Annotated in this window: 49 protein-coding genes and 3 tRNA genes (2 of these 52 running past the window's edge); 26 read left to right on the top strand and 26 right to left on the bottom strand. The window is 37.0% G+C overall.

What is annotated here, in order from left to right; translation table 11 throughout:
- The 4 genes from SKM54_RS07615 to pnp form a co-directional block, all read left to right on the top strand.
- On the top strand, positions 1-3,028 hold the 3' portion of the coding sequence (locus SKM54_RS07615; RefSeq protein WP_321095033.1) for a UvrD-helicase domain-containing protein. 677 nt of this gene lie to the left of the window's left edge; 3,028 of the gene's 3,705 nt are visible here — the last part of the coding sequence; the start codon falls outside the window, past its left edge; it ends in the stop codon at positions 3,026-3,028.
- 63 nt (positions 3,029-3,091) lie between these two features.
- On the top strand, positions 3,092-4,858 hold the full coding sequence (gene recD / locus SKM54_RS07610) for an exodeoxyribonuclease V subunit alpha (protein WP_407061298.1): 1,767 nt from the start codon (positions 3,092-3,094) through the stop codon (positions 4,856-4,858).
- 807 nt (positions 4,859-5,665) lie between these two features.
- On the top strand, positions 5,666-5,935 hold the full coding sequence (gene rpsO / locus SKM54_RS07605) for a 30S ribosomal protein S15 (RefSeq protein ID WP_154772030.1): 270 nt from the start codon (positions 5,666-5,668) through the stop codon (positions 5,933-5,935).
- A 261-nt stretch (positions 5,936-6,196) separates the two neighbouring features.
- Positions 6,197-8,284 carry a polyribonucleotide nucleotidyltransferase gene (gene pnp, locus SKM54_RS07600; RefSeq protein WP_171501202.1) on the top strand — a complete coding sequence of 696 codons (2,088 nt, stop codon included), beginning with the start codon at positions 6,197-6,199 and terminating at the stop codon, positions 8,282-8,284.
- A gap of 75 nt (positions 8,285-8,359) precedes the next feature.
- On the opposite strand, the gene SKM54_RS07595 is transcribed toward pnp, so the two are convergent.
- From SKM54_RS07595 to SKM54_RS07565, 7 genes are all read right to left on the bottom strand, one after another.
- On the bottom strand, positions 8,360-8,584 hold the full coding sequence (locus tag SKM54_RS07595) for a YdcH family protein (RefSeq protein ID WP_154772032.1): 225 nt from the start codon (positions 8,582-8,584) through the stop codon (positions 8,360-8,362).
- 224 nt (positions 8,585-8,808) lie between these two features.
- Entirely contained in the window at positions 8,809-9,072 is a 264-nt protein-coding gene (locus SKM54_RS07590) for a YdcH family protein (protein ID WP_154772033.1), read from the bottom strand.
- Between the two features lie 255 nt (positions 9,073-9,327).
- Complete coding sequence (locus SKM54_RS07585; protein WP_154772034.1) at positions 9,328-9,789, bottom strand: DUF2147 domain-containing protein; 462 nt, start codon at positions 9,787-9,789, stop codon at positions 9,328-9,330.
- Positions 9,790-9,993: 204 nt separating this feature from the next.
- A complete protein-coding gene (gene hslO / locus SKM54_RS07580) occupies positions 9,994-10,869 on the bottom strand; it encodes an Hsp33 family molecular chaperone HslO (protein WP_321095032.1) in 876 nt (291 codons plus the stop codon).
- Between the two features lie 50 nt (positions 10,870-10,919).
- Entirely contained in the window at positions 10,920-12,761 is a 1,842-nt protein-coding gene (locus SKM54_RS07575) for a monovalent cation:proton antiporter-2 (CPA2) family protein (RefSeq protein ID WP_321095031.1), read from the bottom strand.
- Positions 12,762-12,799: 38 nt separating this feature from the next.
- Entirely contained in the window at positions 12,800-15,022 is a 2,223-nt protein-coding gene (locus tag SKM54_RS07570) for a primosomal protein N' (RefSeq protein WP_321095030.1), read from the bottom strand.
- 232 nt (positions 15,023-15,254) lie between these two features.
- Positions 15,255-15,464, bottom strand: a complete 210-nt coding sequence (locus SKM54_RS07565; RefSeq protein ID WP_154772038.1) for a cold-shock protein — start codon at positions 15,462-15,464, stop codon at positions 15,255-15,257.
- Positions 15,465-16,067: 603 nt separating this feature from the next.
- On the opposite strand from SKM54_RS07565, the gene SKM54_RS07560 reads away from it, so the two are divergent.
- Positions 16,068-16,403, top strand: coding sequence for a hypothetical protein (locus tag SKM54_RS07560; protein WP_321095029.1), 336 nt, complete (start codon positions 16,068-16,070; stop codon positions 16,401-16,403).
- A 63-nt stretch (positions 16,404-16,466) separates the two neighbouring features.
- On the opposite strand, the gene lnt is transcribed toward SKM54_RS07560, so the two are convergent.
- Positions 16,467-18,026 (bottom strand): apolipoprotein N-acyltransferase, encoded by a 1,560-nt coding sequence (lnt, locus tag SKM54_RS07555; protein ID WP_321095028.1) that lies wholly within the window; start codon positions 18,024-18,026, stop codon positions 16,467-16,469.
- Positions 18,023-18,862: an HlyC/CorC family transporter gene (locus SKM54_RS07550; protein WP_154772041.1), complete on the bottom strand. Its 840-nt coding sequence runs from the start codon at positions 18,860-18,862 to the stop codon at positions 18,023-18,025. The genes lnt and SKM54_RS07550 overlap by 4 nt, the downstream gene beginning before the upstream one ends.
- A gap of 195 nt (positions 18,863-19,057) precedes the next feature.
- On the opposite strand from SKM54_RS07550, the gene tusA reads away from it, so the two are divergent.
- A complete protein-coding gene (tusA, locus tag SKM54_RS07545; protein ID WP_154772042.1) occupies positions 19,058-19,315 on the top strand; it encodes a sulfurtransferase TusA in 258 nt (85 codons plus the stop codon).
- A 142-nt stretch (positions 19,316-19,457) separates the two neighbouring features.
- Here tusA and SKM54_RS07540 read toward each other — a convergent pair whose 3' ends face one another.
- On the bottom strand, positions 19,458-21,170 hold the full coding sequence (locus tag SKM54_RS07540) for an electron transfer flavoprotein-ubiquinone oxidoreductase (RefSeq protein ID WP_321095027.1): 1,713 nt from the start codon (positions 21,168-21,170) through the stop codon (positions 19,458-19,460).
- Positions 21,171-21,353: 183 nt separating this feature from the next.
- Here SKM54_RS07540 and SKM54_RS07535 point away from each other — a divergent pair, with 183 nt between their 5' ends.
- From SKM54_RS07535 to SKM54_RS07515, 5 genes are all read left to right on the top strand, one after another.
- Entirely contained in the window at positions 21,354-21,965 is a 612-nt protein-coding gene (locus SKM54_RS07535; RefSeq protein ID WP_154772044.1) for a DUF1285 domain-containing protein, read from the top strand.
- Between the two features lie 46 nt (positions 21,966-22,011).
- Entirely contained in the window at positions 22,012-22,875 is an 864-nt protein-coding gene (gene murI, locus SKM54_RS07530) for a glutamate racemase (RefSeq protein ID WP_321095025.1), read from the top strand.
- 74 nt (positions 22,876-22,949) lie between these two features.
- The gene (locus SKM54_RS07525) at positions 22,950-23,978 is read left to right on the top strand and encodes a DUF4062 domain-containing protein (protein ID WP_154772046.1); all 1,029 of its coding nucleotides are present in this window, start codon (positions 22,950-22,952) and stop codon (positions 23,976-23,978) included.
- 67 nt (positions 23,979-24,045) lie between these two features.
- A complete protein-coding gene (hemH, locus tag SKM54_RS07520) occupies positions 24,046-25,059 on the top strand; it encodes a ferrochelatase (protein ID WP_321095024.1) in 1,014 nt (337 codons plus the stop codon).
- Between the two features lie 20 nt (positions 25,060-25,079).
- A complete protein-coding gene (locus tag SKM54_RS07515; protein ID WP_321095023.1) occupies positions 25,080-25,724 on the top strand; it encodes an MBL fold metallo-hydrolase in 645 nt (214 codons plus the stop codon).
- Between the two features lie 70 nt (positions 25,725-25,794).
- Here the strand turns inward: SKM54_RS07515 and SKM54_RS07510 are convergent, their stop codons facing one another.
- A complete protein-coding gene (locus SKM54_RS07510; RefSeq protein WP_321088407.1) occupies positions 25,795-25,980 on the bottom strand; it encodes a DNA gyrase inhibitor YacG in 186 nt (61 codons plus the stop codon).
- Positions 25,981-26,066: 86 nt separating this feature from the next.
- On the opposite strand from SKM54_RS07510, the gene SKM54_RS07505 reads away from it, so the two are divergent.
- Together SKM54_RS07505 and SKM54_RS07500 are read left to right on the top strand one after the other, a co-directional pair.
- Positions 26,067-26,726 carry a class I SAM-dependent methyltransferase gene (locus SKM54_RS07505; protein WP_321095049.1) on the top strand — a complete coding sequence of 220 codons (660 nt, stop codon included), beginning with the start codon at positions 26,067-26,069 and terminating at the stop codon, positions 26,724-26,726.
- Between the two features lie 6 nt (positions 26,727-26,732).
- A complete protein-coding gene (locus SKM54_RS07500) occupies positions 26,733-27,929 on the top strand; it encodes a TIGR03862 family flavoprotein (protein ID WP_321095021.1) in 1,197 nt (398 codons plus the stop codon).
- 65 nt (positions 27,930-27,994) lie between these two features.
- On the opposite strand, the gene SKM54_RS07495 is transcribed toward SKM54_RS07500, so the two are convergent.
- A complete protein-coding gene (locus SKM54_RS07495) occupies positions 27,995-28,558 on the bottom strand; it encodes a hypothetical protein (RefSeq protein WP_321095020.1) in 564 nt (187 codons plus the stop codon).
- Between the two features lie 12 nt (positions 28,559-28,570).
- Entirely contained in the window at positions 28,571-29,395 is an 825-nt protein-coding gene (locus tag SKM54_RS07490; protein WP_321095048.1) for a class I SAM-dependent methyltransferase, read from the bottom strand.
- A 78-nt stretch (positions 29,396-29,473) separates the two neighbouring features.
- Here SKM54_RS07490 and SKM54_RS07485 point away from each other — a divergent pair, with 78 nt between their 5' ends.
- The 3 genes from SKM54_RS07485 (at position 29,474) to SKM54_RS07475 (ending at position 32,247) form a co-directional block, all read left to right on the top strand.
- Positions 29,474-30,748, top strand: coding sequence for a hypothetical protein (locus SKM54_RS07485; protein WP_321095019.1), 1,275 nt, complete (start codon positions 29,474-29,476; stop codon positions 30,746-30,748).
- A gap of 151 nt (positions 30,749-30,899) precedes the next feature.
- A complete protein-coding gene (locus SKM54_RS07480) occupies positions 30,900-31,103 on the top strand; it encodes a hypothetical protein (RefSeq protein WP_321095017.1) in 204 nt (67 codons plus the stop codon).
- Between the two features lie 187 nt (positions 31,104-31,290).
- Positions 31,291-32,247, top strand: coding sequence for a 2-hydroxyacid dehydrogenase (locus SKM54_RS07475; RefSeq protein ID WP_321095016.1), 957 nt, complete (start codon positions 31,291-31,293; stop codon positions 32,245-32,247).
- Between the two features lie 59 nt (positions 32,248-32,306).
- On the opposite strand, the gene SKM54_RS07470 is transcribed toward SKM54_RS07475, so the two are convergent.
- The 6 genes from SKM54_RS07470 to glyQ all read right to left on the bottom strand — a co-directional run bounded on the left by SKM54_RS07470 (position 32,307) and on the right by glyQ (position 38,167).
- The gene (locus SKM54_RS07470; RefSeq protein WP_321095015.1) at positions 32,307-32,870 is read right to left on the bottom strand and encodes a hypothetical protein; all 564 of its coding nucleotides are present in this window, start codon (positions 32,868-32,870) and stop codon (positions 32,307-32,309) included.
- Between the two features lie 200 nt (positions 32,871-33,070).
- Entirely contained in the window at positions 33,071-33,460 is a 390-nt protein-coding gene (locus tag SKM54_RS07465; protein WP_154772057.1) for a hypothetical protein, read from the bottom strand.
- A 131-nt stretch (positions 33,461-33,591) separates the two neighbouring features.
- Positions 33,592-34,506, bottom strand: a complete 915-nt coding sequence (locus tag SKM54_RS07460; RefSeq protein WP_321095013.1) for a hypothetical protein — start codon at positions 34,504-34,506, stop codon at positions 33,592-33,594.
- A complete protein-coding gene (locus SKM54_RS07455; protein ID WP_321095012.1) occupies positions 34,487-35,014 on the bottom strand; it encodes a DUF6932 family protein in 528 nt (175 codons plus the stop codon). The genes SKM54_RS07460 and SKM54_RS07455 overlap by 20 nt, the downstream gene beginning before the upstream one ends.
- A gap of 100 nt (positions 35,015-35,114) precedes the next feature.
- Positions 35,115-37,184 carry a glycine--tRNA ligase subunit beta gene (glyS, locus tag SKM54_RS07450; RefSeq protein ID WP_321095011.1) on the bottom strand — a complete coding sequence of 690 codons (2,070 nt, stop codon included), beginning with the start codon at positions 37,182-37,184 and terminating at the stop codon, positions 35,115-35,117.
- Complete coding sequence (gene glyQ, locus SKM54_RS07445; RefSeq protein ID WP_154771801.1) at positions 37,184-38,167, bottom strand: glycine--tRNA ligase subunit alpha; 984 nt, start codon at positions 38,165-38,167, stop codon at positions 37,184-37,186. The genes glyS and glyQ overlap by 1 nt, the downstream gene beginning before the upstream one ends.
- A gap of 244 nt (positions 38,168-38,411) precedes the next feature.
- On the opposite strand from glyQ, the gene SKM54_RS07440 reads away from it, so the two are divergent.
- A complete protein-coding gene (locus tag SKM54_RS07440; RefSeq protein ID WP_321095010.1) occupies positions 38,412-39,515 on the top strand; it encodes an HPP family protein in 1,104 nt (367 codons plus the stop codon).
- A gap of 62 nt (positions 39,516-39,577) precedes the next feature.
- Here the strand turns inward: SKM54_RS07440 and SKM54_RS07435 are convergent, their stop codons facing one another.
- Positions 39,578-39,835, bottom strand: coding sequence for a PspC domain-containing protein (locus tag SKM54_RS07435; protein ID WP_321095009.1), 258 nt, complete (start codon positions 39,833-39,835; stop codon positions 39,578-39,580).
- A 243-nt stretch (positions 39,836-40,078) separates the two neighbouring features.
- Here SKM54_RS07435 and SKM54_RS07430 point away from each other — a divergent pair, with 243 nt between their 5' ends.
- Complete coding sequence (locus tag SKM54_RS07430) at positions 40,079-40,687, top strand: hypothetical protein (protein WP_321089347.1); 609 nt, start codon at positions 40,079-40,081, stop codon at positions 40,685-40,687.
- A 256-nt stretch (positions 40,688-40,943) separates the two neighbouring features.
- Here SKM54_RS07430 and SKM54_RS07425 read toward each other — a convergent pair.
- The 5 genes from SKM54_RS07425 to SKM54_RS07405 form a co-directional block, all read right to left on the bottom strand.
- Positions 40,944-41,019, bottom strand: a tRNA-Lys gene (locus SKM54_RS07425).
- Positions 41,020-41,079: 60 nt separating this feature from the next.
- Positions 41,080-41,155 (bottom strand) — tRNA-Lys (locus SKM54_RS07420).
- A gap of 20 nt (positions 41,156-41,175) precedes the next feature.
- Positions 41,176-41,251, bottom strand: a tRNA-Lys gene (locus tag SKM54_RS07415).
- A 196-nt stretch (positions 41,252-41,447) separates the two neighbouring features.
- Positions 41,448-43,289, bottom strand: coding sequence for a long-chain-acyl-CoA synthetase (locus tag SKM54_RS07410; RefSeq protein WP_321095008.1), 1,842 nt, complete (start codon positions 43,287-43,289; stop codon positions 41,448-41,450).
- A 180-nt stretch (positions 43,290-43,469) separates the two neighbouring features.
- The gene (locus tag SKM54_RS07405; protein WP_321095007.1) at positions 43,470-46,811 is read right to left on the bottom strand and encodes an Rne/Rng family ribonuclease; all 3,342 of its coding nucleotides are present in this window, start codon (positions 46,809-46,811) and stop codon (positions 43,470-43,472) included.
- A 753-nt stretch (positions 46,812-47,564) separates the two neighbouring features.
- On the opposite strand from SKM54_RS07405, the gene SKM54_RS07400 reads away from it, so the two are divergent.
- The 7 genes from SKM54_RS07400 (at position 47,565) to SKM54_RS07370 (ending at position 55,512) form a co-directional block, all read left to right on the top strand.
- The gene (locus tag SKM54_RS07400; protein ID WP_321095005.1) at positions 47,565-48,530 is read left to right on the top strand and encodes an RluA family pseudouridine synthase; all 966 of its coding nucleotides are present in this window, start codon (positions 47,565-47,567) and stop codon (positions 48,528-48,530) included.
- Between the two features lie 94 nt (positions 48,531-48,624).
- The gene (locus SKM54_RS07395) at positions 48,625-49,281 is read left to right on the top strand and encodes an HAD family hydrolase (RefSeq protein ID WP_321087709.1); all 657 of its coding nucleotides are present in this window, start codon (positions 48,625-48,627) and stop codon (positions 49,279-49,281) included.
- 408 nt (positions 49,282-49,689) lie between these two features.
- On the top strand, positions 49,690-50,487 hold the full coding sequence (locus tag SKM54_RS07390; protein ID WP_154771793.1) for a 2-keto-4-pentenoate hydratase: 798 nt from the start codon (positions 49,690-49,692) through the stop codon (positions 50,485-50,487).
- 37 nt (positions 50,488-50,524) lie between these two features.
- The gene (locus SKM54_RS07385) at positions 50,525-51,418 is read left to right on the top strand and encodes an acetaldehyde dehydrogenase (acetylating) (RefSeq protein WP_321089351.1); all 894 of its coding nucleotides are present in this window, start codon (positions 50,525-50,527) and stop codon (positions 51,416-51,418) included.
- A gap of 11 nt (positions 51,419-51,429) precedes the next feature.
- A complete protein-coding gene (gene dmpG, locus SKM54_RS07380; RefSeq protein ID WP_311918180.1) occupies positions 51,430-52,449 on the top strand; it encodes a 4-hydroxy-2-oxovalerate aldolase in 1,020 nt (339 codons plus the stop codon).
- A 628-nt stretch (positions 52,450-53,077) separates the two neighbouring features.
- Positions 53,078-54,373 carry an OprD family outer membrane porin gene (locus tag SKM54_RS07375; protein WP_321087708.1) on the top strand — a complete coding sequence of 432 codons (1,296 nt, stop codon included), beginning with the start codon at positions 53,078-53,080 and terminating at the stop codon, positions 54,371-54,373.
- Between the two features lie 278 nt (positions 54,374-54,651).
- Positions 54,652-55,512 carry an alpha/beta fold hydrolase gene (locus tag SKM54_RS07370; RefSeq protein ID WP_154771789.1) on the top strand — a complete coding sequence of 287 codons (861 nt, stop codon included), beginning with the start codon at positions 54,652-54,654 and terminating at the stop codon, positions 55,510-55,512.
- Positions 55,513-55,901: 389 nt separating this feature from the next.
- Here SKM54_RS07370 and hcaR read toward each other — a convergent pair whose 3' ends face one another.
- Positions 55,902-56,801: a DNA-binding transcriptional regulator HcaR gene (gene hcaR / locus SKM54_RS07365; RefSeq protein WP_321087707.1), complete on the bottom strand. Its 900-nt coding sequence runs from the start codon at positions 56,799-56,801 to the stop codon at positions 55,902-55,904.
- A gap of 287 nt (positions 56,802-57,088) precedes the next feature.
- On the opposite strand from hcaR, the gene hcaE reads away from it, so the two are divergent.
- Positions 57,089-57,671: the start of a 3-phenylpropionate/cinnamic acid dioxygenase subunit alpha gene (gene hcaE / locus SKM54_RS07360; RefSeq protein WP_154771787.1), read on the top strand. 785 nt of this gene lie beyond the right edge of the window; the window shows 583 of its 1,368 coding nt (coding positions 1-583); the start codon lies at positions 57,089-57,091; its stop codon lies off the right edge, out of view.

Genomic DNA, 57,671 nt, shown 5'->3' with positions numbered 1-57,671 from the left:
AAAAATTGATTTAGACGGGTTTGAAAAAGCTATTGATCAATTGCTAAAACTGGATTTAAGCCAAGTTGCAACTTTAAGAGAATATTATCTGCCAGATGGTCAGTACAATTCTATTGTGGTAAAAAAGTGGCGTACAGATGACTTGATGCAAAAGACGTTAACCACGTATTTACCTGAACTTTTAACGGCTTTGGCAGAGCAACGAAGTTATGCATTATTCGCTCCTCATTTTGAGCAAACCATTAAATATTTAACTGAATTATCTACCAAAAAAGCACTCAATAAATGTGCTGAAGATGTGCTTGAAAATTTTAATAATCATGTGGTGATTAAAGCATTAAAAGCATTTTTTGAAGAATTATCTCAACTGAATATTAATTTAGATGTACTTGATGCTTACTTAAAATTTACCTTAAGTCAGCAAGTGAAAAAGCGCTTACCTCAAGTCTTACAACAAAAAGGTGAAACGACATTCGCACAGCAAATTCGAACTTTATCTGAAGCTTTACAAGGTGTTCAAGGGCAACGGTTTGCACAGTTTGTACAAGCGAAATATCCATTAATTTTGGTCGATGAATTTCAAGATACCAACCAAGACCAAGACAACATGCTGGCACAAATTTGGCGTGATCAAAAGCGCTATATGCAAGGTTGTATGATTATGGTCGGTGACCCGAAACAAGCTATTTATGGCTTTCGTGGCGGAGATATGTTGACCTATAACAAAGCCCGTGCCGATATTATTGCCAAAAAAGGGCATTTTTATAGTTTGAAATATAACCATCGTTCAACCAAAGAATTGGTTGAAGTTGTAGATGCATTATTTCAACGCCAAATGGATTTTGGCGAAAACGTTTTTTATAGTTTAGTTGAAGCAGGTTTACGTCCGCATCCTGCATTGATCGATGAACATGGTAAAAATCATCAACCTTTACGCTGGTTAATGCTTGAAGATAAAAGCACGGAAGCTATTCAAGTTGCATGGAAAATTCGTGACTTGCTCAATCAAGGAATTGAGAAAAAATTATATTTAGATGAAGTATCACCACATTATTTAATTGCCGATGACATTGCGGTTTTATCTAAAAATCACGATGGTTTAGATAAAACCCAATATGAGTTGGAGCGCTTGGGAATTAAGGTGAATCGTCCATCTAAGCGCAGTGTTTTTGACAGTCAAGTTGCTAAAGATGTTGGCGCTTTTTTAACGGCAATTATGCATCCTTATGATGAAGGAAAAATTAAGCGAGCTTTACTCAGCAGGCTCTTAAACTTCAATTTGCAACAACTGATAGAACTTGAACAGCAGGCTGAAGGTTTAAGTTCCTTTATTTATGATTTCGATTTAATACGTGAAATGTGGTTAGAAAAAGGCTTTTTAACTGCATGGCAATATGCGCTGAATTTATTCAGAATTTGGGAAAACTTAGTTGCCACACAAAGCCGAGACAATGAGCGATCGGTCGTAAATTTACGCCATTTAACTGAGCTGCTCAGTCAACATAGTGAGCAATATCAAGGTGCTCAAAGTCTGTATCATTGGTATTTAAAGCAGCTTCAATCGCCAAGTGAACGAGAGTGGGAGCTTGAACGAAAACTGTCGAATGAGGCAGGCGTTCAGTTGATGACCATTCATCAATCTAAAGGCTTAGAGTTTAAAATTGTCTTTTTACTGGGTGCAGATAAAGACTTTCGTGAAATGGGGAAAACTTTAAACTTTTCCACAGTTGAACAATTCAATCCACAAACAGGTAAAACTGAACTGCAACGTGTTGTGGCGGTTAATAATGAACTCATTGTTTCAGAACAAGATGTTGGTCAACACAATGAACGAGCAGAAGCCGAACAGCATCGTTTATGGTATGTGGCTTTAACTCGTGCAAGTTATCGTGTTTATGCCATGTTGCAGGATGTAAAAGGAAAGTCGAATACAGGTTTGGCATTTTGGCGTGGTCAAGGTGCAGATGTTTTTCAGCATCCTTTTAGTGTAGATGAACCGCTACTTACCGAGCGTCCATTAGCGCTTAAAGCATCAGATGTAGAACCGAAATCTTTACAAGCACAGCAATTTCCAACACAACGTTTTTATCCTAGAACAAAAACCAGTTTCAGTGCTTTGGCGCAACATTTAACCCGTAAACAAGCCATAGATGCTTTGGCGGCTAAAACTGAAAAAATGGAAAGTGCTGAAGATGAAATCAATGTCCTTCCTGAAATTGAAACCATAACGACTCAACCCATTTCATGGATTAAGCGTAATTTTCCAATGGGAACATTGGCAGGTAATTTCTTACATGAAATTTTTGAACATATCAATTTTCAAGATACGAGTGAATGGTCGTTAGAAATTCATCGTCGTTTTAAAAATGATTATCCAAGTTTATTGTTAGAGCTTTCTGAAAAATATCATCAAGAATTTACTGACGGTACGGAAGATCAACTCATTGCTTTAATGGCTGAATGGCTTAAAGAAGTTTTAACTACGCCATTACATGATGATTTTCAGCTTAATCAGTTAAGTTCGGAAAATCATTTGTCTGAGTTTCCATTTTATTTGTCATTGTCAGATCATGTCTTAGCAACAAAACGGATTTATCAGTTATTCGCAGAATACGGTATTGAAATGCTCGAGTTGAATGAGACAAATTCGGCACGTTATTTAACAGGATCTATCGACTTGGTTTATTTTGATGGTAAGCAATATCAAATCGCCGATTATAAAAGTAATTTTTTAGGTACAGACCAATCTCAATATAATATTGAGGAAATTCAGAAGAGTATGTCGCAAGCGAGTTATTGGTTACAGGCAGGTTTGTATTTGGTTGCTTTGCACCGTTATTTAACAGCACAAATGGAAAATTACGATATTCATCAACATTTGGGTGGCGCAAGTTATCTATATTTAAGAGGGATGAATGGCGAAAAATTGCAAGGCATACACTACTGGAAACCTGATACAGAATTTATTTTGCGACTTGATTCTATATTAGGCAGTTTTACTGTCGATAAACTACTCGAAAAAGTCTAATTCATTAAAAAAAGAGTTGATTAAACATGATATTAGTCTGTGGATAACTTTGAGGATAATTGTGTGGAAAACAAGCGTGGAACGATTAAACAACAACCTGAAAGCCAAGCTGTAGAATGGTTTCAAATCTGGAGTGATTTTTTAATAAAGTCGCCGTTTAATCATGCAGAAAAAACGGAAAATTCCACAAAAATTATGCAAGATGTTTTAGAAGCTGCAACGCAGGGCGATAGCTGTATAAGCTTAAATCTAGAAGATGTTGAAGCTTTAAATGGCTTAGTGATTCATGAAAATGATGTTTCTAACCAAAATATAGCGCCTTTTGTTCATGATAATCAGTATTTATATTTATACCGTTATTGGGCATTAGAGTACGAACTTTGTCAGCAAGTACAACGTTTAAAAAATCAAAAAGTTTCCGCTATTTCACTGAATAAATATCATGATTTATTAGAAGATACCTATCAAAAGAAAGCCCTAGAAATGGTGGCTGAAAATGGTTTTAGTATTATTACAGGTGGGCCAGGTACAGGTAAAACCTACACCTTGGCACGTATTATTGCTGTGCTCAATCAAGAAATTTCAGACATTCGAATTGCAATGGCAGCACCCACAGGTAAGGCTGCACAGCGAATGAAAGAGGCACTTCAGAAATCTTTTGAAGATGAAAAACTACAAGATTTATTAAGTGATGATTTAAAACGGCTTACACCCATTACCATTCATCGACTTTTAGGTTTGGGTAATAGCCATCAACCACGTTTTCATGAAAAACAACCATTGCCTTACGATGTGATTGTGGTCGATGAAGCTTCAATGCTTGATTTGAATTTGGCGAACATGCTGTTTGCTGCAATACCAGATCACGCCCGACTTATTTTATTAGGCGATGCAAATCAGCTTGCTTCAGTAGATGTAGGTTCTGTGTTGGCAGATTTACAGCAAGTAGAATCGTTTAAAGATAACTTTGTAAATTTAGTGACAAGTCGTCGATTTAAAGAAGGTGCTTTAATTGGTGAAATGGCGAAATTTATTCAACAATCGCATGATCATCAATCTATAGATTCTATTTTAGATGCTTTTCATAAAGCGGTTGTACAACCAACTAAATTATCAGAAATTATTTTATCTAAGGGTATGCAAGATCAGGTGAATTTGGAATATTTACCTTCAGAGCTTTCAAATCAATCAGACTTAACTACGTATTATGACAAGTTGATGTTAGGTTATACATCTTATGTAAAAGCACTAAAACAATATTTAGAAAGTGATGAGCCTGATTTACTCGTAAACTCTATCGTTCAAATTTTTGATGACTATAGAATTTTAACGGCAATACGTCATGGTGCATTTGGTTTAGCGCAAATTAATTATCAAATTGAACAGCGAGTTTTAGCGCAATTAAACATAATGAAGCAGGGTGATTGGTATGTTGGACGCCCTGTGATGATGACCTATAACGACTATCAACTGGGTTTATCTAATGGTGATATTGGAATTTGTTTTAAGCAAATGAAAGATGGAAAAGCACAGTTTAATGTCTATTTCCCGAGCTTAGAAAAATGGGTGCTTGCAACACGGTTACCGAAAAATATTGAAACCGCATTTGCATTAACTATTCATAAATCACAAGGTTCAGAATTTACGCATACTACGGTTGTTTTAGATCAGGCGGCACAAACTTTATTAAGCAAAGAGTTGATTTATACAGCAATTACACGTGCAAAAGCTGCGGTGAGTGTATTGGCCGATCAGCAATCTTTGTTACAAGCATTAATGGTAAAAACCTCTAGAAGAAGTGGACTACAAAATAAATTGAACAATTTTTAAAAATTAATGGCTGATTTTAAATGCTTTTTTAAATTTTGTACGAAATGGCTTACACGAATTCAGGAGATTGGCGTATAGAGCTATGCCATTATTTTTGAGAAGATTACTTCGTACAACAAGTTTAGCAAGGATTGCTAAACATAATCGTAAAAGAATAAGAATAACGTCATTAGACAACGAGCTTACATTGAAGTAGGTGAAAGAGGAAACTTACAGCCGCTAAGCCTTGTAGTTTTGGGAGAGACTACAAGGTTTTTCTTTGTCCAAAATATAATTATAAAAATAAGTCACTCGCTGTAAGTAAAAACTTACAAATTAATACGAAAATGTCTAATTGATCACATTTTAAAATCTGTCAAAATAACTTCATCAACTTAATACATACATCACTTGTGATATATGTATTTATAACTAAAAAATGCGTAAAGCATTAAAGAATAAAAATAAATAAAATAACAAGAACGATAAAAGAAGAAAATACAGCGCACGAATAAAGCGGTTTGGGCTTGCCCAAGCCGCTTTATTTATTTAATTGTTAATATATATAGGTAGTACTCATAAATAAATTAACAAAATGTTGATATTCGGTGAAAGTGTGTACCTTTTGTGGTTTTTGTATGTATCTCTACATTTTTATTTTATAGCTTGAGTTGATTAAATAGACATCAAATTTCTCTTTTGCAATTCAATGCTTTTTCCCTTAAAATGCTTAACTTGCTGTAGTGATGCACGGCAGTCAAATTGGTTTTGAAGAACCAGTTTGATTCGTATCAAATGAAACCAATATAAGCATCTCGGAGAAATCGAATGGCTTTAACAAACGCAGATCGCGCAGAGATCATTGCAAAATTCGCTCGCGCTGAAAACGACACTGGTTCTCCAGAAGTTCAAGTAGCACTTTTATCTGCTCAAATCAATGATTTACAAGGTCACTTCAAAGAGCACAAACACGACCATCATAGCCGTCGCGGTCTTATCCGTATGGTTAACCAACGTCGTAAGCTTCTTGATTACCTTAAAGGTAAAGATGCTACTCGTTACAGCGCTTTGATTGCTGCTTTAGGTTTACGTCGTTAATTCGATTTAAGCTTTGTTTTTCGAATTATTGCATGTTATTTGCTCTAGTACAGAAAACAAAAGAATATCTAGTCTCGGCTAGATAATGGGGAAGGGGCGAATGTTCGCTCCTTCTTTGTGTTTAAAATTAGTATGTTTGATTCTGGTGAGGTCGGCTTCTAAGCTTTGTCATTTATACTGCAAGACTATTTTTAGTTGTTGTGAATGCCAAACCTTAGGGGTCTCCACTAGAATAATTTCGGGAAACAAAAATACATGTCAATGTTTAATATTATTCGTAAAGAATTCCAATATGGTCAACATAATGTAATTTTAGAAACAGGTCGCGTTGCACGTCAGGCGAACACTGTTGTAATTACTATGGGTGGCGTACAAGTTCTTGTTGCTATTGTGGCTCAGCCTAAAGCAAAAGCAGGTCAAGACTTTTTTCCATTAACAGTTAACTACCAAGAAAAACAATATGCTGCGGGTCGTATCCCAGGTGGTTATGGTAAGCGTGAAGGTCGTCAATCTGAAGCTGAAACTTTAATTTCACGTCTTATTGACCGTCCAATTCGTCCATTATTCCCAGAAGGTTTCTACAACGAAATTCAAGTAACAGCGACTGTTATTTCTTCTGACAAAACTATGGATGCCGATATTGCTGCAATGCTTGGTACTTCAGCTGCCATGTCAATTGCTGGTGTTCCATTCCGTGGCCCAGTTGGTGGTGCACGCGTTGGTTTAATCAATGGTGAATACATTCTTAACCCTAACCACGAACAAATGAAAGATTCTGATCTTGATCTTGTTGTTGCGGGTACAGAATCTGCAGTACTTATGGTTGAATCTGAAGCGAAAGAACTTTCAGAAGACCAAATGCTTGGTGCTGTATTGTTTGGTCATGACGAAATGCAAATCGCGATTCAAGCAATTAAAGAATTTGCTGCAGCTGCAGGCGCGGTTGAATCTACTTGGGTTGCTCCAGTTAAAAACGAAGAACTTCTTGCTAAATTAAAAGAAGCTTTCGAAGCTAAAATCTCTGAAGCATATACAATTGCTGTTAAACAAGATCGTTATGCAGCGCTTGATGCACTTCATGCTGAAGCAGTTGCTCAGTTCGTTCCTGAAGAAGATGAAACAGGTATTGCAGCTGAAGTTGACGAATTATTCGAAGACCTTAAATACCGTACAGTACGTGACAACATCTTATCTGGTAAGCCACGTATTGATGGTCGTGATACTAAAACTGTTCGTGCAATCGACGTACAAGTTGGTGTATTAGATCGCGCTCATGGTTCTGCATTGTTCACGCGTGGTGAAACTCAAGCGTTAGTAACAACAACTTTGGGTAATACTCGTGATGCGTTAATGGTAGATACATTAGCGGGTACGAAAACTGATAACTTTATGCTTCACTACAACTTCCCTGCATACTCTGTAGGTGAAACTGGTCGTGAATCTGGTCCTAAACGTCGTGAAATTGGTCATGGTCGTTTGGCACGTCGTGGTGTTCAGGCAGTTCTTCCTGCAGCTGACCGCTTCCCGTATGTAATTCGTATCGTATCAGACATCACAGAATCTAACGGTTCATCTTCAATGGCTTCTGTTTGTGGTGCTTCATTATCACTTATGGATGCAGGTGTTCCACTTAAAGCACCAGTTGCTGGTATCGCGATGGGTCTTGTGAAAGAAGGCGAGCGTTTCGCAGTTCTTTCTGACATCTTAGGTGATGAAGATCATTTAGGCGATATGGACTTTAAAGTAGCAGGTTCTGCAAACGGTATTACTGCACTTCAAATGGACATCAAGATCGAAGGTATTACTGAAGAGATCATGGAGTCTGCATTAAACCAAGCTTATGCTGGTCGTATGCACATCTTGAACGAAATGAACCAAGTAATTTCACGCGCTCGTTCTGAAATTTCTATGCATGCGCCTACATTCCAAGTGATCAATATCAACCCAGATAAGATCCGTGATGTAATTGGTAAAGGCGGCGCGACTATTCGTGCGATCACTGAAGAAACTAAAGCTGCAATCGATATTGAAGATAACGGTACAGTTCGCGTATTTGGTGAAACTAAAGCTGCTGCTGCTGCTGCGGTTGCTAAAATCCAAGCACTTACTGCTGAAATCGAACCAGGTACACTTTATGTAGGTAAAGTTATCCGTATCGTTGAATTTGGTGCGTTCGTAAACATCCTTCCAGGTACAGATGGCTTACTTCATATTTCTCAAATCTCTAACGAACGCATTGCGAACGTTGCAGACGTGTTGAAAGAAGGTCAAGAAGTTAAAGTACAAGTTGCGGATGTAGATAACCGTGGCCGTATTAAATTAACAATGAAAGACATCGAACAAGCATAATTGTTTGAAGTTTTAATTGTTTAAAAAGCCCGCATAATGCGGGCTTTTTTATTGTGGGTGTTTATAAATTAGAGATTATTCGGTAGATGTTTCAGCTTGTTTAAGCATGACATAAAGCTCATCCTTAAGTTTGAGTTTCTTTCTTTTTAGTAAATCGATGTCCTCGACATTACTGGTAACAGGGTCTTTTTCTAAACGAATAATTTCATGATCTAGTGCATTATGTTCTTCAAAAATTTTTGAAAAATGCGCATTACTTTGTTTGAGTTTACTAATTAACGAACGATATTCTGGGAACATTGCATTACCTCATCGAGCTTGAAAAAGATGCCTAATAAACTAAATTTAGGCAGTGTTTATTTCTGTTTATAATTTAAGATTAGCACTTTGGGTAAGAAAAGACATAAAAAATATAAGTGATTGTGTTGCGAGTATGTAAGATTTTTTTAATATTTAAATTTATATAAAACCGTATATTCATATTACTGAATATACGGTTTTAATATTCTTAATTTTTTATGTATTTAGACATTCAGTTCAGATTTAAAATGACTCAATAGCCGATACATTTCATCTTTAAGCTTTAGTTTTTTGCGTTTTAAGCTTTCTATAGAATCGTTAATTAAATTTACAGGATTCTGCTCTAGATGATTAATTTCTTTATCTAAGATTTCATGCTCTTCGAAAATCTTGGCAAAGTGAGGATTGTCTTCACGTAATTTTTGTATGATCTCCCGAAATTCGGGGAACATATGTTTTAGTTTTTTATTGCATTCCTTAGTGTTCATAAGCCATTTAAACCCTCATCTGAGTGATTGGGATGACATATTTAGAATATATATGTCACATATATAACGGTATTTTTTACTATTTTATAAGCCTTTTATTTGCTTATTAGTTAGATGCAATAAGAGGTATAAATCCTCTAATTTGAATTATTATTAAGCGATTTTTACATATTACAGTATTGCAAAACTGTACCTTATTGTTTCTAAATGTGACAAAAAAGTACATAAAAAATTTATCTAATTCATTAAAATTTCTTAATATTTTACCCATGTTAAGTTACGACCAATCGTACTGTTTGGTAGAGTATTGCGTAAACTCAAGTGTTTGCCGTTGTTGCTCAGTCGAACATGACTTTTATATTCAAGACCTGTTTTTGGATCTCTGTATGTTCCATTGCTAAATTCTAGTTTATTTTTGCTGGATGCTTTTAGGTTATATAGCGTTAAAAATCCGACAAGCGGTTTGTTTTTAAACTGCCCCTTGCATTGAGTGCATGTACTAACAAGAGGGGCACCTGGAGCAGCACGTATTTCAATAATTGTGGCTTTGTAAGAGCCATCTTTCATCTTGCTGATTTGTATATCTGACAGTGAGTAGCCAGTGCGTTCATCTATTGTTCTCCACTTTCCAATAAGTGGATCTATATTTGCAAAGCTGTAATTTGAGAGTAAAGCGATACCTAATATGCTTATTGGCTTAAGAAACTTTCTATACATGGGAGAGTGAGCCTAAAATTATAAGATCGATTTTTCTAAACAATCTATAAAAATAAATAAGGCGTATTTATAGCGTTCTTTTCATTATTTAAAACATGAAGAAACACGGGAATTGTTAAGCTATTCACATAAGTGGTGTTTTATTGTTTTAATTTTAGGCAAATAAAAAAGGATGACAAAAATCATCCTTTTTTATAGAGAAACTTAACTTAAATGTTCGCCAAAAAGAGCGAGTGCTTCTTCTGCTGTAAATTGATAGCGGGTATTACAGAATTGGCAATCCATTTCAATTGGGTTTTGATGTTCTAAAGTTTCACGAACAGCATTTACACCAATTTGTTCGAGCGCGGTTTCACAGCGTTCTTTAGAACATGTGCAACCAAATTTAAGTTGTTCAGCATCTGGCAAACGAACGTCTTCTTCGTTGTATAAACGATAAAGAATTTCTGTTGCAGGAAGATCTGTGAGCTCATCTTTTTTCAATGTTGATGTCAACATTGTCATACGTGGCCATAAATCTTCATCTACAATTTTTTGTTCTTCTTCATTATTACGTGGTAATAATTGAATGAGTAAGCCACCTGAACGTTGGCCATTACTTGCTAAGCTAATGCGTGTTGGAAGCTGTGCAGAGAGATCATAATATTGCATTAAGCAACTTGCTAAATTGGGCTTATCTAAAGGAACAATACCTTGGTAGCGTTCGCCAAATTCAGGTTCAATATTAATAAATAGAACAGGGCTTACAAGCGTTTTAAATACCGTGCTGCTATCTTCAGCATGTTCAAAAATAGGGTCCGATTCATAGTCAGCTAAAGCACGAACTTCACCCAAATGGTTACATTCAGCCATTGCCCATTGCAGTGCACCTGAAGCTTGAATTTGAAGACTAATGCGTCCTTTAATTTTCAAGGTGCTTGCAAGTAATGCAGTTGCACTCAGCATTTCACCCAACAAAATTTGAATTGCAGGTGCATAGTCACGTTGTGCAAGGATTATTTGCAAAGCTTCTTCAAGATGAACAACTTCACCACGAATAGGGCTATCTTCAATATAAAAGCGTTGACGTAAATCAGACATAAATTTCTCCATAACCCTAACTTAATGGTGACGATATTTTAAAACACAAGTCATTTAGATTCATCATGAGTAACATCAATTCGATGCGCTTCTAATCCACGTTTTAAGTCGACACCTGTTGTGGTTTCTCGTGTGATTGCATCATTTTCAAATAAATGTTCAAGTTCTGCTAAGGCATTACGATGTGATTCATAAATTTTTTCTTCATCTGTATAGACACGTTGTTGTTGTGCCAAAGATTTTTCATCGTAATCTCGGAATAATTCAATACTTTTATAAGCATCGTTTTCGCTAATTCCTAAATCACAAAGTACGCGATACGCCATGCCTAATGAAGATAAGTAAGTTTCACGCCAAATATGTTCAATTCCTAAATCTCTTAATAAATGAACATGATGACGATCACGCGCACGAACCAAGAGTTTTAAATCTGGATAATTTAGGCGAATATGACGTGCGATATTCATTGAATCTTCAATATCATCAATTGCTAAAACAAAAACTTTAGCATGCTCAATCCCTGAAGAACGTAAGATGTCAGGTTGAGTTGCATCGCCATAATAAACTTTACCGCCATATTTTCTAACGAAATCTACTTTTTCTAAACTAATATCAATTGCGGTAAAAGGTAAATGTTGTAAGTGCGCAACACGTGCAATAATTTGTCCAAAACGACCAAAACCCGCAATAATCATCGGTATGTTTGTGTTGGGAATTTCATCATAAACAGGCGTTATTTTTTTATCGAATAGCGGAATAATAAAACGGTTAATCAGCCAATATAAAATTGGAGTTAAAACCATAGATAAAGTCACAATAAGTGTGAGCGGTTGAATCATGGCCTGGCTAAGTACTTGTTCACTTTGCGCAACGTTAAATATAACAAATGCGAACTCACCACCTTGGGCTAAGCAAGCTGCAAGTAATAAGCTATTACGCCATGAATATTTGAAATAGCGTGCAATTGCAGTTAATGAAATTATTTTTATGATGAGTAAGGCAATTGTTCCACCAATAATTAGCCATGGCATATCGACTAATAAAGACAGTTGTGTGGTCATGCCTACAGTCATAAAGAATAAGCCAAGTAATAAGCCTTTAAATGGGGCAATACTTGCTTCTAATTCGTGACGGAATTCTGAGTCTGCTAAAAGAACACCTGTTAAGAATGCACCAAGCGTGGTGCTAATACCTAAAACATCCATTAAAGAGACAACAGCTAAAACAATAAATAGTCCGACTGCTGTTATAAGTTCATGTGCGCCACTTTTTGCAACAAAGCGGAAAAATGGGCGCATTAAATAGCGACTAAATAAAAATAAACCTGTAAATGTTGCGATAATTGCAGCGAAATAAGCGACACCATGATGTACAGAATTATTGCCTGCAAGTAGTGGAATAATTGCAATTAGAGGAATGGCAGCAATATCTTGAAAGAGCAAAATAGAAAAAGATTGCTGACCGTGTGTTGTATTTAATTCTTGTTTTTCATTGAGTAGTTGCAGAGCAAAGGCAGTAGATGAAAGAGCCAATGCAAAACCAATAACAATGCTTGCAGATAAATTTTGGTTTAATGCGAATAATGTTACTGCTGCTAGAATAATGCCTGTAATAGCAACTTGAGCACTACCGATTACAAAAATAGATTTACGAAGTTCCCATAAGCGTTGTGGTCGTAGCTCTAAACCAATAATGAACATCAATAAGATGACGCCAAACTCTGCAAGCTTTTGAATAGATTCAGGGTCATTTGCAATATTGAAAACACTTGGTCCTAGCACAACACCTGTAAATAAATAGCCGAGTACTGTTGCAATACCAAAGCGCTTGAGCAAAGGTACAAAAACTAAAGATGCTCCAAGAAAAATGGTAATTTGCAACAATAATGACATGCGCTGTCCTAAAAAAGCTTAAGTGGTTTGATGCTAACTTAGCTGAGTTCTTGAGGGTCTATATCTAAGCTTAGTTTCATGCCAGATGGCTTTTGTTGCAACATGTTTTGCCACCATTGGCGAATATAAAAATGTAATCTGGCTCTATCTGTCGATAACAAAACCATATGTGCTTGAAAGCGGCCCGCTTTTCTTTCCATTGGAGCAGGAATTGGGCCCCAAATATCAATTAGGTTTTCTGAGTTATCACGTAGTAATTGAGCGTGCTGTTTGAGGAAGTCTTGATTAATATCTTGGCTTTTTGATTCACAGCGAATAAGTGCTGAGTAACGAGCAGGAGGGAGTAAAGCCATTTTTCGTTCAGCTAAAGTTTGCTGTGCAAATTGGCGGTAATCTTCCTTAACTAAAGTATTTAATAAAGGATGATCTGGACGTAATGTTTGTAAATAAACATCACCTTTACGTTCTCCACGACCCGCACGACCTGCAACCTGAACAATCAGTTGTGCTGTACGTTCAGGTGCACGGAAATCTACACTTAATAAGCCTGAATCTATATCTAAAATGGCAACCAAAGTGACATAAGGGAAGTGGTGTCCTTTTGCGAGCATTTGTGTGCCCAATAAAATGACAGGTTCACTGGTTTGAATGCGATCATAAATTTTCTGCCAACTTCCAACACGACTTGTAGAGTCGCGATCTACTCGAATCACGTCAAAGTCAGGGAATAATTTATTTAAGTGATCTTCAACTTTTGCTGTTCCCATGCCAATAGGTTTTAATTCTGTGTGATTACATTGCGGACATTGGTCGGGTTTTCTATGAATTGTTCCACAATGATGACAGTGTAAATGTAGATAAGGCTTATTGTGTAAAGTGAAATTAGCATCGCAATTTGGGCATTTAGCTTGCCAAGCACAACTATCGCAAATAAGCACGGGTGCATAACCACGACGATTTAGAAAAATTAAAACTTGTTCTTTTTTTTCTAATCTTTTTTGTATTTCTTGAATTAAAGCTTGGCTAATACCATGCTGTTTTTGAGCGATTTTTAAATCGAGCACATGAATTTTAGGCATGATAGCCGAACCTGCACGTTGGTTCAGCTCTAACTTTTTCATTTTGCCTTGATCAACCAAAGCATAACTATCAATACTTGGTGTTGCTGAGCCTAATATAATAGGGCAACTTTCTAAATGGGCACGGTATAAAGCGACATCACGTGCGTGGTAGCGGAAACCTTCTTGTTGTTTAAATGAAAGATCATGTTCTTCATCTAAAATAATTAAGCCTAAATTAGGAAGCGGGGTGTAAATTGCAGAACGCGTTCCCAAAATAATAGATGCTTTTCCTGCTTGAGCATGTTGCCATGCTTGTAAGCGTTTGGTGTCATTTAAGCCAGAATGTAGTAGGGCAATATTGCAATGAAAGCGAGATTGGAAACGGCTAACAGTTTGTGGTGTGAGTCCAATTTCAGGTACAAGGACTAAAACTTGTTGCCCTTTTTTTAATACTTCCTGCATGATTTGTAAATAAACTTCAGTTTTACCACTGCCTGTTAAGCCATCGAGTAAAAAAGCCTGATATTTATTTTGATATTTCAAAATAGTATCTATCGCATTTTTTTGATCAGGATTTGCTGTTAATGGCATTTGAGCCATACTTACAGGTACAGGAGATAAATCTTGTTTCTCTAAAATACATTCGCAAATTTGTTTTTTTTCTAATGCTTTTAAAGTACTTGTTTCAATTCCTGCTAAGTTTAGAACACTCTCAGTTGTTCCAACAGGATGAAGTTTTAAAATTTTATAAGCTTCTTGCTGTTTCTCGGAGCGTTTAAGTTTACTCTCAGCATCTAAATCTAATAAATTCCAGACTCTTGCAAGAATATCGGCAGGCTTACCTTGGCGAAGTAAGGTTGGTAATGCGGCTTGCATTACTTCACCAATTGGAAATTGATAATACTGTGCAGACCAAGTGAGTAGCTTTAAAACATTTGTATCTAAGATTGCACGATCATCTAATAATTCTGTAATTGCTTTGAGTTTAAAAGCAGGATCAATAGGTGCATCTAATGGAAGTTTTTCCATCACAATACCAACTAAGTTTTGACGCCCGAATGAAACTAAAACACGCGCTCCAACTTCAACTTGTTGATACTGTTCAGGACTGAGCATGTAGTCAAAACAATCGTATAAATAAACAGGGACAGCAACGCGAATACGATGAGTGCCTGAACTGTTTGAATAGACATTTTGCATAATGCTGAATGAAGTCCTTTTTATTTGAATGTGATATTAAATTTTGATGCGTGAAAATTGAAGTGCTCAGTAAGGAATATGAATGATTTTAGTCGTTGAATGCAACTACGCAAAGAGAAATTATAGTTTTGGTTGTTGTGACAGGGAGTGAGCTATATATATTTAAGTTGTCATTGTAAAAAGTACAGACGAAAAAAAAGCACTATAAAGTGCTTTTTTTATTCATTGCTAATTAAAGAGCAACGATGTTTACAGCGTTCGGGCCTTTTTGACCTTGAGCGATGCTGAAAGAAACCTTTTGGCCTTCAGCTAAAGTTTTGAAACCTGAACCAGTGATTTCGCTGAAATGAGCAAAAACGTCTGGACCTGATTCTTGTTGAATGAAACCGAAACCTTTAGTTTCGTTGAACCATTTTACTGTACCAGTAACTGTGTTAGACATGATATATCCTACATAAATTTGATGACTGTAGCCATTTTAAGGTGGCTGATAATAACTTTGAAAAATACAGAAAGTTTAATATCTGAAAAAACGAAGGATTATGACTAAAACTGCGATACTTAAAGAAGGTTACTAAACAAGAATTTTTCTAGTTGAGGTAATCATATATGAAATAGAAAAATTATCAAGACCTATATATGAAAAAATGTGTGCTCTTGTATGTCGATATTTTAAGTGCCAAATAACGTGATTTTTTACTATTAGTGATACTGCAGATTGTGAAAAACTTTGAATTAGAGATGAGTGTTCTTATTTATTTAAATGGGAATAATTCTATATTCAGTTTTTATGGGATATATCATTTTTCTTTATTGGATAATTCAATTTAATGGTAAATGATAATAAATATCAGTATCTATTTATAATATAAGTAATTGTTTATTATTGATTAAATATAATAATTGTTTGTGGTATTTATAATAAGAATTATTCCCATATGTATTGATTACAATAATCGGAAAATGTGAAGAAATATAGACTTTCTATTTATTTAAAACCTTGCATAATGTCTACATGGTAACCAATTTGCTGAAGGAGGATGGTATGAAAGCATTAATTTTGTCAGATGAAATCAATCTATTTCATTGGTCTGTGCTGAAATCTGTTCTTTTAATTTTAAGCATACTTCCATTGAGCCAAGGTATTTTACATGTTTGGCAATCTACAGAAGGTAGTAGCCAAATTATGGTTGGCTTTTTTGCATTAAGCTTACTAAGTTCATTGTTTATTTTGAGCTTTTGGTCTGCATTGCAAGCAACAGTATTAAAATTAAAACAACAAGAAACAACAGCGTTTGAACAACGAATGATTGGTTTATACAGTTATGTACCTATGATTTCACTTGCAGCGATGATTTCTTATTTAGTTGCTCACATTTAAATCTATTTCAATAAAAAACCGAGACATGATCTCGGTTTTTTTATTTTCTAAATAAATTTTTCTTTAACGTCTAGATTTAAACGACACATCAATTTTACGTGGGCGGAATTTTAAGCCCAATAAAAGTAGAAGGGCAGAGAAGATCAGCACAGGCCAGTCGCTTAAACGTGTGTAAATCGTTTCACCTTGCATTGCAGGTAAATCACCACGTAATACGATTGCTTCATCCATTGGTGCGCGTTTAACAATTTGTCCCTGTTCATTAATAAAGGCAGTTACGCCTGTATTCGTTGCACGTATGAACCAACGGCCATTTTCTTTGGCACGCATTTGTACCATTTGTAAATGTTGTTGAGGGCCAGCGGTTCCTGTAAACCAAGCATCATTTGATACCGTAATTAAGAAATCGCTATTTTGTGCATTACGTCTGGTTAAATTTGGATAAGCAACTTCATAGCAAATTGCAGCACCTAATTTATGGTTTTTAATAGACAGTGCGTGTTGATTGTTATCTCCACGAGAAAAACCAGCCATTGAAGGGTCATTTTGCATTGCAGGTAAAACCCAAGCCAATAAGCCTGATAATGGAATATATTCACCAAAAGGAACTAAGCGTTGCTTTTTATACAGTCCCTCAGCTTCGTGTCCAGACGCCATAATACTGTTGTAGTACATGAGGCGGTTTTCTTGCTGAGATGTTTTAGGATCTATATAAATAATGCCTGTGACCCAAGCTGAATTCATATTTTTTGCTTGGTAAGCCATAGAATTCAAGAAAGGTTGAATTTCAGTTTGTGGCATTGGAATGGAAGATTCTGGCCAAACAATTAGGTCACGACCCCATTCTTTTGAAGTTAAATCTGTATAAATTTCTAAAGTTTTAACTTGGTATTCTGCTAACCATTTTCGGTCTTGTGGAATATTTCCTTGAACCAATGAAACAGATAACGGCATTTCATTTTTTGGTGTGACAAATTGAATGAAAGATGCTGCAAATGCACCGATCAGCAATATTGCAGAAGGAATAATCCAAAATACACGTTTTTGAATAATTTCAACTAAAGCACATGCTAAAATAATAACAACGAATGAAACGCCAAAAATACCAAATAGCGGTGCGTAATTATCTAAGAAGCGTTCTGTGAATGCATAACCTGCAAAAAGCCAAGGGAAGCCTGTAAATACCCAAGTTTTTGCCCATTCAAAGAACACCCAAAGTGGTGCAAATGTTAATGGTGTTTCTGGGAAAAAGCGTCTATATACCCAAGTTTGAACTGCGGTAAACAGTCCCATCGTAATTGCCATGAGAGCAATGAGAAGCACACTCAAAGCAGAGTTGGTATCGCCATAAACATGGATGGAGGTATAAAGCCAAAATGCGCCAACAAACCATAAGCCAAAACCATAAGCCCAACCAATTAAAGCAGCATGCTTTGGACTGCGGTTGCGTAAGGTCGCATAAAGTAGGGCAGGCGATAAAATAGCAAGCCACCAATAATGGTAAGGTGCTAGGGCAAAACTAAAAACTCCCCCTGCTAATAATGAAATGAGCAAAGGGTAAATTAAAGGCAATTGTTCTTGTTGTTCAGATGGTTTTAACAACTTATTAAAAGATGTCCTCATTTACGTTTGGCTCTTATGAGGTGAATGGTACGTGAATCTGCTTCTAGAATTGTAAATTCCCAGTTATCAATTTCAACAACTTGACCTTCTAAGTCGCTTACTAAACCAATTTCTTGTAGTAATAAGCCACCAACAGTTTCAACTTCATCATCTGAGAACTCAGAACTTAAAACATCGTTAAAATGTTCAATTGGTGTGAGTGCCTGAACAATCCACGTATTTGCTGTTTTAGGATCTTCATCTGGAATGATGTACTGTGCTTCTTCATCAATTTTGTCGTGTTCATCTTCAATTTCACCGACAATTTCTTCTAGAATATCTTCAAGTGTGACTAAGCCAGACGTTGTGCCATATTCATCAATCACAATTGCAATATGCGTTTGTGTGTTTTTAAGCATACGTAGAACTTGGTCTGAACGCGCACTTTCAGGAACAAATAGCGGTTGACGCATTAATGCGCGAATATCCACTTTTGTATTTGGTTCTGTTAGAAATGGCAGAAGATCTTTTGCCAATAAAATACCCACAACATTGTCGGGTTGGTCAGAAGAGAATACAGGAAAACGTGAATGTGCCGATTCTACAAGCACATGTAAAATATCAAGTAACTCATCATCTTCTTGTAAGCTAATCATAGAAGTACGCGGAGTCATAACTTCGCGAATTTTTGTTGCAGGAAGGTCTAAAACACCTTCAAGCATTGCAACGGTGTCTGGTTCTAAAAACCGACGTGAATCTTGTACTAATTTTAGTAGCTCATCGCGAGTTTCTGGTGCCGTACCTAACCATTTGCGTAAGCCACGCATTCCCCACGATGGGCTTGATTCGTCGTGCATGATCTTTCCTGAAGACTCTTAAAATATCAAAAATGTAATTTTATCATACTGAAGAAAATATTGATGTCTACCTATTAAATAGTTGTATATCCATAATTTTTGTGTAGCGCTTTTCAATTACGCAACAGTTTGTGTTACATAGAGAATTCGCGCTTTATGCTAGAATATAAACAGTCTAAATTTTTGAGTTTTATGATGTCTGATTCATTTATTGAACCCAGTATTCAATTAAATACACGTGGTTTACGTTGTCCTGAACCTGTCATGATGTTGCATCAAGCCATTCGTAAGTCTAAATCTGGCGATGTGGTTGAAGTTTTTGCTACAGATAATTCTACCTCTTGGGATATTCCAAAATTCTGTATGCATTTAGGACATGAATTATTACTTCAAGAAGAAAAATTAGATGAAGATGGCAATAAAGAATTCCATTATTTAGTAAAAAAAGGCTAAAGCTTTTTAAGCTATAAAAAATCCCTGCACTTGGCAGGGATTTTTTATTATATGATTTGATCCAAATTACATATTTGGATATGAGAAGCACTGCTTCGCAAGATGAGGTAGGTAAAACATAGTTTTATCTGCCGCAAGGACATTACATGTTAGGGTAGTTAGGACCACCGCCACCCTCAGGTGTTACCCAAGTAATGTTTTGAGATGGGTCTTTAATGTCACAAGTTTTACAGTGAACACAGTTTGCTGCATTAATTTGGAAACGCTTAGAACCGTCGTTTTCTTCCATAATTTCATAAACACCAGCAGGGCAATAGCGTTGAGCAGGCTCATCCCATTTTGGTAAGTTTACATTTACAGGAATAGACGCATCTGTCAGTTTCAAGTGAGCAGGCTGATTTTCTTCATGTACAGTGTTAGATACAAATACTGAAGACAAACGGTCAAATGTAAGCTTGCCATCTGGCTTAGGATAGTTTGGCTTGAAGTTAGCGGCATCAACAGTTTTTAAAGCACTAAAGTCAGGAATTAAATCGTGAACTGTAAATGGTACTTTAAATACGTTTTGGTCGATGAAGTTAAATGCACCACCAATCCATTGACCAAATTTGTGCATTGCAGGGCCAAAGTTACGAGCGCTGTAAAGCTCTTCTTTTAACCAACTGTTGTTGAATTTTTCTGTGTAAGCCGTTAATTCTTTAGCAAAGAAATCTTCACCTTCAGTTACACGAGCAACAGCTAGATCACCGCCTTTTTCAACACCAGCAGCAATTGCTTCAAATACTGCCTCGCCACATAACATGCCAGATTTCATAGCCGTATGTGAGCCTTTAATTTTGGCAAAGTTTAGGAAACCTGCATCATCACCAATTAAAGAACCGCCAGGGAATGTGAATTTAGGAAGTGAGTTAAAGCCACCTTTAACCACAGCACGTGCGCCATAAGAAATACGTTTACCGCCTTCAAGGTATTGCTTAATTAGCGGATGTGTTTTCCAACGTTGCATTTCCATAAATGGATACATGTGTGGGTTGGTGTATGAAAGGTCAACAATCATACCTAAAGTCACTTGGTTGTTTTCTGCGTGGTATAACCACCAACCGCCAGAAGAACCTGTTTCGCTTAAAGGCCAACCTGCGCCATGCATAACTGTACCTGCTTTATGTTTAGCAGGATCAATTTCCCAAAGCTCTTTAATACCAATACCGTAATGTTGTGGATCGGCATCTTTGTCTAGGTCGTATTTTGCGATAAGACGTTTGCCTAAATGACCACGACAGCCTTCTGCAAAAATAGTGTATTTCGCATGCAGTTCATAACCTGGTGCAAAGTTATGCGTAGGTTCGCCATCTTTGCCAATACCCATATCACCGGTTTGAATACCTTTTACAGTACCATCTTCGTGATAAAGAATTTCTGAAGCGGCAAAACCAGGGAAAATAGAAACTTCTAATTCTTCTGCTTTTGTACCTAACCAACGAACAACGTTACCTAATGAAATAACATAGTTACCTTCATTGTGCATGGTTTTTGGAACCATCCAATGTGGTGCTTCTTGTGCTTTTTCATCTGACATTAAGAAGTAAGTTTTGTCTTCTGTCACAGGTACGTTAAGCGGAGCGCCTTCTGCTTTCCAGTTCGGGAACAACTCATTTATTGCGCGTGGTTCTAACACAGCACCAGAAAGAATATGTGCACCAACTTCGGAGCCTTTTTCTACGACACAAACGGAAAGATCATTTAGGTTGTTTTCAATTGCAAGTTGACGAATTTTAATCGCTGCAGAAAGACCAGCTGGTCCTGCGCCTACGATTACTACGTCAAACTCCATCGATTCACGTTCGATGTGTTCCATGTCGGACTCCTCATTAGTAGCGAAGGTGGCATCCGTAATTTTTCAATTCGGTGCTGCCATGAGTATCTGTACCCAGACACAATATATATCGTGTCTTTTGTAATGTGCGCTAGTATAGTTTTAATCAGTGATCTAGCCAATTGGCTGAATCATATTATTTTTCCGTCTGTAGGGCATTCATTTATGGTTAATCAAAATAATTTACCAAATCCGACGAAAAAACTAGCGATTTCTGATAATAAGAATTTAATGGGCATTGCACAATACTTAAAAGATGGACAGTACGGTCATAAAAAATCTATTCCACCTTTAGACCAATGGCACCCAAAGCATTGTGGCACAATGAATTTGCAGATAAAAGCAAATGGCGAATGGTGGCACGAAGGTCAATTGATTAAAAGACAGCCACTCATTGAACTGTTTTCTACAGTGCTTTGGAAAGAAGATGGAAAATTCTATTTAAAAACACCTGTCGAGCAAATAGAAATTGAAGTTGAAGATGAGCCTTTGTTTGTAAATCAGGTCGATTTAGTTGAAATAGAACATAAAACGTATATTCAGCTTCAAACCACAACGCAAGACATCATTATTGTAGATGAAGACCATCCTATTTTTATGCGTGAATATGAAGGTGAGTTGCGTCCTTATGTGCATGTGCGCTTTGGTATAAATGCATTAATTCAAAGATCTTCCTTTTTTCATTTGGTTGAAATGGGTGAGTTAAAAGAAAATGAGCAGGGTGATGCATTTTTATTATTAAAAAGTGGTGATTTACACTTGCAATTAGGAACCTGAGGTTTAAGCTTTAATCATCTTATTTCGCACTTTTGAATGTAAAGATATGTCCGCTATTCAACCTATTAGTCCTTTAAATGAACCGATGCATAAGGCGCAAGCTAATGCACCTATCGGAATTTTTGATTCGGGCGTAGGGGGCTTATCTATTGCAATAGAAATTGCACGACATTTACCAAATGAACATATTGTTTATTATGCAGATACGGCAAATGTTCCTTATGGCCCACGAGATGATCAAAATATTCGTGAGCTGACAGCGCATGCAATTGAATGGTTATATCGTAAAGGTTGTAAAGTTGCGGTAGTAGCTTGTAATACAGCATCTGCATTTAGCTTAGATTATTTGCGCGAACATTATGGTGAAAACTTTCCTATTATAGGTTTGGTGCCTGCGCTTAAACCTGCTGTGCTTCAAACAACAACAAAAACGGTTGCTGTGCTCGCAACACCTGCAACTTTTCGTGGAAATTTAATTAAAGACGTTGTTGAGCGTTTTGCTATTCCTGCCAATGTTACCGTTCTTCCAATTACTTGTTTAGAGTTAGTGCCATTTGTTGAAGCAGGTGAACAAATGAGCGAAGAATGTTTAACGACATTACAAAAAATATTACAGCCTGCTGTAGATCAACAAGCAGATTATTTGGTTTTGGGTTGTACGCATTACCCATTTTTGAAGCCTGCGATTCAGTATATTTTTGCAGAAAAATTAAAATTAATTGATTCTGGGCAAGCTGTAGCACGACAAACATCCCGCATTTTAATAAAAAATGAGTTACTATTTGAACAGGGACTTTATTCAGATTTACGTATTTCTTGTTATGTAAGTGGAAATAATGCAGATACATTAACACCCGTATTGCAGCATCTTATTCCGAGTGATTTAACTTGGGAAATAAAAAATATTTAAAATTCATATTTTTAGACGTATTATTCTTAAAGTTAAATGAATTTAAAAATATATAATGTATTAAGGGAAACCCAATGCTAGATAAGCGTTATCAGGTTTTTATCTCTACGTCTGGAAGCGAAATGCAACCAGAGCGAATTGTTGTGTCTCAAACTTTAGTGGGCATGGGTTTTTTCTCTTGGGGTTTAGAGCAACGGACACCTTTAAGTACCACTTTTGCACGCCGTCAAATTGATGATTGTGATTATGTCGTGGTGATTTTAGGTAGCCAATACGGAGAGCAATCTGTATCTGGTGTAGGGTATATGCATCTTGAATATATTTATGCAGTGACCAAGCAAAAACCAATTATTGCTTTTATACATGAAGATCCAGATTCACGTGATGAATCATTGCATGATGAAAAGCCTGAATTGCGTGAAAAATTTAAAGAGTTCCGCAAAATTATTATGCAAGAAGTTGACCAAATTTTTACATATCGAACTATGCGAGATTTAGAGCTTGCTGTACGTTTAAATATGTCTCAGATTTTAGAAAGATATCCTGTTTTGGGATGGGTTCGTCCACAAAATACACAGGCATTGCATGATGAAATTGAAGCGCTTAAGGCTAAAATTGTGCAATTGGAAACAAGTGCAGGAACACGAGAAGCCGATCCATTTTTAAATGTTCAAAAAGTTTCAATGCATGAAGACTTTGCTTTTGAATATAGAATGCATGCTTATCAAGATGGTAATTTTAAAGAATTAAATGCAATGCGCCGTATGAAGTGGGCACAATTACTCAGTGTTTTAGGTTCAGCATTTATTAATCCTACACCTGAAGATTTTTTTTCTAAGTGTATGAATGAATATTTAAATGAAACTGGACTTTCAGACGCACAAGAGGAAATGCCTCGAGTACATGCAATTGCCCGTGCGCAAATTAATGTTCGTGCTTTACATGCTATTAAAATGCAAATGCGTGAAAATGACTGGATTGTGCCATCAGGTCGAGATGATCGTCAGCGGATGCTTTGGAAAGTTACGCCAAAAGCAAAGCGTCTTCTAGAAAGTAATTTATTAGATAATGATCGGACTTTACAATTTAGATCTCAGAATTAATCAATATCAAGAATACCTAGAAAGCTGTTAAAGTAAGCCTGTTCAATCTTAATGAGAAGAAGGCTTGATGATGACTGCAGCAAAACCCAAAGTTACAATTATACTTGCCAACTTAGGTACGCCAGATGAACCTACGGTTCCCGCAGTTCGTCAATTCCTAAAGCAGTTTTTGTCCGATCAGCGTGTCATTGAAATTCCAAAACCTATTTGGCAAATTATTTTAAATTTGTTTGTTTTACCATTTCGTCCTAAACGCGTAGCACATGCTTATGAAATGGTGTGGAATCAAGATTCACCAATGCGTGAAATTTTAATGCAGCAAGTTGAAGCTGTGCAGAAATCACTAATTCAGCAATATCCTGAATTTGAATTGAATATTATTCCTGCGATGACCTATGGCAATCCGGGAATTGCATCGGTTTTAGAAACCTTAAGTCAAAATCCGCAAGATCACGTCATATTATTTCCATTGTTTCCACAATATTCCGCAACATCTACAGCGCCATTATTTGATGCTTTTGCAAAATGGATTCCGAAGCAACGTAATTTGCCGGGCATTTCATTTATTCGCGATTATTATCAGCACCCACTTTATATTCAGTCTTTAGCGCAAAGTGTGCGTGAGTATCAGACTGAACATGGTAAAGCTGAAAAATTATTGATGTCATTTCACGGTATTCCGCAACCTTATGCAGATAAGGGAGACCCCTATGCAGACCGCTGTCGCTTAACAGCAAAACTAGTCGCAGAGGCTTTAGGTTTATCTGAAAATGAATGGGCAATTAGCTTTCAATCTCGCTTTGGAAAGCAAGAGTGGGTGAAACCCTATACCGATGTTTTGCTTGAAGATTGGGGTAAACAAGGTGTTAAATCTGTGCAAATTATGAGTCCAGCTTTTTCAGCAGATTGCTTAGAAACCCTTGAAGAACTTGCTATTCAAAATGAAGAAGTATTTAAGCAGGCTGGTGGTGAAAGTTACGCGTATATTCCTGCATTAAATTCACGTGATGATCATTTAGAATTGCTCAATCACTTGCTTCAAGCTAATCTTGATGCATTAAAGCAAACATTAGCCCACTAAATACCTGAGGTTTTCGCCATATGTTGCAAGTCAAAATTGTGCCTGTCACGGCATTCCAGCAAAATTGTTCAATTGTTTGGGATTCTGAAACCAAAGAAGCCGTTTTGATTGATGCAGGTGGCGATGCCGAAATATTAAAAGCTGAAGTAGAAAAACTGGGCTTAACGGTGAAAGAATTATGGCTAACGCATGGTCATTTAGATCATGCAGGTGCTGTGGGCACATTGAAAAAAGTGTGGTCTGTTCCTGTGATTGGTCCGCATAAAGAAGACGCTTTTTGGTTAGATCAAATTCAAGAAGTTTCTGCACGTTATGGTTTTCCAATTCCTGAAAAAGTAGAAGTGGACCAGTGGTTAGAAGGTACAGAAGTTTTAACGTTGGGCGAAGAAGAATTTGAAGTACGCTTTGCACCAGGACATACACCAGGGCATGTGATGTTCTATAACAAAAAATATAGTTTGTTATGGACAGGTGATGTGTTGTTTAAAGGCTCTATTGGGCGTACAGATTTTCCACGCGGAAATCATCAACAATTGTTAGATTCTATTCAACGCGAATGCTTTAGCTTGCCAGATGAAACACAATTTATTTCAGGTCATGGTCCACTAAGTACCATTGGCTTTGAAAAACAGCACAATCCATTTGTAGCAAGTAAAGCAGGCTAATTTTATAGCCACATTTACGCCATAAAAAAAGGTCTGAATATTCAGACCTTTTTATTTGTCATTTTAAAAATTAATACTGATCTTCTTCACGACCACCATCTGCTTGTGGTGCATCTTGAGTTGGCAGTTTATAGCCTTCATTTGCCCATGCACCAAAGTCAATCAGTTTGCATCTTTCAGAACAAAATGGGCGATATGGATTATCTTCCCAAGTGGTCAATTCGCCACAACGTGAGCAGTTTAAAGTTGTAGGCATTCAAAAACTCCAAATGAAAACGGATGATTCAATTAGTCAAAAGCAATTGCACTTGTTAGACTTGTGCAGATTTTTATTAGTTTGATCTGATTATGCCAATTCGTCAATTTCAAGCACAGCGTATGCATGCTCCTCGAGATTTCCAAGCCATTTCTAATGAACCTATTTGTGTAGAAATTGGTGCAGGTAAAGGAAAGCACGCGCTACTTTTTAGTGGACAAAACCTAAATAAAAAATTGATTGCGGTTGAACGTACACGTGAAAAGTTTTTGGCTATGCAAAAACAGCATGGTATTGAAGGTCAAAGCAATTTTCAGCCTGTTCATGCAGATGCTTTACCATGGGTGGTTCATGCATTATTTCCTGCGCAAATTGAGCAATTTTTTATTTTGTACCCAAACCCAGAACCGCATAATCCTGCACAGCGCTGGTTAAATATGCCGTTCTTTGAGTTTTTAATTTCTCGTTTACAAGAGGGCGGTACAATTACTTTATCCAGTAATATTCCTGAATATATTGAAGAAGCACAAAACCAACTTATAGATGTATGGAAGCTTCCTTTCGTAAAAGAAGTGATTCCTGCAACATCGGCACGTACGCATTTTGAAATTAAATATTTAGAGCGTGGCGAATTATGTCAGCAACTTATTATTACCAAGCCTGAAAACTACACAACACGTTTTGATGATTTTCAGCCTTTACAAGGTGTGAATCAAACAAATGTCACTGAAGTGAAAGCGGATTAAGTTTTCATGAACAAGCGCGTTGCAATTATTGGTGCAGGTCCTGCAGGACTTATGGCTGCTGAAGTGCTTAGTCAGCAAAATTACGATGTTCATGTGTATGAACAAAAGCCATCTGCTGCTCGTAAGTTTTTAATGGCAGGCAAAACAGGTTTAAATATTTCACATGCAGAACCTGTAGATGTTTTTGTACAGCGATATGATCGGGTGGAATGGTTAAGCCCTTGGGTCAAACAGTGGGATGCCAATTGGATTCAAGCGTGGATGAAAAGCTTGGGCATTGAATCTTATATTGGTACGTCAGGGCGTGTATTTCCCATTGAAATGAAAGCTGCGCCATTGCTTCGTGCGTGGTTAAAACGCCTTATGGATGATGGTGTTAAATTTCACTATAGACATCAAGTTTTAGACTTAAAAGATGCAACTTTAAGTATTCAAAACCTTGTCTCTGATCAAATTCTAGAAGAAAAATTTGATGCCATTGTTCTGGCTTGCGGTGCAGTTTCTTGGTCAAAACTCGGAAGTGATGGAGCATGGCAGAAATGGCTGAATACATCTGAAATTGAAGCATTTCAAGCGAGTAATGCAGGCGTAGAAATTACGTGGTCTAAGTTCATGCAACCTGTATTTGGCGAACCATTAAAGCGCGTTGAAGCTTGGGTAAATAATGGCGATAAATCGAGTGGTGATATTGTCATTAGCCATTATGGTTTAGAAAGTGGCTTGGTGTATAAACAAGGTCGCGCTTTACGTGAGCAAGTGAAACGTGGTGAATCTATGGCATTAACCTTAGATTTATTGCCCGATCAAAGCGTTGAGCAACTTGCAAAAAAATTACAGCCAAGTAAAAAACAATCGTTAAGTAATATTTGGCGTAAAGCAGGCTTAGATACAGCAAAAGCAAATTTAGTGCGTGAGTTTGTTGCCAAAAATATTTGGACAGATGCAAATGCATTGGCACAGCATGTGAAGAATTTGGTGATTCCACTCAATGGCTTTAGACCTATTGAAGAAGCGATAAGTTGTGCTGGTGGTGTAAAGCAAGAAGCATTAACTGAACACTTACAGTTGAAGTCGAACCCTGCATTATTTTTATGTGGTGAAATGCTCGATTGGGATGCCCCGACAGGCGGTTATTTGCTAACAGCATGTTTTGCCACAGGTCGCGCAGCAGGCGAAGGTGTACATCAATACTTAAGTCAGTAGATGAATTTAGGTATTAAAAAAGGAATCGAAGTCGATTCCTTTTTTATGGTGTGTTTTATTTCTTATTAAGGATCAAGCTGAGCTTCTATTTCAGGGTATTGAGAACGCCAATTTTCAAGTTGATCTTGTGCGTGTAAATAGCCGCCTAATCCTTTCAATTTATCTTCAGATAAGCTTTTATCATTGAGTGTTTTGTCTTTATGTTGTTCTAAAAGCTTTAATTGCTGATCCCAATAGCCTGCAATTAAACCTTGAATATAACGACCTTGTTCAGTTTTTAAATCTAAATTTTTAAGCATTTCCGATGCAGAAACTAAATTATCTTTTTTACGTGTATATGAAAATTCAGCGGTTAAATCACCAGACTTCGAAAGCTTAATTAATTCATCTTCCATTTCATCGCTTACTTGAGTGTAGCGATAATCGTAGTCTACAAGTAAAAGAATATCGTGCTGATCATTTGGTGTTTTGTCGAAATTCCGAATCGCTTCAGATGATAATTCTTGCATGACTTTATCTTCAGGTGTTACTTCATCTGAATGTTCTGTATTTTTATTGCCACACGCACTTAATAAAAATGCAGAGCAAATAAGTGCAGGAAAAGCTACGCGTTTCAGAGAAATATTCATGTGAAGATCATCCTATTCTGTCGTTATTTTTTCAAAAACATAAACATGCGTGGTATATGGAAAATCGATAGGGTTTTGTGCAGATTTCCCTGTATGTTCATAAATGATTTTTTCAAATTGTGCTTTTAGTTCAAGCTGTTTGGGCTTAGGCATTGCAGCAATAAAACTGGTTGAAAGTAAGCGCTTTGAAACCACTTGTTCCACTGTACCATGATGCAAATGCGGAATTGTAGTTTCTTGATAAAGTTTGAATAAGCTTTGTTGTTGAAAGGCTTTTTGCCATAAATTGCTATGGTAGCGAGGTGTGTCGCCTTCAAAAGGTGAAATTAAATCTGCTAAGGCTTTTACCCAATTTACGCCAATATCTCGCTGATTCCAAATAAGAACTAAATAGCCATTGGGTTTTAATATACGGTGAATCTCTGTTAATGTTTCAATATTGGCAAACCAATGAAATGATTGCGCGCAGGTCACTACATTTGCTGTTTCTGCTTGAACAGGAATATTGTGGCTAAATGCTTGCAAGGTTTGAACATTTGGATAAGCTTGTTCTAATTGAGCCAACATTTCATCAATGGGCTCTACAGCTATAATGTGCTGTGTTATTTGTTGTAAATAAGGTAAGAATTTGCCAGTCCCAGAACCAAGGTCTAAGAGCTTGGTTTCTGAGCTAAGTTGGAGCCGATCTTGCAACCAAAGTGCTATACTTTGTGGATAACTTGGGCGAACCTGCTGATAAAGTTTAGCAGCCGAGCTGAAGCCTTTTTGTGCGGAAGAATGTAAAGATTGTGTCATATTTTGCGATACTTTATCTCTCGTGCATCTATAAAATAACATATTCACTTGTGATTACTCGCAATAGCATTGAATTGTAAACTTAATATGCAATAGACGAACTTATTGCTTGGTGTGGGAATGGACAAACAGATAATTTTTGAAGACGGACATATTCGCGCTATTTTTCTAAAAGGTTCATCAAAAGAACTGGTTTTTTCTTTTGGCGATTTAATTACGCGTGCCAAGGGTTTGTCTATTAATGCCGAAAAATCTTTAGAAAAGTTTCAATACAATGTCATTGGTGTAATGCCAAAAGAAAAATCGTGGTTTCCTGAAAGTTCTATTCGCAATATGTTAGAAGCGATCGCGGACTTTATTGCACCATTTGAAACACGTTTAGGTTATGGCGGTTCAATGGGTGGCTATGCTGCAATTAAGTATTCAAACCTTCTGAATTTAAAGCGAGTTATTGCACTTGTACCGCAGTTTTCAATAGATCCTGAAGATGTAACCGATTTACGCTACAACATGTTCTTTCATGCAGATGTAAACCAAAACATGAAAGTGCAAGCCAAAGATGTATCTGCGGAACGTGAATACATTGTGGTGTACGATCCTTATTATGATGAAGACCGCGCACACTACGTGAAGCTTCAAGAAGTATTACCGCAAGTTCATACCTTACATTTGCCATTTACAGGGCACGATGCTATTGCAATTTTGGCAAGTTCAGAACTGTTAAACGACTTTTTAACCCAAGAATTTGATGAAACTTATTTTTATAAAAAGATTCGTCAGGTGAAAAAGAACAGTAAGTTTTATTATCGTAAAGTCATTGAAAAATCACTGAAAGAGCACCGTGCATCTTTAGGGAAAATCCTTAAAAATAATGATTTACAGCTTGATAGTAATTTCTTTGATGCTAAACAAAAACAGCAACTTATTCGTTCATTATTAAGCAATAAGCAGGTAGATGAGCGCGATTTAAATAAACTTGGCGTGCAAATTAACATACCGCAAGAAAGTCGTAGCTTACTGCTCGATAATTACGGTCATGGCTTGGTGTTTAACGTCATTAGTCAAAAAATTGAAAGTTATGCTGAAAAAGCAATTGCGCTGAATCATAAATTACTGATTCCAATTTATGCTAAAGGCACAGGCTTAGTTCAAATTCACTTAAATGACGAACGTTACATTGTGGCAATGAATGATCGTTTGGTGATGAAGCTATTCAAAGAGCAAGATGCTTTAGGTGTAGGCATGAGCCCACTCATTATTAAAAAGTATGAAGATTATTTTGTAGTGAGCTACAAAAACCTAAATCTTGCAAGTGATGAGTTTGGCGGTAACGAATTTATAGAAGATGTTTCTGAAACTGCAAAATTTGTATTGGAATTAGAAAGCGATTCTTAACTTACAAATATATTTTTTGAGTGTGCAATATCCATCACAGATATGAATTTCAAATACGGCTTTCGTCTAATTTTGTACTATTGCTTTATTTTTAATTCAAACTAAGATGAATTTAACGATAAAAATATCATTGGAAGATAAGAGTCGTGTTATGGCAAACAATATTCTGAATATTTCATTGTTCACGCTATTTTGTTTAACTTTCTCGAATTCTGCATTTGCTGAAACCTCAATGTATCCTGCCTATTTCTTCTTTGGTAGCGGTATTCTTTTGGTATTGGCGCTTGCAATTTATGTCGTAAAGCAAAGTATTTTGTCTGTTAAAAACCATTGCGATAAAAAGCCTGCGAAATAGCAGGCTTTTTGATATTTGAAAGATCTTTAATTTTTATAATCACAACATTGCTTTATAAAATGGAAAAATAAAGCATTTAGAAAAGTATAAATAGATCTATTAAATATTTTAAATGGGCTTAAACTGTTTGTAATAAGCAGGGGATTTTTATCTCTTTAAGTTCTATGAATAAAGCAAGGAATGCAGCATGAAAGCCGTGTTTTTAGATTATGCATCTTTAGATCAAAATGACTTAAATTTTAAAGATTTAGAAAATATTTTTGATGAATGGGAAATTTATCCAAGTACATCTTCAGAACAATTATTAGAACGAATTCAAAATGTTGATGTCATTATTAGCAATAAAGTTGTGGTAAATGCAGAAGCAATTCAGCAATGTCCAAATTTAAAACTCATTTTAATTTCGGCTACAGGTACAAATAATATTGATTTGGTTCAAGCCAAAAAACAGGGCATAGTTGTTTGTAATTGTCAGGCTTATGGCACGTCTGCCGTGGCGCAACATACGCTTATGCTTATGCTTAATTTGGCGACATCTTTCAAGCAATATGAACGTGCTGTGCAAAATGGTGATTGGAATAAAGCATCGCAATTTTGTTTACTCGATTATCCAATTATTGAGCTTGAAGGAAAAACTTTAGGTATTTTAGGCTATGGCGAATTGGGCAAAGCAGTTGCGAAACTAGCTGAAGCTTTTGGTATGAAAATTTTAGTGGGCGCTTTGCCAAATAGACCTGTTCAGGAAAATCGCATTCCGTTTAATGAATTATTGTCTCAAGTCGATTTTTTAACGTTGCATTGCCCACTTAGTGCAGATACACAAAATTTGATTGATGCTAAAGCCTTTGATGCAATGAAACCGAGTGCATTTTTAATTAACTGCGCGCGTGGCGGTATTGTGAATGAACAAGACTTAGCAGATGCATTAATTGCAGGAAAAATTGCAGGTGCAGCAACAGATGTACTCATGGTTGAGCCACCGAAAGATGGCAATGTGTTATTAAATTCTGAAATTCCAAATTTATTGATTACTCCGCACAGTGCTTGGGGCAGTGTGGACGCACGTCAGCGTATTGTTCAGCAAATGGTGGAAAATGTAGAAGCCTTTAAAAAAGGTCAGCCAATTCGCCAAGTGAATGCATAATTAAAAGAATAAAAAGCCCATCTTATGATGGGCTTTTTTATAGCTGTTTAATTTTAGATTTATCTAGGAATAGATGAGTCTGTATCTGTGTTAGTTGTATCTGTATTTTGTGTTGTGTTTGAAGTTACAGGTGTTTGAACTTCATTTTTCTGTACGACTGTTGCAGGTTCTATAATTTTCGGTTGTGGTGCAGGAATGCTGTCTAAAAATGTTTTTGGTTGATTGTCTGTAGAAGACTGACTTAGTGAATGTTGAACAATTAGGGCTTTATCTTCAGGGTTGCCAAATACACCTTCTTTGGCTTTGGTTACTGTACGGTTAATACCATTTGCTGCTTTATCTGCGGTTTCTTCGCTAAAGTCTTTGGTATTTTCCCAAGCTTGTTCTGCTTTTGGTTTTACTTTAGCTACACCTTTTTGTACGCCATTATCAATTTTTACTGCGGTTGTATCTATTTTCTCTTTCGCTTTATGACCTAAAACTTTAAAGATATTCGGATTATCTCCATAAGCAGGAGATTGTTTTACAGGCTGTGCTGTTTGTGCCGTTTCTGTTTGGGCAAATAGGGGCGTAGTGGCAAGAATTGCCGAAACAAATAATACTGCTTTCGATTGATTGATCACGTAGATGGATCCTCTTTTTTCTATATTGGCTGTTATTCAAAAATAATCTTATCGGCTTTTTTTGAGGCAATGTGGGTTTGAGATTAAAACCATACAGGTTTGTAACATGCGCTCAACATTCAATGCTTTTATTCTACATATAAAAAAGCCTTTGCTTTAGAAGTCTATTAAAACAAAGGCTTTTGGGTTTGCACGATGCATTAGTCACATTGTTCTAATGCTTCTTTTGCAAAGTTGTTACGCAATGCAAGGAAGTTTTTTTGTACTTCTGGTGCGTATAGGTCAAATGCTGTAGCGGTGCTTGTACCGTCTTGTGCAAATGTTGCTGTACCTGCTGAAATAAGGGTTAGACCTTTAAATGTCCATTGTTCTACAACTTTGCCTGACTCGAGTTGACCTGTGAACTCAATAACGCATTTGTCTGCGAATTTGTTGAGTTGTGCTTTGTTTTGAGTCGTTTCAGGATGTACGCCTACGTTTTCTATTTCCTGTAAAGCGCCTGCTTGAATTTGTGGAATAGTTGGGGCAGATGTACATGCAGTGAGTGCGAAACCAGCAAGTGCTGTCAAAATGATGGCATTTAGTTTCATAAGTTCCATTTCTTTTTGAATGTAATTCATTTCAGTATAGGGAATTAGATGAGAATAGGCTATAGCTTTAATGTTTTTTGAATATAGTGATGCAGATGTAAAATAGCATTGTTTTAATGGCTGATTTCCATCTATATCACTTCAATAAAATCATAATTTTCAATAGTTTTTTCAAAAGTTGGATGTGTGCTGATGTGTTTCATTACTTTTATAGTTACAACTTGATTAATACGTAACTTTTCAATCTCATGGAGTACAGTTTTTTCTAAACGAATTCGGTAGGTTTTTTTATCTTCATCGATAAGATTGATTTTTCCTGAATGATCCAAACTTTGAATGTTTCCTGAAATTTCACATATAACTGGTTCAAGAATCTCTAAATCATTCAAGAAAAGTAGAGCCTTTTCAATTTTTTGTGCATTGCCCATCCAGTAATGTTTCTTATTGTGGTGAGAGTTCCAGTTAATTTCAAAGTCCAAATTATTGCTTTTTAAGGCTGAGAGCATGGATTTAATACTTGTAATGCCTCTATAACCCATAAGTGAGAAAATTTCCTGATTTTTTTCGGGATTATCTAATGATTGAAAAAATGAGAACCAATATGAAAGGGTATTTTGAGATAGGCTCCATCCGAATAAGTCAGGCTGAACTTCTAAACTAATAATAAACTTTGTTGAACCTGAAACGATATTTGCTAAACGAAGATCTAAGTCAGATTGGTTAACAAAGTCAGCATGTTTCTTAGGAGTTCTTACTTTTGTCGAAAGTGTAATCAAGCTCTCAGCTAAACCTTTTGACAAAGTTGCATGTAGCATCAATGGAAGTGAGCCATTTTGAGCTTTTTCACCTATGAAGCGGACTTCCAAAATTTCTTTTTCTCTACGGAGTTGTAGATCGTGTAGTTGCTTTCTGAGGTCATTTATATGTTCTTTAAAAGAATTAAATGAAGCCATTTTGAAGCGATCATTTTTATCTAAGGTATGGCTATCCTTATTGAGCGTTTCTTCAGCTAAACGTATTTGTTCTTCAAGAGTAGAGATGTTCATGAGAGTTTACTCGAAGTTGAATGAAACCTTTAGCTTCAGATAGTTGATTGTAACTGAAAAGACTACGCCAATAATGATAGCGATCTACCTCGCTCATAGTGTTGAAAAACAAGTCACACCCATATCGGGTGCGAATTGTATTACGATTTTGTAGAAATGAAAGTAACTCATTATATTTTTCGGACGAAAGTTTATTGAGGTCTTCTTCATTGAGAAATAAAACTATATCAATATCACTAGGATGTGGCTTTTTTGAACAAAATGATCCGTCTAACCAGATGATCATCTCAACTTGATATGCTGCTAATTCCTGAACTAATGCTCTTAGGCGGTTGCATAAATTAGCTCGTGTTCTTTTCTCTTGAAAAGGAACAAGTACGGTACTTTCTAGATTTTCTAGAGAAATTTTATGGACACCGGGAGCTAATAAATGAGGATAAATAACTTTTCCTTCATGAAGTCGCGCAGGATCTTTTTCTATGTTTTCTGTAAAATGATTATCTATCATGTTGATATATAGTTGTTATCATTAGGTTTTTTATATCATAAATATAAGGATTTAAAAATAAAAAACCCGCTCTAAAGCGGGTTTTTTTTATATCTAAATCTTAATGCTGTAATACCGAAATATCAGCCACTTTCGTAAACAAGTCACGTAATTGAGCAAGCATGCGTAAACGGTTCGCTTTTAAGTCTGCATCATCAGCCATTACCATTACACCTTCAAAGAAAGCATCTACAGGCGCGCGTAACGCAGCCAAAGCAGAAAGGGCTGCAGTGTAATCCTTCGCAGCAAATAAAGGCTCAACTACAGGCGTTATTTTTGCAAGTTCAGCGAATAATGCTTTTTCAGCATCTTCAACCAAGTTTGCTTCAACAACATCACCTGTAGGAGTCGCTTCTTTTGCAAGAATGTTCGCAACACGCTTGTTAGCAGCAGCAAGGGCAGCAGCTTCAGGCAATGCACGGAAGTGATTCACCGCATTTACGCGCTTGTCAAAATCAAGTGGTGATTTTGGCGACAATGCTTGAACAGCTTGAATTACATCAACCGCAACGCCTTGGTCTTCGTATTTCGCACGGTAACGACCTTCTAAGAATGCAACAGCATCATTTAAAGTCTTATCGTGATCTTTCAATACATCGCCATAAGCAGCCAAAGCAAGCTTGATTAAATCTTCAATAGACACATCAAGATTGTTTTCAGTTACAAGACGCAAAATACCAATTGCAGAACGACGCAGTGCAAATGGGTCTTTAGAACCTGTAGGCGCTTGACCAATACCAAAAATACCTGTGAGCGTATCTAAACGGTCAGCTAAAGCAATTGCAGTACCTGTTTTAGTTTTAGGTAAAACATCGCCTGCAAATTTAGGTAAATACTGCTCACCTAAAGCTTCTGCAACTTCATCATTTTCGCCTTCAATGCGTGCGTAGTAAGTACCCGCAATACCTTGAAGTTCTGGGAATTCACCAACAAGCTCAGACGTTAAGTCACATTTTGCAAGAAGTGCAGCTTTTTCAGCATCTTCCGCTTTTGCACCTGTAATAGGCGCTAAAGCAACAGCCAATTTTGCAATACGTTCAGATTTATTCCAAAGCGTACCCAATTCTGCTTGGAAAACCATATTTGCAAGTTTCTCTTTACGAGAAGCAAGCGGTTGTTTTTGGTCTTGTAAGAAGAAGAATTCAGCATCCGACAAACGTGGACGAACAACTTTCTCGTTACCTTCAATAATTTGTGTCGGGTCTTTAGACTCAATGTTTGACACAGTAATGAAGTAAGGTTGAAGTTTGTTATCTGCATTTACTAAACAGAAGTACTTTTGGTTGTCTTGCATCGTTGTAATCAATGCTTCTTGAGGAACAGCAAGGAAGCGTTCTTCAAAACTTGCACGAAGCGCAACAGGCCATTCAACCAATGCTGTTACTTCATCACGAAGATCCGCAGGCACAATCGCAATAGCATTTACTTCATCAGCCAAAGCTTTTACTTGACCGTCAATAATTGCCTGACGCTCTTCAAAGTTAGCAACAACGTAAGCTGCTTTTAACTTCGCAAGATATTCATCTGCATTTGCAAGTGTGATTGCTTCAGGTGCATGGAAACGGTGACCATAAGTCAGGTTACCTGCTTTGTGATCTTGAATTGTTGCATCAATCACATTGTTATCTTTAAGCAAAACAACCCATTTTACAGGACGTACAAATTCTGTACGGCTTGCCGCAGAACGCATACGTTTTGCAATTGGAAGATTATCCAACGCATTTTGTAAAATTTGCGGAAGTAAAACGTCAAGGCTTTGACCTTTCACGTCTTTTAAGTAGCATACTTTTTCAACTTTACCTGCTTGGAAAGTCGATACTTGATCAACCGTAATGCCTTGACCACGCATAAAGCCTTCTAAAGCTTTCGTGGCATTGCCTTCAGCATCAAACGCAGCTTGTTTTGCAGGGCCGTCAAAACGTTTTTGCGTGTCTGCTTGCGCGCTATCTACATTTACAATTTTAAGTGCAAGACGACGTGGTGCTGCATAAGCTTCGATAGAGTCAAACGCTAAGCCTGCATCTTTTAAGCCTTTTACAGTTTCAGCGTGTAATGCATCACGTAATTTTTTTAAGCTTTTTGGTGGAAGTTCTTCACAGCCTAATTCGAACAATACTGTATGTTTAGACATTATTTGCTCTCCTTAGATTCAACTTTTGCTTCCGCTTCAACTTGTGCTTTTAATTGTGCAAGAACTTCATCACGAAGTGCAGGTTCTGCCATTGGGAAGCCAAGCTTCGCACGAGCAGCAACATAACTTTGTGCAATCGCACGAGCCAATGTACGTACACGTAAAATATAACGCTGACGTTCAGTTACAGAAATTGCACCACGCGCATCTAACAAGTTAAAGCTATGAGATGCCTTAATTACTTGTTCGTATGCAGGAAGTGGAAGTTCTGCTTCCATTAAGCGAGATGCTTCAGCTTCGTAGAAGTCGAATAATTCAAACATTTTTTCTACGTTTGCGTATTCGAAGTTGTAAGTCGATTGCTCAACTTCATTTTGATGGAATACATCGCCGTAAGTTACTGTACCAAATTGACCTTTTGTCCAAACAAGATCGTAAACAGAATCTACACCTTGAAGGTACATTGCTAAACGCTCAAGACCGTAAGTGATTTCGCCTGTTACTGGGTAGCATTCAACACCGCCCACTTGTTGGAAGTAAGTGAACTGAGTTACTTCCATACCGTTTAACCAAACTTCCCAACCTAGGCCCCAAGCGCCTAGTGTTGGAGATTCCCAGTTATCTTCTACAAAACGAATGTCATGAACTAAAGGATCAATACCAATTGCTTTTAAAGAGTCTAAATAAAGCTGTTGGATGTTGTCTGGGTTTGGCTTAAGCACTACTTGGAATTGGTAGTAGTGTTGTAGGCGGTTTGGGTTTTCACCATAACGACCATCTTTAGGACGACGTGAAGGCTGAACGTAAGCAGCATTCCAAGTTTCAGGGCCTAAAGCACGTAAGAAAGTAGCTGTGTGGAATGTGCCTGCGCCCATTTCCATATCGTAAGGTTGTAAAATTACACAGCCTTGTTCAGCCCAGTAGTTTTGTAAGGCAAGAATTAAGCCTTGGAAAGTATCAATATGCGATATGGCGCGACTCATGGTCATCCACTTAAAATTAGAGAAAAATTGTAGTCAATTATAAGGATTTTAAAGGGTAGAGGCAAAGGTTATGAACAAAAGGGCGAATGTTTAAACAATTTATTTCAAGACTGAATTTATAGTAAAAATGGATGGTGTCTAAATTCAGTTTAAACAATAACCATAAGATATAAAATGAATACATCTTAAAGCTTTGATAGTTTTATACTGTGGCAAATCATAAAAATGAATATGTAGGCAGAATATGCTTCAAAATCAAGCCAACTGGTTAAATACCCTAAAGCCTAATTTCAAAATATTATCTTTAAAAGACCGTTTGATTTGTGCGGTTGGCGCTTTGCTTGGACTGGGATTGTCCTCGTTGATCAGTTGGATTGCGCTAAATGGTTTTAATGCTTGGTATATCGCGCCTATGGGAGCATCTGCAGTTTTATTATTTGCAGTTGCTGCGAGTCCTTTGGCTCAACCTTGGAATGTGATTGTTGGTAATACAATAGCAGGCGTGATTGGCGTAAGCTGCGCTTTATGGATTCCTAATTTAACAATTGCTTTTAGTGTTGCTGTTGCATTGTCTATTTTTCTTATGATGACAACAGACTCATTACATCCACCAAGTGGTGCTGTCGCTATTACTGCGGTATTAGGTGGGGGAGAGGTGCATAATTTAGGTTATGCTTTTGTTTTATATCCTGTTTTATTGAATTCTATTTTACTGTTGATCATTGCAGTTATATTTAATAGATTTATGGGAAAACAATATCCACAGAAAGCTCAAATCAATACACGATCGGCAGACCCTACAGCTTTGCAGAAGGTATCTGTTCAGCCAAAAGATATTCAGCAAGTATTAGCAAAACAAACTGAACTTCTTGATATTAGTGAATATGATTTACAACATATTATTTTAGAAGCCCAGTATTTAGCAGACGCTAGAAAGCCTGAAACATATACCTGTGGTGACATCATGACTAAAGATGTTATTTGCTTATATGAAAATGATGAAGTTAAAGATGTTTTAGCAAAATTTAAACAAATAAATTTGATGAGTTTACCCGTTGTGAATACGCAAAATATTTTGATTGGAACTTTGGCTTTATATGATGTGATGGAGTGCTTTAATCGCGAACCTGATATGAAGTTTGCGTGGGGGAATCAGGTACAAGATATTATGAATAAAAAAGTCATTACAGTTAAGCCTGATCAATCTATTCAAACACTTATTCCATATTTTGTGGAGCGTTCTTTTAACTACATTCCTGTTGTTGAAAATAAAAAGCTTATAGGAATTATTAGTCGAGCCGATATGATTGCTGTTTTAAATCAGCAACTTCGGGAAAGTGGAAAATAGTAGGCGAAAAAAAAGCTACGATATCTTGGGGAAAATATCGTAGCGACCACAAGGTCAAAAGTTTAGGCTCGGTCATCATTTACAGTACGCATAGGTGTTTCATAACCAGACGTATGCTGTAATTCAATTTGCTTTTTAGGCATTAAGAACCAAAGAATTAAATAAACCAAAATACCTGGAAATGCTGCGCTCATAATTGAAACGACAATAAAAATAATGCGAAGTGAATTTGCATTCCAACCAAAACGTTCAGCAATACCACCCATTACACCAGCAATCATTGATGAGCGGTTAGAGCGATATAAACCAACATTGGTCATCTAGTTCTCCTTAAAATTAGAACAATCAGTAAGTTGTATATAAAATATGGAGCTATATTTATAAATTTAAAGTCTTTATAGAAACTAAATCGTTAAAATGTGTAACTGCTTATATCTGTGTATTCTATATCACCCTAAAATAACAATTAGTATGAGACAGTGTAGTAAACGTTTCATTATTAAGTGATTTGTGTAATTATTTAAATAAAGTTTCTGGCTTCATATTATATGAAAGGTGAATTCATGTTGAATCGCATGATATATCAGAATTGCATTTTTTCTCTTTTAGCTTTAGGGATGGTAGCTTGTAATCAAGAGCAATTTAGCGAAATTTCAGCTGATGAAAATGCAACCTTTCAAACAGCAAGTAAAGATGATTACGAGCCAGTAACAGGGAAAAAATTGACAGATGTTGCAGGGCAAACCGCAGTACCTATTGAAGAAGAGGGTTTAAGTGTATCTGTTTCAGACAATGCGCTTCCTTATGTTGGACGCTATCATGTTGTTGTCGATTGCAAAGACCCAATAGTTTACTGTGAAAAAGGAACAGCAGATTTTATTTTAAATTTATTACCCGATGGTACAGCGCATAGAACAATTATTCACGCGGGTTCTATTACCTTTGCATCTGAGCATCAATATCGTCAAGATCACTGGAAATATGATGATATAAATCATCAAATTATTCTACTTCGTATGAGTGGTGTAGAATTTTTTTACGATATAGATAAAGATAAAAATTTAATTATGAACTTAGATAAAATTGCGAATGCAAGTGAAGTGAATAAAAAGTTCTTTCAAGATGGACATCCATTTCCGCATGAAGCTTATGTTATAAAGCGAGAAACATAATTTTGAAAAAGTCCTTTAATGGGGCTTTTTTTATATCTAATAAAATATGTGGTGAGTAGATAAGGTAATGGCTTTTAGTTGCTATGCTTAAAGTTTAAAAGTTATTTAAATAATGTATTAAAAAACAATAGAGACACTAAAGAATATTATTTCGAGTGTAGAGAATTAAAAATGGGAAATTTGAGATGTATTTTAATTTTAAAAAGCTAAGTTTCGATTCTTTAGAGAATTAAGAATGAGGAGCTTTGAAGATGAATGGTGGGTCGTCCGCGACTCGAACGCGGGACCAATAGATTAAAAGTCTACTGCTCTACCAACTGAGCTAACGACCCATTCAAAGGTTTTGTATCAAATTAGATTTGATGGTTTCTAAAACAGAAGTTTTAGAATGATGGTGGGTCGTCCGCGACTCGAACGCGGGACCAATAGATTAAAAGTCTACTGCTCTACCAACTGAGCTAACGACCCATCAGGGGTGTCAAAAGAAATGGTGGGTCGTCCGCGACTCGAACGCGGGACCAATAGATTAAAAGTCTACTGCTCTACCAACTGAGCTAACGACCCTGAACCAGCACTCAAGCGTTGCTTGAATGTGTAGTGCAAGAAAACTTAGAAAGTTTTTAAACACCACTTCGTTTGATGGAGCGTATTGTAGCAAGTTATGAAATGAGCGCAAGTAAAAAATTATAAAGTTGCCTGTGATTGATTATAAATAAAACAAAAATACATCATATAATCAAAAAACAGGCAATTTTTGTCTTTAAAATCTATATTTATAGCTTTCAATGTCATTATAAATTTCAGTTGTAAGTTCACAATATTCATTGCAACCTGGTAAAAGAACAAAAATCTTCTCATTCGTTTGATGGATGTTGAAGCCTTGTTCTTTTAACTTACTTTTTTGATACTTGAATGTACCTGTTGTTTCTACAGTATCTTGAATACGTAAAAATACTGGAATTGCGTAAGCTGGCAATGATTTTTTAAATTCCGTCAACATATCGCATAAATCTTGTTCATTTAATTGAGCACCATCATGCAAAGTAATGGCTGCCATGCCTGCACGACCATTCGTATTTGGAATTTCTACGCCATATACAACAGCTTCGGTAATTTTTTCATAGTCCGAAACAATGTTTTCAACTTGGGTTGTAGAGACATTTTCACCTTTCCAGCGGAAAGTATCACCTAAACGATCTACAAATTGAGCATGTCTAAAACCAATGTCGCGAACTAAATCTCCTGTATTGAAGTAAGCATCGTCTTTTTTCAATACATTTGTCATGACGACGGCTTTATTTTTTTCAGGATCTGTATAACCATCAAAAGGTGAGCGACGTGTGATTTTTCCTACAAGTAAGCCAACTTCACCTTTTTTAACTTTTATACACCAACCATTTTTGTCACGAACAGGTTCATTTTTTTCTTTATCATATTGAATGACTGCATATGGCGTAGGTGAAAATCCAACCGTGTTATCGAAGTTGAATACATTACTAAAACCTACGTTTCCTTCGCTAGATGCGTAAAGTTCAAGAACTTCTTCAATACCAAAGCGTGCTTTGAATTTATCCCAAATATTTGGGCGCATGCCGTTACCAATCATTTTGGTAACACGGTGACCTTTTTCTAATTCAGACTCAGGCGCATCCATTAAGTAACGGCAAAGTTCACCTACATAACCAATGGCAGAGGCATCAAATTTTTGTACATCTTTCCAAAATGAAGATGTTGAATATTTACGTCTAATTGCAAGCGTTGCGCTACTTGCAATAACGCCACACCAACACACAACAATACCTGTTGCATGGTAAAGCGGAAGGGTGCAATACATTACATCATCAGCTTTGAAATCAATTATATGACCATAGGTACCATACGCCAAAGTCCAACGGCTATTGGTGAAAATAACCGCTTTGGGTAAACCTGTAGTACCTGATGTATAAATATAGAATAATCCATCCTTACCTTGCACAGAACGAGTTGTAGGTGTGTTAAATGTTGGGAAACTAGCAATTTCATGCGCCAAATTCACAAAACCTGTTGGTGTTTCACCCGCATCTTTTAAGGTTTCTTGGTCTGCGAACCAGTGAAAGCGATTTTCAGGAATTTCTAGGTCATGACGAATTTCATCTACAGCAGCACAACATTCTTCACCCGAAATTACAGCAATTGGTTTTACCAAATTAATGCTATGTGCAAGAACTTTGCCTACTTGAGATGTATTTACAAGGGCAATAGTAACGCCAATTTTTGCTAAGCCGAGAACTGTTGCTAGCATTTCAGGGCGGTTTTCCATCATAAGTGCAACAACATCACCTTTGTTTGCACCAATAGATAGGTAATAGTGAGCAATTTGGTTTGCCCAATTATTTAATTCTTGATATGAAAATGCTTGATCTTGATACCTTAAAGCACAGCCTTGAGGGTTGCGTTTAACGGCGCTTTCAAATGCGATACCTAGACCCGCAGGAGAGTTTGAAGTACGTAAATAAGCTTGCTTAAGGCCAGTCACTAAATGAGGTAACTTACTCATGAATTTAGGAATTTTTGCTGCGACTTCTTTAAAACCAATGAGATCGCTTTGTGAATTATGGCTCATAAGAATCCTATTATTTTCGTAAATCAGTATCATCATTATTTGTTTATGATGAATTTCAATAAATTACTACACTTGTCTTTTAATCGTTTCTGACTAGTGCAATCAACCTAAATTGACAAAATTACCAAAAAAAAACCAGTCACCGAAATGACTGGAATTTTTTTACCTACAACAAGTCAATTATGACTCTGGTGTAGTGTCTACTTTTTTCGGTGGACGACCGCGAGGACGACGAGGTCTTGCAGGCTTGTCTTTCGTTGAAGTTGCAGAATCTTCAGCAGATTGCTCTTCTGTAGTTTCAGCTGCTTGAGCAACTTCGTTTACAGTTTCTTCTACTGATTCTGTAGTTGTTTCAATAGGAGCTTCAACAGCAGGCTCAACGGTTTCTGCAGCCTCAACAATTTCGGTTACAGGTGCTTTAACGGCTTCTTCAACAACAGGTGTTGCTTCTTCAGCTTGTTGTGCTTTATCTGCTTCAATGTGAGCTTGTTTAGCTTGCTCATGCGCTTGTTCAGCAGCAAGTTTTGCTAAACGACGACGCTCACGCGGATCATTTGCAACACGATTGTCTGAAACAGGTTTTGGTGGCGTAAGGTCAAGTACAGGAGCTGGTTCTGCTTCTGGAGTTGCTTTACTTACTTCAACATCACGCGTTACAGGCTTTTTCTCGGCAGCAGGTGCTGTATTTTGAGATGCTAAGCTTGCAGCATATTCACTAGTGAATTTTGCCAATGCACGATTGAACGTTGGAATTAATCCAAATTGTTCAATAAGAACAGAGCAGTCATCGCCGTATACATGGCGGATTAAAGAATCCACTGTGTAATTTGAAAGCGTAGGAACTTGAGTTGGTTTTAACTCAGGAACTTGTGCTTGTTCGTTACGTTGACGACGATTTTGACGAGGGTCATTACTTGCACGTTTTACTGGTTGCTGCGCTTGTTTGTTCGCATAATCAGCTTTTTTGTGTGCATGAGGTTTTTTCTCGGCAACTTCTTTTTGTACAGGTGCTGGTTTTGTTTCTTCAACAATTGTAGCTTCTACAGGTGTAACAACAGCAGCAGTTTGAGGTTGGCTTAAAGCAATAATTTCACTTTGAGCTTGATCAACATTCACAACTAAAGCAGTTGGCATCACTTCTTGTTGAGGGATATCAATCATTTCAACTTTAACGTAATTTTGATCGATAGTAGCTTCAACAACAGGAGCGACTGGTGCAGTTGCTTGTTCGTTCAATACGCTTGGATCGCGGTGGCGATTTGGACGGTTTGGACGCTGTTGGTTATTGCGGTCACGACGTGGAACAGCAGTTTGTTGTTCATTGTTTAGAACTTCATTTTGCTGTTGTTGGTCATTATTGTTGTGATGACGACGAGAATTACGTTTGTTTTCACGTGCTTCTTGGCGTTGTTCTTGGCGAGATACTTGTACAATTTCTTCATGTACTTGGTGTTGTACATTGTCTTGTTGTACTTGTTCGCGCGGTTCTTTGTGCTTGTTATTACGTGGCTTCTTGTTGTTGTTTGGACGTTGAGTCTTCTCGTCACGCTCTAAAGGTTTGTCCATTAGATCGCGTTGTTCAGACTTATTCGCAACACTTGAAGGTGCCAAATAAGCATTATTTGCTTGCGCAACAGGAGCACGTTGTTGGGTTGGGGCTTGAACTTGGTTATTTACTTGACCAAATTGACCACGACTTACAGCACCACCATTTACCATTTGCTCAATTGCAGATGCAGCATTGTTTGCTGTGCGAGATTGATCAATTGTTGTTGCTTGCTTTTGAACAAACAAGTTTTCTAACCAAGCACAAGGGCTTGTAGATGCTTGAGCAGGAGCAGCTTTTACTTGCTGTTGCTGAACTTGTTGTTGGTTCGCATGTTGCGGACGGCGCTTTTGATTTGGATTTTGGTTTTTATGAGCATTTTGCTGTGCAGGAGCAGGAGCTGCTGCATGAGTGTGTTGCTCTTCTTCTAAATGCCACTCTGAAGATTCATAACCCAATTCTTTTTCGCTATTACGAGTCGCTTCAGTACGTTCGTAGCTTGTTGGCGCAAAGCCTTCAGGGTTAAATGAAATTTCGTAATGTGGTGTTTCTAAATGCGGGTGAGGCAATACAGTTACACGTACATTGGAAGTTTGTTCTAAGTAAACAAGGCTGTGACGTTTTTCATTGAGCATGAATGCTGCAATTTCAACAGGAACTTGAACTTGAACTTCACCTTGGCGTTCACGAAGTGCAATTTCTTCCACTTTACGCATAATAGAAAGCGAAAGTGAACGAAGGTCACGAACCATACCTGTACCATGACAGCGAGGGCATACATAACCAGTTGCTTCTTCTAAAGATGGACGTAAGCGTTGACGGCTCATTTCCATTAAACCAAAGCGAGATAATTGACCGAACTGAATACGTGCACGGTCACTTTGAGTTGCTTCACGAAGTTTTGCTTCAACCATGCGTTGGTTGCGGTCTTTCGTCATATCGATGAAGTCGATTACAACTAAACCACCAATATCACGTAAACGTAATTGGCGAGCAATTTCTTCAGCAGCTTCTAAGTTTGTATTTAAAGCTGTTTCTTCTACGTCATGTCCGCGAGTTGATTTCGCAGAGTTAATATCTACAGAAACTAAAGCTTCTGTTTGATCGATCACGATAGAACCGCCTGAAGGAAGCTTAACTTCACGTTCATAAGCAGTTTGAATTTGGCTTTCAATACCAAAATGAGCAAATAAAGGCTCATTTAATGTATAGGTTTTTAATTTGTCTAATTGGCGTGGCATTACTGCTTTTACGAAGTTATATGCTTCGTTATACGCTTGCTCAGAATCAATTAAAATTTCAGCAACATCATCACGTAAGTAATCACGAATAGCGCGTGTAACAACACCTGCTTCTTGGTGAACTAACATTGGAGATGGACCTGAGTTTGCAGTAGTTTGGATTTGTGCCCAAAGATCTAGCAAATGTTGAAGGTCAAGTTGTAATTCTTCTTTAGAACGACCAATACCTGCTGTACGAACAATAACGCTCATACCGCGTGGCGTATTTAAAGACGCTAACATTTCTTTCAATTCTTCACGAACTGAACCAGAAATTTGACGACTAATACCGCCACCTTTAGGGTTGTTTGGCATAAGTACCAAATAACGACCAGCAAGTGAGATAAAAGTAGAAAGCGCAGCACCTTTGTTGCCACGTTCTTCTTTTTCTACTTGAACTAAAAGCTCAGTACCTTCGGTGATAAGTTCACGAATATTAGAAGTTTGACGAGGGTCTGCTTTGTAGTATGAATTTGCAATTTCGCGCATAGACAAGAAGCCTTGACGACCTGCACCATACTCTACAAATACAGCTTCTAAAGAAGGTTCAACGCGAGTCACGTGACCTTTATAGATGTTTGATTTTTTTTGTTCGCGTGTACGATTCTCTAAGTCGAAATCGTAAAGACGCTGTCCAGTGACAAGTGCAACGCGAATTTCTTCGGCATGTGTTGCATTAATCAACATACGTTTCATGGGTGTAACACCTTATAGTGATACACAGCAAAGCATCGCTAGGTCACGTAGCGAACATCAAGAACTACGAATCAACTGCTCAAATCTCAAATAAACTCATTGTGATTTGAGCTCTCTTTTACCGGCCTTTTTAGGTGGGCTTCGGTTTATGATTTACGTACCGATGATGACAATACGGCTTCAATCTTTAAACGATTAAAGTCACCTGTGCGATTCACTGGCGGACTAGCGGTGTATTGGATGTGAATAACTTTCACTGTCACAGTGCTCGAAGCACATCCTTTTTTTAAGGTGGCTTGATACGGAATTATCATCGTACCTGTGCAACTGTGCAGATCCAATACATCAACGCTGTAGCCTGAATTTAGCATCAGGGAGCGACTCATCTGATGTGTATCAGTTTACGTTTAAAGCCAACTTTAAGTTGGCGACATATTTTTTAAGCCAAACTGATTTATGTACCTGAGGTACAATTAAACGCAACAGTTTGTGTTTTTGCCGATATAATAAGCCTTCGGCGTCGGCATAATTCTTTTGGGACCTTTTCGTGTCCGTGAGTATTAACGTGAATAATTATGTTCAGAATAATCTGAAAAAATTAGACCAAACTCACAAACGATGGTTTCCGTATGTCGACTATACCAAACCTTGCATCATCTGCCTATGGGCTAAGCTTATGTTTCTTGTGAAAAGTATAGCTCAAATGATCAGTTTTTAATCAATTTTAGTATTTTTTTAGGTCACAGTAACTGTATGAATTCTACGCAAGAATGGCAAAATGTCACTTGGTTTGAAGTGGATGAACATCAATCAGGTCAACGTATTGATAATTTTCTATTTACTCGTTTAAAAGGCGTTCCTAAAAGTCGTATTTATCGTTTAATACGTGAAGGACAAGTGCGCGTAAATAAAAAGCGTGTTAAAGCTGAAACCAAGCTTGCCATTGGTGATCAAATTCGTGTTGCACCAATACGTTACGAGCAAAAAGATGAAACTGTAGTACCTGTTTCAGACAAAGTTGCACAAAGTTTATTAAGCCGTGTTGTTTATGAAGATGAAGGCTTAATGGTGGTGAATAAACCATCGGGTATTGCTGTGCATGGTGGTAGCGGTGTTGCTTACGGTTTAATCGAAGGTTTGCGCGCAGCAAGCGGTAAAAAATATTTAGAATTAATTCATCGTATTGACCGAGATACCTCTGGCTTGGTGATGATTTCTAAAAAGCGTAGTACTTTGAAATCGCTTCAAGATATGTTGCGTGAGCATAAAATTAAAAAGACTTATGCTGCGGTTGTAAAAGGGAAAGTTGCTTTAGATAAACAACTTATTGATGCGCCTTTACATCGTTATGAACTTGCAAATGGCGAGCGTCGAGTTTGTGTGTCTAAAGAAGGTAAAGAGTCTAAAACGCAGTGGAATGTTGCAGAGCGTTTTATGCATGCAACCTTGGTTTATGCATCTCCACTTTCAGGTCGTACGCATCAAATTCGTGTGCATGGTTTAAGTATTGGTCATCCTTTGGTGGGTGATGAAAAATATGGTCATGAAACTACGTATAAAGGTCCTAAACCACGTCGTTTATGTTTACATGCAATGCGTTTAGAAATTCCAGGTTATGAAACGATAGAAGCGCCATTACCTGAAGATATGCAAAATATTGTGGCGCAATTGCGTGCACAAAAAGCAGATAAGCCAGTTGTTTCTTTGGATGATGAGTAATCTTTTTTAGTAACTCTCTCTCAATTCCTTTCCTTTAAAGGAAGGGGTTGGAAGAAGTAAGAAGTTAAACATCGAGTCAAATTTAGGAAATTTTATGACATCATCAGTAGAACTCATCATTTTTGATTGGGATGGAACTTTATTTGATTCGGTTGGGCAAATTGTTAAAAGTTTAAAATTTGCAGCAGAGCAGTTTAATCAACCTTTAACGGATGAAGAAGCGAAAAGCATTATTGGTTTAGGTTTGCCTGAAGTAGCGCAAGTTTTATTTCCAAAAGTGCCAGAGCTGCATGAGCAACTTTTAAAATGCTATGGCGATCATTATGTTGAACATTCTAAAGGGGATGTTTGGTTTGATGGTGTGGCAAAGATGTTGCAAGAACTTCAGGACTTGGGTGTTCAATTGGCTGTTGCAACAGGTAAAAGTCGTAAAGGTTTAGACCGAGTATTAGCACAAACTCAGAGTACACATTTATTTCGTGCAACACGTGCGGCAAGTGAAACAAAATCTAAGCCTGATCCGTTGATGCTTGCTGAAATTTTGGCAGAAACAGAAGTGAATGCTGAAAGTGCAATTATGGTTGGTGATACTTCTTACGATTTAGAAATGGCAAAAAATATTGCTATGCCTCGTGTTGGTGTGACTTATGGCGTACATACTTCTGAAGTCTTAAATTTATATTCGCCATTATGTGTTGTGCAAAATGTTGAAGAGCTTCATGCTTTTTTAGTGGCACAAGTAAAAGCTTAAATACGCTAAATTTTTGAATATAAATGCCCAGCTTTAAGTTGGGCATTGTTTTATCTGTCTAGTAATTTAGTCGTAGATATTTTTTAACTTAAAAACAGCGAGTTACTTAGACACACTAAAAACAAATAAGAAGACTTGGATTTAATAAATAACTAATTGTTTTTGAATATATAAACCTGAGTTTAATAATAGGTTTTGAGTATTGCTAAAAATAAAATAAGTATTGGTAATCTAGCTGCAAAATCCCGATTCTAGTCAAATTCATAGATATATGCGCTTGTTAAGTACGATTAAACTTAGACATTTTTACAGTAATTCTTTGTGTGAATACTGTTCATTACTTGGTTTTATCTTTTGTGCTTAATAGCGTCATTCATCCTAAAAATTTTGCAGTTTAAGGAAACATTGATGTCGAATTCTGCTGTTGTTGAATCGGTTGCGCAAGCATTACGTGATGCTGAATTGTCAAAAACTGCGATTGCTCCAATTCGCCCACAATTGGGTGGTGAAAGTGCTGATGTAGATATTGCATACGCAGTTCAAGAAGTGAATACCAATCGTGCGCTTAAAGAAGGTCGTCGTTTAACAGGTCGTAAGATTGGTTTAACGTCTAAAGTTGTTCAAACGCAATTAGGTGTAGACCAACCTGACTTTGGTATGTTGTTTGCTGATATGGCGTACGGCGATGGTGAAGCAATTCCTGCGGGATTATTGATTCAACCAAAAGTAGAAGCAGAAATCGCATTAGTGATCAATAAAGATTTGACGCAAGAAAAACATACTTACGCTGACATTATTAGCGCAACTGAGTATGCACTTCCTGCGGTTGAAGTTGTAGATAGCCGTATCGAGAATTGGAAAATCAGCTTGATCGATACTGTTGCAGATAATGCATCTTCAGCAGCGTATGTGCTTGGTTCACGTCCTGTGAAGCTAGAAAACCTTGATCTTGCTAACTGCAAAATGACCATGAAACGTGGTGATGAAGTAGTTTCACAAGGCATTGGTAAAGCGTGTTTATCGAATCCTTTAAATGCAGCAGTTTGGTTGGCAGACGAAATGGTTCGTCGTGGTCGTCCATTACTTGCAGGCGATATTATTTTAACAGGTGCTTTAGGTCCAATGGTTGTAGCTCATCCTGGCGATGAATTCGTGGTTGAGATTGAAGGCTTTGGTTCAGTTACTGCTGCATTTGCCGCTGAATAACATTGTTGGATAAATCGGAATTTAAGAGAGTACATTCATGAAAAAGATTAAATGTGCAATGATTGGTCCAGGTAATATTGGTACCGATTTGCTTTACAAGTTACAACGTAGCGAATGGTTAGAGCCAGTTTGGATGGTAGGTATTGATCCTACTTCTGAAGGTCTTGCTCGCGCGGCAAAAATGGGTTTAAAAACCACTGCTGAAGGCGTTGATGGTTTACTTCCTCACGTTATTGCAGACGACATTAAAATTGCATTTGATGCAACTTCTGCATACGTACATGCAGAAAACAGCCGTAAGTTAAATGAACTTGGCGTGTTAATGATTGACTTAACACCTGCTGCAATTGGTCCATTCTGCGTACCACCAGTAAACTTAGAAGCTTTACTTGCTGCTGGCGAAGTGCCGAACGTAAACATGGTGACATGTGGCGGCCAGGCAACAATTCCTATGGTTGCTGCAGTTTCTCGCGTTCAACCAGTTGAATATGGTGAAATCATTGCAACTGTATCTACAAAATCTGTAGGTCCAGGTACACGTAAAAACATTGATGAATTCACACGTACAACTGCGGGTGCAATTGAGAAAGTTGGTGGCGCGAAACAAGGTAAAGCAATCATCATCATCAACCCTGCTGAGCCACCACTAATGATGCGTGACACAGTTCATTGTTTAGTTGAAGGTGAGCCAGATCAAGCTGCGATCACTGAATCTGTACATGCGATGATTAAAGAAGTTCAAAAATACGTGCCTGGTTACAAGCTTGTAAACGGCCCTGTATTTGATGGCAATCGCGTATCTATTTATTTAGAAGTAGAAGGTCTTGGCGATTTCTTACCGAAATACGCAGGTAACCTTGACATTATGACTGCTGCTGCAGCACGTACTGCAGAAATGTTTGCAGAACACGTATTCAACAAAGAAGCTTAAGGAGCAACCACATGTCTAAGATTATTGTTCATGATATGACTTTACGTGATGGTATGCATCCACAGCGCCATCAAACAACTGTTGAGCAAATGATTGCAATTTCAACAGCACTTGATGACGCAGGCGTACCTTTAATTGAAGTTACACACGGTGACGGCCTTGGTGGTTCATCTGTAAACTACGGTTTTGCTGCTGCAACTGATGAAGAGTATTTATCTGCTGTTGTGCCACGTATGAAGAATGCAAAAGTTTCTGCATTACTTCTTCCTGGTATCGGTACGGTTGACCATTTGAAAATGGCGCATGAAATTGGTGTTTCTACTATTCGTGTGGCAACTCACTGTACAGAAGCAGACTGTTCTGAACAGCATATTACTGCTGCACGTAAGTTAGAAATGGATACAGTGGGCTTCTTAATGTTGGCTCACATGGCAACACCTGAAAAATTGCTTGAAGAAGCGAAGAAGATGGTGTCTTACGGTGCAAACTGTATTTATGTAACAGACTCAGCGGGTTACATGCTTCCTCAAGATGTACTTGATCGTGTAGGTCACTTACGTCAGCATTTAGATTCAAGCATTGAGCTAGGTTTCCACGGTCACCACAACTTGGGCATGGGTGTTTCTAACACTGTTGCTGCGGTTCAAGCTGGTGCAGTACGTGTCGATTTAGCATCTGCTGGTCTTGGTGCTGGTGCAGGTAACACGCCACTTGAATTATTCATCGCTGTTGCTAACCGTATGGGTATGGACACTGGCGTTGACTTGTTCAAAGTACAAGATGTTGCTGAAGACTTAGTAATTCCAATGATGCACAATCCGATCCGTGCCGATCGTGATGCTGCAACTTTAGGTTATGCAGGTGTTTATTCTTCATTCTTGCTATTTGCTAAACGCGCAGAAGCGAAATATGGCGTATCTGCACGTGAAATCTTAATGGAACTTGGTCGCCGTGGTACTGTTGGTGGACAAGAAGACATGATTGAAGATTTGGCTTTAACAATGTCTAAAGCACGTGAGTTACAAGCTTAATTGTTAAAATTAAGTTTTAAAAAAGCGCCCTAAAGGGCGCTTTTTTTATATTTTAAATGCTCTGTCTACTTTTTTTGTTTAATTTTTGGTTTTGAATTACAAGAAGAATAAGTTGATTAAGATAATGAATATAAACCTGATAGCTATCTGATTATTTAAACGGGATTACATGATGCTTAAAATCAATGTTCTGTAAAACATTTTATTCAAAATAAAGAATAATTTTACTACTACGTAAAGATTATTTATGAGGGTAAGTTAGGTTTATAGGTATTTGTTGAAGTGTTGTTATCTATAAAACAATAGGAAATACTTATAAGTGATAATTATATAATTTACGTCTTATTTTGTAATTAAAACTTAATATGAATAAGTGAAAAGTGTTTTTTTGGGATTTTTTAAAACAAGCTAGAAAATTAACTGAATAGCACAGTATTTGATGAAAAACGATAAATAAATTAAAAAAATGAGTTAGATTTAAAAAGAATTAAAAAACGTGGAATTACGCGAATATTTTTAATATTAGTTCCCTGAAATCAAAATCTTACTACTGTCGTCTGATTTAATGTTCAACCATAGTTCCGCATGATGACGTCATAACGAAGTTTAATGATTCTAGGAATTAGTCATGCGTCACCAATCACTATGGATAGCAATCTGTGCGGCAACTGCTGCATTGGGTACAACTGCAACGAATGCAGATTTTATTGATGACAGTAATGTTCAATTAAAATTCAAAAATTTCTATTTAGAACGTAATTATGATGATCGTTCAGATTTGAATTATGGTAACTGGACACAAGCAATCACTTTAGATGCTAAATCTGGTTATCACGATGTTGGTGCTGGTATTCAAGTTGGAGCTGATCTTTTGGCTCAATATGCGATTGGTTTGAAATCGCCAGATACTACCAATGATATTCATATGCCTTATAGCAATGCGGATCAAAAAACTCAGCGTGATAATGCAAAAATTGGCGCAACTTTAAAAGTTAAAGTAAGCGAAACAGAATTAAAAGTAGGTGATTTATTACCTATGTCACCTGTAATTTTCTTCGATCCATCGCGTCAACTATTAACAACATATAGTGGTGCATGGTTAGAATCTAAAGACATTAAAGATACTAAATTAACGTTAGCTTACATTGATGGTATCAACGCACGTTATGACAACCAATATCAAAATTTAACTTTATTCCCGCAGAATGATTTTGCTAAAGCTGAAGCTGCTAATAAATCTACTGATGATGGTATGTACATTTTTGGTGTTGATCATCAGTTTACCCCTAAAATTGGTGGTAGCTACTGGTTTGCAGATGTAACGAATATCTATAAACAGCATTATGTTGCTGCAACGTATAAAACTAAATTAGCTGAAAAAACTAATTTCGATGCTCATGTTCGTTATTTTGATAATAGCGAAACTGGCGATAAGTTATATGGTGAAATTGATAGCCAAGCACTTTCTATTGGTGCAAAAGTAAATCATGGTATGCATACAGTTCAACTAGGCTACCAGGAAATGTTTGGCGATCATGGTACAGAAGCGTCTTTATTTCCTACATTGGGTGGTTGGGTTCCACAGCCATATTTAGACAACTGGTCTGTTGCAAGTTTTATTCGTAAAGATGAAAAATCTTGGAGCCTTGGTTATACCTATAATTTTAAAGAAATTGGTGTGCCGGGTTTAACTGCAACTGTACGTCATTTCCAAGGCTGGAATATTGATACTGCATCGGCAGGTCGCGGTCGTGAAAATGAAAATAATGTGATCGTGAATTATGTTGTGCCTGAAGGTAAGTTAAAAGGTTTAGGTTTTAACTATATGTATATTGATACGAATTACACGAATATCAATGTTCCAGGCACTACTAGTAATTTACAAGAACATCGTATCGCAACAACGTATACATATAAGTTCTAATTTACGTAGTTTAAATCCAGAGGGTGGATTTTGGAGCGATTCGAATTTGAATCGCTCTTTTTTTCTTTGAATATTACTTTAAATGAGTTTAATTAAATTAAATTGTTTAAAAATAGTTACTTATATAATCGTTTTTTTATTGAGAGTGATTCAAAATTTGTATGAGTTTGCATCAATCAAAACGGTAAGATAAAGCTCTGAAAAAGTAATTTTAACGAATGAACTTTAACCTTTAGTACCAATCAGGCTGTGGGTTAAAGCCAAGATAAGGAACCGGTATGAGTACTGTTCAAATCCCTGAATACACTACAGATGCATTCTTTGGTTTAGAAGACAAATGGATTGAAACCGCTGAAGGTGAGCTAACGCATTATCATGAAATTGGTGAAGGTACTCCAATTTTGTTTTTACATGGTTCAGGTACTGGTGTATCGGCTGCGGCAAACTGGTGGTTAAACTTACCGCAAATTGGTGAGCAAGCTCGTTGTATCGCTATCGATACAATTGGTTATGGTCAAACTGTTGTTGCACCTAATACTGCTTATGGTATTCGTGCTTGGGTTGATCATGCAGTGCGTACTTTAGATGCTTTAGGTATCGAAAAAACTTGGTTAGTAGGTAACTCATTAGGTGGCTGGTTAGCTTTCCAAATGGCAATTGATTATCCAGAACGTATTTTAGGTATCGTATCTATGGGTACGGGTGGTGCGGTTCAAACTGCAGCACTTAAAGCACATGCAAACCCTGTACTTACAGAAGAAGGCATTAAGAAAACGCTTTCTATGTTTGTTGTGAACAAAGATTTGATTACTGACGAACTTGTAAAAGTACGTTTTGCATCTGCACAAAATGACGTAGCATCTGATCGTTTGATGGATGTTGTTGGTGCACGTGATCGTGATCGTTTTGAATTCCCATTAGACTTTGAAAAAATGAAAGACATTACTGTTCCAGTATTGTTAATTCATGGTACGCAAGATGTTGTAATTCCTGTTTCACGTACTTGGGATATTTTGAATGTTGTACCAAATGCTGATGCTCATATTTTCAGCCAATGTGGTCACTGGTCTCAAGTTGAAAAAGCAGATGAGTTCAATACTGTAATTAAAAACTACTTAGCTGTTCATGGCGTAAAGTAAGTTTAAAAAAGAACTAAAAAGGATGGCGAAATGCCATCCTTTTTTATGAGAAAAATTGAGTCAAGATTTTTTGGAGAATCGTTTTTATTCGTTGCGATTGTTATAAATATAAATTTTTGTTCAATTTGGGGTGTTACAGTAGGTTTGCACTGTGTTTAGCGTATTAGACTTAAGTTGTAATTGATAGGAAATGGTGCAATTCTTAATTCTTATTTAATAAAGATGTCATCTTTTTCATATTTAATTTTATAAATTTTACTTAAAAAAGCCTTATACAAAAGTCTAAGAATATGAGGAAGCTTTACACAAAAGGCAAATAAAAAGGCTTCACTATTTTCTGGTGAAATAATGAAGCCTTGTAAAGTAGATTAGATTTTCTATTTTGATAATTATTTTCGATCAAAATCTAGATAAAAAACACGAGTCAAAAGCTCCATAAAGCGTTTTACCGCATTCGATGTGTTGTCTTTGCGGTGGCTGACATACAAATCGATTTGTGGAAGCTCAACATTCAGTGGACGCACTACAGAGTGATCCATGCTTAGTGGGGTAATGTATGCGGGTAAAATTGTACAGCCTAAGCCCATACCAATTGAGTTGATGTTAAATAAGATGTTATCTGCTGTTTGAACAATATTAAATTCAATGCCATGTTCTTTAGCAAAATTTAGAATGGTGTGATGTAGCGTATATGATTGTTCGCTTGATGGAATAATAAAATCTATACCATTCAAGGCTTTCACGGGAATTCGGTCGTATTTAGCTAAAGGATGATCTTTAGGTAAAATAAACATGAGTGGCTCACGTAAAACAAAAGTACTTTCGATTTCCTCGCTTGTAAAGTTGTGACGTGTAAAGGCGATATCTATGTCACCTTTCTTTAAAGCCTTCATTTGTTCATTGTTGTTAAGGCTAAGTAATTCAATTTTTAAATCTGAATTCTGTACGCGTAAGTTAGGTAAGACGTAAGGGAAAATCTTCATTTCAGCAACAGGAACAAAGCCAATACGAAGCATTTGTTGTTTTGCTTGAGAAACTTGGCGTGCCATTGCAACGGCTTTATCTGCTTGTGCAAGGGTAAGGCGAGCTTGCTCTAAAAACACAGCACCTTCATCAGTAAGTTCAACTTTACGTTTGGTACGGTTTAAAAGTCGTACCCCAACATCTTCTTCTAAATCTTTAATTTGTTGGCTTAATGATGGTTGAGCAGTGTATAGCTTTAAAGCGGCTTTGCTGAAGTTAAGTTCTTCTGCAACGGTAATGAAGTATCGAAGATGACGCAATTCCATATAACCACCCCTTAAGATTAATCTAAAAAAAGTCTTACAACTGACTTTTAAGTATAATCTAGAAATGATCTGAGGGTGAAGCTTATATAGGTATTTAGATAAAAAATGGAAAAATAGTGAATTATTTATTAAATATAATAGATATTAATAAAATCCCAATTATTAAGCTTTAAAATATATTAATTGAAACAAAAAAAATATTTCACGAAAGCACTCCGAAAATCCATCATCGTTGAAAAGTTTGAGTCTATGACTTTGTGCCATTGAACTGGTCACAGGAGATTTTCATGAGTGAAAAAATTGATGTGCGCGAAATCGATGCTTTAGTCGATGCACAAAATGGACGTATCACGCCATCTATTTATACAGATCCAGACATTTACGAGCTAGAGCTTGAACGTGTATTTGGTCGTACTTGGTTATTCCTTTGCCATGAGAGCCAAATTCCTAAGGCTGGTGATTTCTTCAATACCTATATGGGTGAAGATCCAATCATCGTGGCACGTCAAAAAGATGGCTCAATCAAAGCATTTTTAAACCAATGCCGTCACCGTTCTATGCGTGTAAGTTTCGCAGACTGTGGTAACACACGTGCGTTCACTTGCCCATACCATGGTTGGTCATATGGTGTTGATGGTTCATTAAAAGATATCCCGCTTGAAGACCGTGCTTACCCTCAAGGTGCATGCAAAGAGAAATGGGGCTTAGTTGAAGTTAACCGTGTTAAATCTTACAAAGGTTTAATTTTCGGATGCTGGGATGAAACTACTCCAGATCTAGAAGAATACATGGGTGATATCGCTTGGTACTTAGATGGCGTTGTAGATCGTCGTCCAGGTGGTACTGAGATCATCGGTGGTGTTCATAAGT

The sequence above is a fragment of the Acinetobacter faecalis genome (assembly GCF_034187745.1).
In the GTDB taxonomy this organism is placed as follows: Bacteria; Pseudomonadota; Gammaproteobacteria; order Pseudomonadales; family Moraxellaceae; genus Acinetobacter; species Acinetobacter faecalis.
The sequence above is the reverse complement of the archived record's forward strand: the minus strand, read 5'-3'. Positions and strand labels throughout refer to the sequence as shown.

What these genes read in the sequence shown, in the direction of transcription:
- rpsO (WP_154772030.1), top strand. Translation starts at nt 5,666, where the DNA reads ATGGCTTTAACAAACGCAGATCGCGCAGAGATCATTGCAAAATTCGCT.
- pnp (WP_171501202.1), top strand. Translation starts at nt 6,197, where the DNA reads ATGTTTAATATTATTCGTAAAGAATTCCAATATGGTCAACATAATGTA.
- SKM54_RS07595 (WP_154772032.1), bottom strand. Translation starts at nt 8,584, where the DNA reads ATGTTCCCAGAATATCGTTCGTTAATTAGTAAACTCAAACAAAGTAAT.
- SKM54_RS07590 (WP_154772033.1), bottom strand. Translation starts at nt 9,072, where the DNA reads ATGAACACTAAGGAATGCAATAAAAAACTAAAACATATGTTCCCCGAA.
- SKM54_RS07585 (WP_154772034.1), bottom strand. Translation starts at nt 9,789, where the DNA reads ATGTATAGAAAGTTTCTTAAGCCAATAAGCATATTAGGTATCGCTTTA.
- hslO (WP_321095032.1), bottom strand. Translation starts at nt 10,869, where the DNA reads ATGTCTGATTTACGTCAACGCTTTTATATTGAAGATAGCCCTATTCGT.
- SKM54_RS07575 (WP_321095031.1), bottom strand. Translation starts at nt 12,761, where the DNA reads ATGTCATTATTGTTGCAAATTACCATTTTTCTTGGAGCATCTTTAGTT.
- SKM54_RS07570 (WP_321095030.1), bottom strand. Translation starts at nt 15,022, where the DNA reads ATGCAAAATGTCTATTCAAACAGTTCAGGCACTCATCGTATTCGCGTT.
- SKM54_RS07565 (WP_154772038.1), bottom strand. Translation starts at nt 15,464, where the DNA reads ATGTCTAACACAGTTACTGGTACAGTAAAATGGTTCAACGAAACTAAA.
- SKM54_RS07560 (WP_321095029.1), top strand. Translation starts at nt 16,068, where the DNA reads ATGAAAGCATTAATTTTGTCAGATGAAATCAATCTATTTCATTGGTCT.
- lnt (WP_321095028.1), bottom strand. Translation starts at nt 18,026, where the DNA reads ATGAGGACATCTTTTAATAAGTTGTTAAAACCATCTGAACAACAAGAA.
- SKM54_RS07550 (WP_154772041.1), bottom strand. Translation starts at nt 18,862, where the DNA reads ATGCACGACGAATCAAGCCCATCGTGGGGAATGCGTGGCTTACGCAAA.
- tusA (WP_154772042.1), top strand. Translation starts at nt 19,058, where the DNA reads ATGTCTGATTCATTTATTGAACCCAGTATTCAATTAAATACACGTGGT.
- SKM54_RS07540 (WP_321095027.1), bottom strand. Translation starts at nt 21,170, where the DNA reads ATGGAACACATCGAACGTGAATCGATGGAGTTTGACGTAGTAATCGTA.
- SKM54_RS07535 (WP_154772044.1), top strand. Translation starts at nt 21,354, where the DNA reads ATGGTTAATCAAAATAATTTACCAAATCCGACGAAAAAACTAGCGATT.
- murI (WP_321095025.1), top strand. Translation starts at nt 22,012, where the DNA reads ATGTCCGCTATTCAACCTATTAGTCCTTTAAATGAACCGATGCATAAG.
- SKM54_RS07525 (WP_154772046.1), top strand. Translation starts at nt 22,950, where the DNA reads ATGCTAGATAAGCGTTATCAGGTTTTTATCTCTACGTCTGGAAGCGAA.
- hemH (WP_321095024.1), top strand. Translation starts at nt 24,046, where the DNA reads ATGATGACTGCAGCAAAACCCAAAGTTACAATTATACTTGCCAACTTA.
- SKM54_RS07515 (WP_321095023.1), top strand. Translation starts at nt 25,080, where the DNA reads ATGTTGCAAGTCAAAATTGTGCCTGTCACGGCATTCCAGCAAAATTGT.
- SKM54_RS07510 (WP_321088407.1), bottom strand. Translation starts at nt 25,980, where the DNA reads ATGCCTACAACTTTAAACTGCTCACGTTGTGGCGAATTGACCACTTGG.
- SKM54_RS07500 (WP_321095021.1), top strand. Translation starts at nt 26,733, where the DNA reads ATGAACAAGCGCGTTGCAATTATTGGTGCAGGTCCTGCAGGACTTATG.
- SKM54_RS07495 (WP_321095020.1), bottom strand. Translation starts at nt 28,558, where the DNA reads ATGAATATTTCTCTGAAACGCGTAGCTTTTCCTGCACTTATTTGCTCT.
- SKM54_RS07490 (WP_321095048.1), bottom strand. Translation starts at nt 29,395, where the DNA reads ATGTTATTTTATAGATGCACGAGAGATAAAGTATCGCAAAATATGACA.
- SKM54_RS07485 (WP_321095019.1), top strand. Translation starts at nt 29,474, where the DNA reads ATGGACAAACAGATAATTTTTGAAGACGGACATATTCGCGCTATTTTT.
- SKM54_RS07480 (WP_321095017.1), top strand. Translation starts at nt 30,900, where the DNA reads ATGGCAAACAATATTCTGAATATTTCATTGTTCACGCTATTTTGTTTA.
- SKM54_RS07475 (WP_321095016.1), top strand. Translation starts at nt 31,291, where the DNA reads ATGAAAGCCGTGTTTTTAGATTATGCATCTTTAGATCAAAATGACTTA.
- SKM54_RS07465 (WP_154772057.1), bottom strand. Translation starts at nt 33,460, where the DNA reads ATGAAACTAAATGCCATCATTTTGACAGCACTTGCTGGTTTCGCACTC.
- SKM54_RS07460 (WP_321095013.1), bottom strand. Translation starts at nt 34,506, where the DNA reads ATGAACATCTCTACTCTTGAAGAACAAATACGTTTAGCTGAAGAAACG.
- SKM54_RS07455 (WP_321095012.1), bottom strand. Translation starts at nt 35,014, where the DNA reads ATGATAGATAATCATTTTACAGAAAACATAGAAAAAGATCCTGCGCGA.
- glyS (WP_321095011.1), bottom strand. Translation starts at nt 37,184, where the DNA reads ATGTCTAAACATACAGTATTGTTCGAATTAGGCTGTGAAGAACTTCCA.
- glyQ (WP_154771801.1), bottom strand. Translation starts at nt 38,167, where the DNA reads ATGAGTCGCGCCATATCGCATATTGATACTTTCCAAGGCTTAATTCTT.
- SKM54_RS07440 (WP_321095010.1), top strand. Translation starts at nt 38,412, where the DNA reads ATGCTTCAAAATCAAGCCAACTGGTTAAATACCCTAAAGCCTAATTTC.
- SKM54_RS07435 (WP_321095009.1), bottom strand. Translation starts at nt 39,835, where the DNA reads ATGACCAATGTTGGTTTATATCGCTCTAACCGCTCATCAATGATTGCT.
- SKM54_RS07430 (WP_321089347.1), top strand. Translation starts at nt 40,079, where the DNA reads ATGTTGAATCGCATGATATATCAGAATTGCATTTTTTCTCTTTTAGCT.
- SKM54_RS07410 (WP_321095008.1), bottom strand. Translation starts at nt 43,289, where the DNA reads ATGAGCCATAATTCACAAAGCGATCTCATTGGTTTTAAAGAAGTCGCA.
- SKM54_RS07405 (WP_321095007.1), bottom strand. Translation starts at nt 46,811, where the DNA reads ATGAAACGTATGTTGATTAATGCAACACATGCCGAAGAAATTCGCGTT.
- SKM54_RS07400 (WP_321095005.1), top strand. Translation starts at nt 47,565, where the DNA reads ATGAATTCTACGCAAGAATGGCAAAATGTCACTTGGTTTGAAGTGGAT.
- SKM54_RS07395 (WP_321087709.1), top strand. Translation starts at nt 48,625, where the DNA reads ATGACATCATCAGTAGAACTCATCATTTTTGATTGGGATGGAACTTTA.
- SKM54_RS07390 (WP_154771793.1), top strand. Translation starts at nt 49,690, where the DNA reads ATGTCGAATTCTGCTGTTGTTGAATCGGTTGCGCAAGCATTACGTGAT.
- SKM54_RS07385 (WP_321089351.1), top strand. Translation starts at nt 50,525, where the DNA reads ATGAAAAAGATTAAATGTGCAATGATTGGTCCAGGTAATATTGGTACC.
- dmpG (WP_311918180.1), top strand. Translation starts at nt 51,430, where the DNA reads ATGTCTAAGATTATTGTTCATGATATGACTTTACGTGATGGTATGCAT.
- SKM54_RS07375 (WP_321087708.1), top strand. Translation starts at nt 53,078, where the DNA reads ATGCGTCACCAATCACTATGGATAGCAATCTGTGCGGCAACTGCTGCA.
- SKM54_RS07370 (WP_154771789.1), top strand. Translation starts at nt 54,652, where the DNA reads ATGAGTACTGTTCAAATCCCTGAATACACTACAGATGCATTCTTTGGT.
- hcaR (WP_321087707.1), bottom strand. Translation starts at nt 56,801, where the DNA reads ATGGAATTGCGTCATCTTCGATACTTCATTACCGTTGCAGAAGAACTT.